Origin of the sequence: Nonomuraea candida (assembly GCF_000725485.1) — a bacterium.
Classification (GTDB): Bacteria; Actinomycetota; Actinomycetes; order Streptosporangiales; family Streptosporangiaceae; genus Nonomuraea; species Nonomuraea candida.
This window is the reverse complement of record NZ_JOAG01000052.1, coordinates 57,672-113,146: the sequence shown is the minus strand read 5'-3', so window position 1 is coordinate 113,146 and position 55,475 is coordinate 57,672. Positions and strand designations below refer to the sequence as shown.

At 72.8% G+C, this 55,475-nt stretch carries 54 protein-coding genes (2 of these 54 cut by a window edge); 16 read left to right on the top strand and 38 right to left on the bottom strand.

Annotated elements, in window-relative coordinates:
- On the bottom strand, positions 1-1,135 hold the 5' portion of the coding sequence (locus IO39_RS37100; protein WP_157549467.1) for an MFS transporter. 227 nt of this gene lie to the left of the window's left edge; the window shows 1,135 of its 1,362 coding nt (coding positions 1-1,135); its start codon is at positions 1,133-1,135; its stop codon lies off the left edge, out of view.
- A gap of 135 nt (positions 1,136-1,270) precedes the next feature.
- Between IO39_RS37100 and IO39_RS37095 the strand changes: the two genes are divergently transcribed.
- Positions 1,271-1,750 carry a MarR family winged helix-turn-helix transcriptional regulator gene (locus IO39_RS37095; RefSeq protein WP_043633836.1) on the top strand — a complete coding sequence of 160 codons (480 nt, stop codon included), beginning with the start codon at positions 1,271-1,273 and terminating at the stop codon, positions 1,748-1,750.
- 46 nt (positions 1,751-1,796) lie between these two features.
- Here IO39_RS37095 and IO39_RS37090 read toward each other — a convergent pair whose 3' ends face one another.
- The 3 genes from IO39_RS37090 to IO39_RS37085 form a co-directional block, all read right to left on the bottom strand.
- A complete protein-coding gene (locus IO39_RS37090; protein ID WP_043633833.1) occupies positions 1,797-3,569 on the bottom strand; it encodes an ABC transporter ATP-binding protein in 1,773 nt (590 codons plus the stop codon).
- Positions 3,566-3,706 (bottom strand): hypothetical protein, encoded by a 141-nt coding sequence (locus tag IO39_RS55235; protein WP_157549464.1) that lies wholly within the window; start codon positions 3,704-3,706, stop codon positions 3,566-3,568. The genes IO39_RS37090 and IO39_RS55235 overlap by 4 nt, the downstream gene beginning before the upstream one ends.
- A 246-nt stretch (positions 3,707-3,952) precedes the next feature.
- Positions 3,953-5,206 carry an SGNH/GDSL hydrolase family protein gene (locus IO39_RS37085; protein ID WP_043633830.1) on the bottom strand — a complete coding sequence of 418 codons (1,254 nt, stop codon included), beginning with the start codon at positions 5,204-5,206 and terminating at the stop codon, positions 3,953-3,955.
- Positions 5,207-5,471: 265 nt separating this feature from the next.
- On the opposite strand from IO39_RS37085, the gene IO39_RS37080 reads away from it, so the two are divergent.
- Entirely contained in the window at positions 5,472-6,116 is a 645-nt protein-coding gene (locus IO39_RS37080) for a hypothetical protein (RefSeq protein ID WP_157549461.1), read from the top strand.
- A 98-nt stretch (positions 6,117-6,214) separates the two neighbouring features.
- Here the strand turns inward: IO39_RS37080 and IO39_RS37075 are convergent, their stop codons facing one another.
- Both IO39_RS37075 and IO39_RS37070 read right to left on the bottom strand, forming a co-directional pair.
- Complete coding sequence (locus IO39_RS37075) at positions 6,215-6,556, bottom strand: DoxX family protein (RefSeq protein ID WP_043633824.1); 342 nt, start codon at positions 6,554-6,556, stop codon at positions 6,215-6,217.
- A 169-nt stretch (positions 6,557-6,725) separates the two neighbouring features.
- Complete coding sequence (locus IO39_RS37070) at positions 6,726-7,607, bottom strand: sigma-70 family RNA polymerase sigma factor (protein WP_043633822.1); 882 nt, start codon at positions 7,605-7,607, stop codon at positions 6,726-6,728.
- Between the two features lie 106 nt (positions 7,608-7,713).
- Between IO39_RS37070 and IO39_RS37065 the strand changes: the two genes are divergently transcribed.
- Positions 7,714-8,004, top strand: coding sequence for a hypothetical protein (locus tag IO39_RS37065; protein ID WP_043633820.1), 291 nt, complete (start codon positions 7,714-7,716; stop codon positions 8,002-8,004).
- Positions 8,005-8,101: 97 nt separating this feature from the next.
- Here IO39_RS37065 and IO39_RS55230 read toward each other — a convergent pair whose 3' ends face one another.
- Positions 8,102-8,350, bottom strand: coding sequence for an MFS transporter (locus IO39_RS55230; protein WP_245642504.1), 249 nt, complete (start codon positions 8,348-8,350; stop codon positions 8,102-8,104).
- On the opposite strand from IO39_RS55230, the gene IO39_RS37060 reads away from it, so the two are divergent.
- Entirely contained in the window at positions 8,321-8,830 is a 510-nt protein-coding gene (locus IO39_RS37060) for an IclR family transcriptional regulator (RefSeq protein ID WP_084774131.1), read from the top strand. The genes IO39_RS55230 and IO39_RS37060 overlap by 30 nt on opposite strands.
- A gap of 217 nt (positions 8,831-9,047) precedes the next feature.
- Here the strand turns inward: IO39_RS37060 and IO39_RS59185 are convergent, their stop codons facing one another.
- Positions 9,048-9,350 carry an RICIN domain-containing protein gene (locus IO39_RS59185; protein ID WP_169789188.1) on the bottom strand — a complete coding sequence of 101 codons (303 nt, stop codon included), beginning with the start codon at positions 9,348-9,350 and terminating at the stop codon, positions 9,048-9,050.
- 408 nt (positions 9,351-9,758) lie between these two features.
- Here IO39_RS59185 and IO39_RS51330 point away from each other — a divergent pair, with 408 nt between their 5' ends.
- Positions 9,759-10,715 (top strand): tyrosine-type recombinase/integrase, encoded by a 957-nt coding sequence (locus IO39_RS51330; RefSeq protein WP_084774127.1) that lies wholly within the window; start codon positions 9,759-9,761, stop codon positions 10,713-10,715.
- Between the two features lie 199 nt (positions 10,716-10,914).
- Here IO39_RS51330 and IO39_RS56275 read toward each other — a convergent pair whose 3' ends face one another.
- Positions 10,915-11,361, bottom strand: coding sequence for an ATP-binding protein (locus IO39_RS56275; protein WP_043633818.1), 447 nt, complete (start codon positions 11,359-11,361; stop codon positions 10,915-10,917).
- A 394-nt stretch (positions 11,362-11,755) separates the two neighbouring features.
- Here IO39_RS56275 and IO39_RS37045 point away from each other — a divergent pair, with 394 nt between their 5' ends.
- The 5 genes from IO39_RS37045 (at position 11,756) to IO39_RS37025 (ending at position 18,182) form a co-directional block, all read left to right on the top strand.
- Positions 11,756-12,148 (top strand): STAS domain-containing protein, encoded by a 393-nt coding sequence (locus tag IO39_RS37045; RefSeq protein WP_043633816.1) that lies wholly within the window; start codon positions 11,756-11,758, stop codon positions 12,146-12,148.
- A gap of 287 nt (positions 12,149-12,435) precedes the next feature.
- A complete protein-coding gene (locus IO39_RS37040; RefSeq protein ID WP_169789187.1) occupies positions 12,436-13,629 on the top strand; it encodes a CHAT domain-containing protein in 1,194 nt (397 codons plus the stop codon).
- Between the two features lie 10 nt (positions 13,630-13,639).
- A complete protein-coding gene (locus tag IO39_RS37035; protein WP_157549455.1) occupies positions 13,640-14,140 on the top strand; it encodes a hypothetical protein in 501 nt (166 codons plus the stop codon).
- On the top strand, positions 14,140-15,678 hold the full coding sequence (locus tag IO39_RS37030) for a hypothetical protein (protein WP_157549452.1): 1,539 nt from the start codon (positions 14,140-14,142) through the stop codon (positions 15,676-15,678). The genes IO39_RS37035 and IO39_RS37030 overlap by 1 nt, the downstream gene beginning before the upstream one ends.
- Positions 15,679-15,686: 8 nt before the next feature.
- A complete protein-coding gene (locus tag IO39_RS37025) occupies positions 15,687-18,182 on the top strand; it encodes a hypothetical protein (protein WP_043633804.1) in 2,496 nt (831 codons plus the stop codon).
- Between the two features lie 61 nt (positions 18,183-18,243).
- Here IO39_RS37025 and IO39_RS37020 read toward each other — a convergent pair whose 3' ends face one another.
- Genes IO39_RS37020 through IO39_RS37005 form a run of 4 tightly spaced genes read right to left on the bottom strand, consistent with a single transcriptional unit; the run spans position 18,244 to position 23,183 of the window.
- Positions 18,244-18,873 carry a GAF domain-containing protein gene (locus IO39_RS37020; RefSeq protein WP_052423852.1) on the bottom strand — a complete coding sequence of 210 codons (630 nt, stop codon included), beginning with the start codon at positions 18,871-18,873 and terminating at the stop codon, positions 18,244-18,246.
- Entirely contained in the window at positions 18,860-19,882 is a 1,023-nt protein-coding gene (locus IO39_RS37015) for a S8 family serine peptidase (protein WP_043633801.1), read from the bottom strand. Before IO39_RS37015 ends, IO39_RS37020 begins: the two co-directional genes overlap by 14 nt.
- Entirely contained in the window at positions 19,879-22,974 is a 3,096-nt protein-coding gene (locus IO39_RS37010; protein ID WP_043633798.1) for an AAA family ATPase, read from the bottom strand. The genes IO39_RS37015 and IO39_RS37010 overlap by 4 nt, the downstream gene beginning before the upstream one ends.
- Positions 22,971-23,183 (bottom strand): aroma-sacti cluster domain-containing protein, encoded by a 213-nt coding sequence (locus IO39_RS37005; protein WP_043633795.1) that lies wholly within the window; start codon positions 23,181-23,183, stop codon positions 22,971-22,973. The genes IO39_RS37010 and IO39_RS37005 overlap by 4 nt, the downstream gene beginning before the upstream one ends.
- A 295-nt stretch (positions 23,184-23,478) precedes the next feature.
- Between IO39_RS37005 and IO39_RS37000 the strand changes: the two genes are divergently transcribed.
- Positions 23,479-23,700 (top strand): response regulator transcription factor, encoded by a 222-nt coding sequence (locus IO39_RS37000; RefSeq protein ID WP_043633792.1) that lies wholly within the window; start codon positions 23,479-23,481, stop codon positions 23,698-23,700.
- Between the two features lie 87 nt (positions 23,701-23,787).
- Here IO39_RS37000 and IO39_RS36995 read toward each other — a convergent pair whose 3' ends face one another.
- The 11 genes from IO39_RS36995 to IO39_RS36945 form a co-directional block, all read right to left on the bottom strand.
- Positions 23,788-25,632, bottom strand: coding sequence for a S9 family peptidase (locus IO39_RS36995; RefSeq protein ID WP_043633789.1), 1,845 nt, complete (start codon positions 25,630-25,632; stop codon positions 23,788-23,790).
- Positions 25,629-26,957: an NAD(P)/FAD-dependent oxidoreductase gene (locus IO39_RS36990; RefSeq protein ID WP_052423849.1), complete on the bottom strand. Its 1,329-nt coding sequence runs from the start codon at positions 26,955-26,957 to the stop codon at positions 25,629-25,631. The genes IO39_RS36995 and IO39_RS36990 overlap by 4 nt, the downstream gene beginning before the upstream one ends.
- A complete protein-coding gene (locus tag IO39_RS56270; protein ID WP_043633786.1) occupies positions 26,954-27,232 on the bottom strand; it encodes a PqqD family protein in 279 nt (92 codons plus the stop codon). Before IO39_RS56270 ends, IO39_RS36990 begins: the two co-directional genes overlap by 4 nt.
- Positions 27,233-27,258: 26 nt before the next feature.
- Positions 27,259-28,755: a StsB family radical SAM/SPASM domain sactipeptide maturase gene (gene stsB / locus IO39_RS36980; protein ID WP_052423865.1), complete on the bottom strand. Its 1,497-nt coding sequence runs from the start codon at positions 28,753-28,755 to the stop codon at positions 27,259-27,261.
- A 133-nt stretch (positions 28,756-28,888) separates the two neighbouring features.
- Positions 28,889-29,155, bottom strand: a complete 267-nt coding sequence (locus IO39_RS36975) for a StsA-related sactipeptide RiPP (protein ID WP_043633783.1) — start codon at positions 29,153-29,155, stop codon at positions 28,889-28,891.
- Between the two features lie 131 nt (positions 29,156-29,286).
- The gene (locus IO39_RS36970) at positions 29,287-29,556 is read right to left on the bottom strand and encodes a StsA-related sactipeptide RiPP (protein WP_043633780.1); all 270 of its coding nucleotides are present in this window, start codon (positions 29,554-29,556) and stop codon (positions 29,287-29,289) included.
- Between the two features lie 109 nt (positions 29,557-29,665).
- On the bottom strand, positions 29,666-30,880 hold the full coding sequence (locus tag IO39_RS36965) for a cytochrome P450 family protein (RefSeq protein WP_043633777.1): 1,215 nt from the start codon (positions 30,878-30,880) through the stop codon (positions 29,666-29,668).
- A 137-nt stretch (positions 30,881-31,017) separates the two neighbouring features.
- Positions 31,018-31,830, bottom strand: a complete 813-nt coding sequence (locus tag IO39_RS36960; RefSeq protein WP_043633774.1) for an ABC transporter permease — start codon at positions 31,828-31,830, stop codon at positions 31,018-31,020.
- 1 nt (position 31,831) lies between these two features.
- Positions 31,832-32,779 (bottom strand): ABC transporter ATP-binding protein, encoded by a 948-nt coding sequence (locus IO39_RS36955; protein ID WP_052423848.1) that lies wholly within the window; start codon positions 32,777-32,779, stop codon positions 31,832-31,834.
- A gap of 164 nt (positions 32,780-32,943) precedes the next feature.
- Positions 32,944-34,773 carry an AfsR/SARP family transcriptional regulator gene (locus IO39_RS36950; protein ID WP_043633771.1) on the bottom strand — a complete coding sequence of 610 codons (1,830 nt, stop codon included), beginning with the start codon at positions 34,771-34,773 and terminating at the stop codon, positions 32,944-32,946.
- Between the two features lie 15 nt (positions 34,774-34,788).
- The gene (locus tag IO39_RS36945; protein WP_052423846.1) at positions 34,789-36,018 is read right to left on the bottom strand and encodes an ATP-grasp domain-containing protein; all 1,230 of its coding nucleotides are present in this window, start codon (positions 36,016-36,018) and stop codon (positions 34,789-34,791) included.
- Between the two features lie 523 nt (positions 36,019-36,541).
- On the opposite strand from IO39_RS36945, the gene IO39_RS36940 reads away from it, so the two are divergent.
- Entirely contained in the window at positions 36,542-37,729 is a 1,188-nt protein-coding gene (locus IO39_RS36940; protein ID WP_043633768.1) for a PucR family transcriptional regulator, read from the top strand.
- 34 nt (positions 37,730-37,763) lie between these two features.
- Here the strand turns inward: IO39_RS36940 and IO39_RS36935 are convergent, their stop codons facing one another.
- A complete protein-coding gene (locus IO39_RS36935) occupies positions 37,764-38,441 on the bottom strand; it encodes a GNAT family N-acetyltransferase (protein WP_043633765.1) in 678 nt (225 codons plus the stop codon).
- 63 nt (positions 38,442-38,504) lie between these two features.
- Here IO39_RS36935 and IO39_RS36930 point away from each other — a divergent pair, with 63 nt between their 5' ends.
- Positions 38,505-39,032, top strand: a complete 528-nt coding sequence (locus tag IO39_RS36930; protein ID WP_043633761.1) for a carboxymuconolactone decarboxylase family protein — start codon at positions 38,505-38,507, stop codon at positions 39,030-39,032.
- 115 nt (positions 39,033-39,147) lie between these two features.
- The gene (locus IO39_RS36925; RefSeq protein WP_169789186.1) at positions 39,148-41,019 is read left to right on the top strand and encodes a vWA domain-containing protein; all 1,872 of its coding nucleotides are present in this window, start codon (positions 39,148-39,150) and stop codon (positions 41,017-41,019) included.
- Between the two features lie 61 nt (positions 41,020-41,080).
- Here IO39_RS36925 and IO39_RS36920 read toward each other — a convergent pair whose 3' ends face one another.
- Entirely contained in the window at positions 41,081-41,440 is a 360-nt protein-coding gene (locus IO39_RS36920) for an ArsR/SmtB family transcription factor (RefSeq protein WP_043633750.1), read from the bottom strand.
- A gap of 384 nt (positions 41,441-41,824) precedes the next feature.
- Between IO39_RS36920 and IO39_RS36915 the strand changes: the two genes are divergently transcribed.
- On the top strand, positions 41,825-42,565 hold the full coding sequence (locus IO39_RS36915; RefSeq protein ID WP_043633747.1) for a CPBP family intramembrane glutamic endopeptidase: 741 nt from the start codon (positions 41,825-41,827) through the stop codon (positions 42,563-42,565).
- Positions 42,566-42,711: 146 nt separating this feature from the next.
- Here the strand turns inward: IO39_RS36915 and IO39_RS36910 are convergent, their stop codons facing one another.
- Entirely contained in the window at positions 42,712-43,602 is an 891-nt protein-coding gene (locus tag IO39_RS36910; protein WP_052423845.1) for an MBL fold metallo-hydrolase, read from the bottom strand.
- 146 nt (positions 43,603-43,748) lie between these two features.
- Between IO39_RS36910 and IO39_RS36905 the strand changes: the two genes are divergently transcribed.
- Positions 43,749-44,426: a TetR/AcrR family transcriptional regulator gene (locus tag IO39_RS36905; RefSeq protein WP_043633927.1), complete on the top strand. Its 678-nt coding sequence runs from the start codon at positions 43,749-43,751 to the stop codon at positions 44,424-44,426.
- A 114-nt stretch (positions 44,427-44,540) separates the two neighbouring features.
- On the opposite strand, the gene IO39_RS36900 is transcribed toward IO39_RS36905, so the two are convergent.
- From IO39_RS36900 to IO39_RS36850, 11 genes are all read right to left on the bottom strand, one after another.
- Positions 44,541-45,842: a phospholipase D-like domain-containing protein gene (locus tag IO39_RS36900; RefSeq protein WP_052423844.1), complete on the bottom strand. Its 1,302-nt coding sequence runs from the start codon at positions 45,840-45,842 to the stop codon at positions 44,541-44,543.
- 92 nt (positions 45,843-45,934) lie between these two features.
- Positions 45,935-46,792 carry a maleylpyruvate isomerase family mycothiol-dependent enzyme gene (locus IO39_RS36895; protein ID WP_043633744.1) on the bottom strand — a complete coding sequence of 286 codons (858 nt, stop codon included), beginning with the start codon at positions 46,790-46,792 and terminating at the stop codon, positions 45,935-45,937.
- A 175-nt stretch (positions 46,793-46,967) separates the two neighbouring features.
- Positions 46,968-47,552 carry a DUF8189 domain-containing protein gene (locus IO39_RS36890; RefSeq protein ID WP_500690340.1) on the bottom strand — a complete coding sequence of 195 codons (585 nt, stop codon included), beginning with the start codon at positions 47,550-47,552 and terminating at the stop codon, positions 46,968-46,970.
- The gene (locus IO39_RS36885; protein WP_043633738.1) at positions 47,468-48,529 is read right to left on the bottom strand and encodes a VldE C-terminal domain-containing protein; all 1,062 of its coding nucleotides are present in this window, start codon (positions 48,527-48,529) and stop codon (positions 47,468-47,470) included. Before IO39_RS36885 ends, IO39_RS36890 begins: the two co-directional genes overlap by 85 nt.
- A 182-nt stretch (positions 48,530-48,711) precedes the next feature.
- The gene (locus tag IO39_RS36880; protein ID WP_043633921.1) at positions 48,712-49,386 is read right to left on the bottom strand and encodes a DUF998 domain-containing protein; all 675 of its coding nucleotides are present in this window, start codon (positions 49,384-49,386) and stop codon (positions 48,712-48,714) included.
- A gap of 238 nt (positions 49,387-49,624) precedes the next feature.
- Positions 49,625-50,395, bottom strand: coding sequence for an ABC transporter ATP-binding protein (locus tag IO39_RS36875; protein ID WP_043633918.1), 771 nt, complete (start codon positions 50,393-50,395; stop codon positions 49,625-49,627).
- Between the two features lie 5 nt (positions 50,396-50,400).
- The gene (locus IO39_RS36870; protein ID WP_043633735.1) at positions 50,401-51,489 is read right to left on the bottom strand and encodes a FecCD family ABC transporter permease; all 1,089 of its coding nucleotides are present in this window, start codon (positions 51,487-51,489) and stop codon (positions 50,401-50,403) included.
- Positions 51,486-52,541: an ABC transporter substrate-binding protein gene (locus IO39_RS36865; protein ID WP_084774119.1), complete on the bottom strand. Its 1,056-nt coding sequence runs from the start codon at positions 52,539-52,541 to the stop codon at positions 51,486-51,488. The genes IO39_RS36870 and IO39_RS36865 overlap by 4 nt, the downstream gene beginning before the upstream one ends.
- Positions 52,541-53,776, bottom strand: coding sequence for an MFS transporter (locus IO39_RS36860; protein ID WP_084774117.1), 1,236 nt, complete (start codon positions 53,774-53,776; stop codon positions 52,541-52,543). Before IO39_RS36860 ends, IO39_RS36865 begins: the two co-directional genes overlap by 1 nt.
- The gene (locus IO39_RS36855; RefSeq protein ID WP_052423842.1) at positions 53,773-54,957 is read right to left on the bottom strand and encodes a SagB/ThcOx family dehydrogenase; all 1,185 of its coding nucleotides are present in this window, start codon (positions 54,955-54,957) and stop codon (positions 53,773-53,775) included. Before IO39_RS36855 ends, IO39_RS36860 begins: the two co-directional genes overlap by 4 nt.
- 336 nt (positions 54,958-55,293) lie before the next feature.
- Positions 55,294-55,475, bottom strand: partial view of a sigma-70 family RNA polymerase sigma factor gene (locus IO39_RS36850; RefSeq protein ID WP_043633729.1) — the 3' end only. It continues 391 nt past the right edge of the window; 182 of the gene's 573 nt are visible here — the last part of the coding sequence; the start codon falls outside the window, past its right edge; its stop codon occupies positions 55,294-55,296.

Genomic DNA, 55,475 nt, shown 5'->3' with positions numbered 1-55,475 from the left:
CGGGCAGGCCGGCGACGGCGGCGATGTTGAGGCTGGGGAAGGACAGCCCGTTGCCGATGCCGTGCACGACCAGCGCGGGCAGCAGCACCGTGAGGTAGTCGCCGGTGGCCCCGGCCCGCAGGAACAGCAGGATGCCGGCGCCCTGGACCAGCATCCCGGCGGCGGCCACCCGCCTCAGGCCGTACCGGCTGATCAGCCGGCAGGCCAGGTTGGCGGCGATGACGATGGCCAGACCCATCGGGACGATCCCGAGCCCGGTGGTCAGCGGGGTGTAGCCGAGCACCTGCTGCAGGTACAGGATGGCGACGAACTGCCAGCCGATCGTCGCGCACGCCCAGGCCAGCGCCGCGAGATTGGCGGCGGCCACAGTGCCGGACCTGAACACCTCCAGCGGGACGAGCGGCGCGGACCGCCGGCGCTCGATGAGGACGAAGGCGCCCAGCAGCAGCACGGCCACGACACCGGCCGGCCAGTTCCGCTCGGTCAGCGCGAACACCGCCATCAGCACGCCGCCGGTGACCGCGGTCGCGCCGGCGGCGTCGAACCCCTCGCGCGCCCCGGGCGGCCGGCCCCCGCGGGGCAGCACCAGCGGCGCCGCGGCCAGCACGAGCAGGGCGACGGGGATCGGCAGGAAGAACACCAGCCGCCAGCTGATCTCGGTCAGCAGGCCGGAGGCGATCAGCCCGGCGGTGTAGCCGGTCGCCCCGGCCAGCGAGTAGATCCCCAGCGCGCGGTTGCGCTGCGGCCCCTCGGCGAAGGTGGTGGTGATGAGCGACAGCGCCGCCGGTGCGGTGAGCGCGGCCGCCACCCCCTTGATCACCCGGGTGGCCACCAGCGGCCATCCGGCCGACAGCAGCCCGCCGGCCAGGCTCGCCGCCGCGAACACCGCCAGCGAGAGCAGGAACACCCGGCGGCGGCCGAACAGGTCGGCGATGCGGCCGCCGAGCAGCAGGAAACCGCCGTAGGCGACCGCGTAGCCGGACATCAGCCACTGCAGGGTGCTGTCCGGCAGCGACAGATCACGCCCGATGGCGGGCAGGGCCACGCCCATCAACGACAGGTCCATCGAGTCCAGGAACACCGCGGCGCACAGCAACGCCAGGGCCACCTGTTGGCGGCCGTCGGGTCGGCTCACGATCACACTCCATCTGCATACAAACAATTGGCGGACAGACGACTTGGACCGTATGCCTGCAAATCATCTGCTGTCAAACAGTCGGCGTGGAGATGGAATTGCGGTAGACTGGCGGCCGAACGCACGAGGAGAGTGATGGCGACAACGACCAGGACGACCGACCGCGGGGCGGCGTACTTTCCGCGGCTCGCCGCCGAGCGGCTGGACATCGCGCTGTGCCGGGCCTCGGCCGCCGTGGCCCGCGCCGCCGACGCGCACGCCGCCCGGGAAGGGCTCGGAGTCGGGCAGCACCTCGTGCTCCAGATGCTCGACGCCGTCGGCCCCTGCTCCCAGCAGACGCTCAGCGAGGAGCTCCGGATCGACCGCAGCGTCATGGTCGGCATCTGCGACGACCTGGAGCGGGCGGGCCACGTCCGCAGGGAACGCAACGTCCGCGACCGGCGCTCCTACGCCGTCACCATCACCGACTCGGGCCGCCGGCGGCTCGCCGAGGCCCAAGCCTCGATCCCGGCCTTCCTTGAGGACACCTTCCACACCCTCACCCCCGACGAGCGCGGCCAGCTGAGCGCGATCCTCGGCAAGCTCCTGCGAACCGGCGCCGGCGGCTCCCCCTGACCCGGCGCCGGTGCCGCGCGGGCAGGACCCGTCACGGGCGCGCCTGTCAGGTGAAGTACCGCGCCTGCAAGCGGAACAGTTCGGCGTAAAGCCCGCCGGAGCGGCTCAGCGCGGCGTGGGTGCCGACCTCGGCGACCCTGCCGCGGTCCAGCACGACGATGAGGTCGGCCGCCTGAGCGGTCGTCAGGCGGTGCGTGACCAGGACGGTCACGCCTCCCCGCGAGCGGCCCAGACCGGCGTACTGCTCGAACAGCCACTCCTCGGCCCGCGCGTCCAGGCTGGCGGTCGGCTCGTCCAGGACCCGCAGCAACGGCTCTGGCCGCATCGCGGCGCGGGCGTTCGCGACCGTCTGCCACTGGCCACCGGACAATCCCTTCCCGTCCCACGACGCGCGGCCGAGCCGGGTCCGGAGCCCTTCCGGCAGCGAGTCCAGCAGCCGCGTCCCGCCGGCGGTCCGCAACGCCTCCAGGATCCGTTCCGCGTCGTCGCCGTGTTCGAGCGAGCCCAGCCCGACCGAGTCCCCCAGCGACATCTCCAGGTGGTACGGATCCTGGAAGGCCGCCGTGACCCGGGCACGCCACCGCTCCGGGGCGAACTCGGCGAGATCGGTCCCGTCCACCAGAACGCGGCCCGCCCCCGGCCGGTAGAGACCGCAGAGCAGCTTCACCAGGGTCGACTTCCCCGCGCCGTTCTCGCCGACCAGGGCCACCACGGCGCCGGCCGGCAGCTCAAGGTCGACCCCGTGCAGCGAAGGCCGATCCCGGTTCCAGTACCGGAAACCAAGCCCCTCCAGCGTGATGCCCCTCTCCAACCGGGACGGAACCGCCGCCGGCGAGACCGGCACGACGGCCGCCCGCTCCGCGGCGCCTTCCGCGACGACTTCCAGGAACACCCGCGCGGCCCGTACCGACTCGAACACCCAGAAGATCTGGCTCAGCAGGGCCTGCGCCTGCCCGACGACCTGGCTGCTGACCGCGATGGCCGCGATGATGAGGCCGAGCGAGGCGTCACCGGTCAAACCGGCCCGCACCATCAGGACGATCCCGGTCGCGTAGGCCAGCACGAACAACACCCAGGCCAGCGCGAGCGGTGTCCGGGACCGCAGCTCGGCCACGACGATGTCACGGCCGCTGCGGTCCCACTGCTCGCGGTGCCGCCGGCGCAGCTCGCCCGCCAAACCGAACAGCCGGGTCTCGCGGCCGGGCCCGGCCGTGGTGGCCAGCGTGAACAGGTGCTCGGCCAGCCTGGTACGCGACGCCGTCCGCTCGACGGCTGCAGCGCGTGCGCGGTCGGCCCTCCGGGTGGCCAGCAGGACCGGGACGGCGAAGAGCGGCAGGACCGCGAGGATCGGAACGACCGAGGCCATCAGCAGGGCTGACGACACCCAGACCAGCACGGCCCCGGTGAGCCACAGAACCCGGTCGAAGCCCTCCCGGAGGTCGGCCCGGCCAGCGCGAACCGCGGCCACCCTGCCGGCACGGCCCGGACTCTCGTGGATCTCCAGCGTCGGCGTCGTGCCGGCCACGTCGATGAACCGGCGCTCGACCTCGTTCTGGATCTCCTCCGACAGGCGGAGCCGGGTGAAATAGCCGGCGATGAACGTGCCCTGGGTGAGCATCACGAACACGGCCAGGCACAGCGACAGCACCAGCACCGTGCTCGTCGCGTGGCGGCTCGCCGCCTCGCTGAACAGCCCGAGCAGAATCGCGAGACCGACCCCGGTCGCCTGCTCGAGAATCGCCACCGCCACGACGATCGGAGTCCTGGCCAGATCGGTACGGGGCCCGAGCGTGAGGACGAAACGGAACGGGCCGATCACGGCGAGGCCTCCTGGAAACGCTTCGCCTGCAGCCGGAACAGCTCGGCGTACCGGCCGCCGGCCTCGATCAGGGCCTCGTGCGGGCCGTCCTCGATGATCCGGCCGTCCTCGATCACCACCACCCCGCGCGACACCATCCGCTACGGTGTCGGACGCGGCCTGCTCAGCATCCCCGAGAACGCCACCTTCACCGCCAGACCTCGCCCGCACTGAGCCCGCGCCGACGGCGCGGCGCGACGCGCAGAGGCAGCGCGTTCAAGACGGTGCCGTCCGCGCGGCGGCGTACGCTGTGGCCCGGCTGGAGGCGTACGCTGTGGCCCGGCTGGAGGCGCATCTCGCGGCGCGTCCGGCTCCGGGCAGCCGGACGCGACGCTGAGAAGACGTCAGGAGATGGTGAGCGTGCCGTTCCCGTCACGGGCGCACGTGACGCTCGCGCGGGGCGCCGCGGTGACGGCGCCGGTCAGGCACTGGCCGAGGACCGTGTGGCCGGCGGCGTTGGGGTGCCACGACTCCTGGCAGGTCTGGAAGTAGGTGACGCAGGTGTTCGCCGCCCGCTGGATGTCGAGCTTGTCCCAGCCGGACAGGCTGGTGACGAACGTGCCGGACGGCCCGTCCTGCACCCGGACCGGCGTCGCGAGCGCGCCCGCCGGGCTGCCGGGGTTCTCGCAGAGCCTGGCCCCGTCGAAGGCCCGCTGGACGTCCAGGACGCGCAGGTCGGCCGCCGGGCGTTCGGCTGCCAGCGTGGCATGCGCGTTCTTGACCAGGGAGCCGAGGTTCTGGGAGAACACGCGCCCGGGGGCGAGGCTCGCACGGTGGATCGGGCACCCGGCGGCGTAGCGCTCTGCGCCGAGGGCGCGGAACTTGTCGCGGGTGTCGGTGCGGCCGTCCTCGTCGTGGTACTGCGGGGCGAGGTCGGGCGGCAGCGGGTTGGTGTAGGTCTGCAGAATCACCTGGTGGGTGCCGTCGGCGTCGACCTGGGCGAGGGTGTCGAGGAGCCGGCGCAGGGCCGCGGTGGTCTCGGCGGTGGCGGCGGCGATCTCGGCGTCGGTGGCCAGGTCCGCGGCGGTGCAGGGCTTCTGCGGCACCTCGCCCTTCAGATAGGCCCAGAACTCCCACCAGCCCGTCCAGGCGTCGGCGATGAAGCGGTTGGCGCACAGCGTGGCCACGTCGCCGAAGGTGAACTGGGTGTTGTTGGAGCCGAGCCCGACGAGGACGACGTCGATGTCGTGCGTCTGGGCGACGGCGCGCAGCTGGGCGAGTTGCGCGGCGACGGCGCGGCCCTCGGGCCGGGCGCTCGCGGGGGTGGTGAGGTCGGCGGGCTGGGCGCCGGAGCAGGCGAGGTTGAACCGTTGCCGGATGCCCGGGAGCGAGGCCGCGAACACCGAGGCGTTCGCCGACCGGTGGCAGAAGTAGGCGTTGCTGTTGGGCGCCGACCAGCCGGGGAAGGCCTGTGCCGCACCGGAGGCGTCGACGACGGGCTGGTAGTCGCCCGCGCCCTCCCCGCTGACGAAGCTGTCGCCGAGCGCGACGGCGGCGGTGGGCGGAGCCGCCTGCGCCGGTCCACCCTGCACGACCTGGAGGCCCGCCGCGCTCACCAGGAGCATGACAACCGCGGCGGCACGCTGGATGAACGCCATGACCCTCTCATTTCCTACTAAATAAGTACGAAATGCGCATGCGTGGATCACAACATGCCGCACCAACCGCGTCAACCGGCCGGCCCCCGGCAGGAGCATCCTCACCCCCGGTCCCCGTCATGCTCCACGGCCTCCTCCAGGCGCCGCCGGCCCCCTCCTCCAGGCGCCGCCGGCCCCCTTCTCCAGGCGCCGCCGGCCCCCTTCTCCAGCCCGGGATTCCCGATCCGCACATCACACGGCCCGCCGGATTCCGTACGGTGAGAGCGTGTTCTTCGAACCCCCGCCGGCTCAGGAAGAATCATCTCGCCCGCCCAAACCCGAATGGCCGCCCTGGTCCGCCCCGCCGTCGGACGAGATGGGCGCGGTGATGGCCGGCGGGCTGGTGCTGGCCCGCACCCCCAACGTCGCCATCACCGTGCCGGCGATCCAGGCGTTCAGCACCGGCTGCCTGATCAACGTGGACATCGCCACCCGGCGGGAGGCTCTGTCCCCCGACGACTTCCAGGCTCTCCAGCTGGCCGTGTTCCCGCACATGGTCACCGGGGTGCGGGCCGATCAGCCGCTGCCGGACCAGCTGCTGCGCTTCGGCGTGCGCTTCGCCGGCGGCGCCAAGGCCACCACCGTCGGACAACGCCTGGACAGAACCCGCCCCCCGCAGGATCCGCCACCGGGCCCGCAGCTGTCCCTGCTGCTCCCCAGCATGTCCATGCGCAGCGGTGACGCCGACACGGGTGTCACGACCTGGGGGCTGTGGCTGTGGCCATCGCCTCCCGGCGAGAGGTTCGAACTCGCCGTGGAGTGGCCCCTCGGCGGGGTGGAGCTCAGCATCGCCGAACTCGATGGCGCCGCCATCGCGGCCGCCGCCCGGCAGGCGATCCTTTACTGGCCGGACTCCCCGCAGAGCGGGTAGAGCCCTCTCGTCCTCGATGGGGCGGCGTCTTCGGAGCTCTCCTCCGTACGCCCTGATCATGCACGGCGAAGCCCATGCACGGAGTTCTGGCCGTGTCGTCAGGCGGAGGCTCCCAGGATGAGGGCGGCGAGCACCGGTGCGAGGTACAGCACCGGGTAGACGACCGTCGCGTAGGAGCGTGCGCGGAGCACGGTGATGACGGCCCCGGTGAAGTACACGACCAGGCCGATTCCGGCCAGGATGCCGATCACCGGCACGAGCAGGCCGGCCAGCAGGCCCGCCGCGCCCGCGGCCTTGGCGGCGCCCAGCCACGGCCACCACGAGCTCGGCACACCATACGTCGTCAGCGGTTGGACGACCCACGCGGCGCGCGTGAGGATGGCGTAGGCGGAGAAGGCCACCCAGGCGGCGGCGAGAACGGTGACGATGACGTGAACCATTGGGGTGCTCCTTGCTTCGGTGACGCTGGGCCGGGGCCGCAGCGGTGAGTCCGTCACTGCCTCGACCCGCCGCCTCGCGGCGATGTGACCGGCGGCGAGTGTGATGTGCGTCACATGCCAGGAGCGGGCGGCCGGGAGGTGGATCCGGGCGATCCACCTCCCGCCCCTGTCAGTCGAGGACCGCCAGATCGAGCCGATCGAGACGGTCGGATTCGGCGATGACGTCGATGGCGGTGACGAGACCGTCGACGATCGTGAACGTGAGTGCCACCCGCAGGCGGCCGTGGGGCGCCATCACGAGGCCGACGGCGCCGTCGAGCAGGGCGAGCCCGGTGAACTGTGCCCGCTGCATGGCGGCCATCGCGCCCTTGGCGACCGGCTCGGCTCCGTGGACGGTGACGGGCTCGGCGGTCAGCATGACGGCCTTGTCCGCCCGGAGCACGACCTCGGGGTGCAGCAGCGTGATCAGCGCTTGGAAATCCCGGCCGCGCGTGGCGGCCAGGAAGGCTTCGACGATCTCCCGCCGGCGGGTCAGATCGGCCTGCGGCGCGGGCGCGGCCCCCTTGACCCGGCGGCGGGCACGGCTGGCCAGTTGCCGGGTCGCCTCCGGCGAACGCTCCAGCATCGGGGCGATCTCCTCGAACGGCACGGCGAACAGGTCGTGCAACACGAAGGCAAGCCGCTCGGCCGGGCTCAGGGTGTCGAGCACCACCAGCAGGGCCACCCCCACCGAGTCGGCCATCTCCACCTCTTGTTCGGGATTGCCCGCCGATGCGGGGCCCAGCAGCGGATCAGCCGCCTGGATGTCCAGCGGCTCCTCGCGCCGGTTGCCACGTGAACGCAGCATGTTCAGGCACACCCGAGCCACCACCGTGGTCAGCCAGCCGGCGATGTTGTGCACCTGGCCGACATCGGCGCGGCTGGCACGCAGCCAGGCGTCCTGAAGCGCATCGTCGGCCTCACTCAGCGATCCGAGCAGCCGGAAGGCCACCGCGCGCAGGTGCGAGCGATGCTCGGTGAACCGCTCCGCGAGCCAATGATGTTCGTCCATGTCACGTTCCTCCTGTGATCAGCGTCAACGGAGAACGATACTTACGACATATCGGTCACCATGACGGAGGAGCCATGACGTCACTTCCTGTCCACGAGCTGTCCCGGTGACCCGCTTCCACAGCGGCTTCACCCGCTGGATCGAGCGGCGTCTTCTCTGCGAGGACGCCGACGGCCTCACGGAGGCGATCGGGTTCCTCGCTCGTACCCAGGGCCTGTCACCTGACGTGGCCGACCAGGTCGCGGCCATGACCGGCACCAGCGCCGGCGACGTCATCGCCGCCTACCGCGCGGACAACACCGCATGGGCCGGCACCCAGGCGACCTTCGACCGCCCCGACCTGACCGCCCTCGACGCCCATCTCGACGCGGTCGCCTCCTGCCACGACCAGCCCTGACGGCGAACAAGGCCGGCAGAAGGCGGCCCGGAGCGGAGCCGCCACCCGAAATCACGATGACACGCGATCACCGCCGGAGCGGGATCGAGGCGCCTCGTCAGGTGAGGCGGCCGGCGGCGGCCCGGGCCGCCAGCCGCTGCCAGATGACGTTGCTGCCGGCCAGGATGCCGCCGATGCCGACGCCCGTGAGCACGCGCAGCAGCCCGAGTTGCACGGCGTCCTGGGCGGCGGCCGACAGCAGCATCCCCGCCGACGCGACGACCAGGCAGGCCAGGATCAGGGCGCGCCGGCCGACACGGTCGGCCAGCCGCAGTTCATGGGCGACCTGCACCACGTGGTCGGCCACTCGGTGCAGCTCGGCATCCTCGACGGGGAGGAGGTGCTGTTCGTCGAACGCCTGATCGCGCCGGGCGCGGTCGTCACCGTCACCCAGATCGGCGGCCGGCTGCCCCTGCACGCCTCCTCCGGCGGCCTGGTCCTGCTCGCGCACGCCCCCGCCGAGCTGCGGGAACGGGTGCTGCGCCGGCCGTTGCGGGCGTACACGCCGCACACGATCACCGACGCCAGGACCCTGCGCGCGACGCTCGCCGAGGTGCGGCGCAACGGGTTCGCCTTCTGCCCCGGGCACATCCACCCCGACGCCACCGGCATCTCCGTCCCCATCCGGATGGCCGGGCACGTGGTCGCCGCCCTCGGCATGGTGGTGCCCAACGACGAGCACGCCTGGCCGCTGGTCCGTCCGCTGCAGCTGACCGGCCTGGCGCTCGAACGGGCCCTGGACGTGCAGCCGGGACGGCCCGCGGAGGCGACGGGCGGGGATGGATGACGCTCCTCATCCCCGGGACGGAGGGTGTGGTCTCCAGCTCCTCATGACGTGATGCCCGGCCCGTGACGACGGGGGGCCGGGCATCACGATCATTCGCAGACGGTATGCCCGGCCCGTGACGACGAGAGCCGGGCATCACGATCATTCGCAGGCGGTCGGCGGCGAGCCCGGGCCGGGCCTGCCGGGCGCGGCCGGATGCGCCGGCCGCCTGCTCAGGTCAGGGCCTCAGGGAGTCCTCGACGACGATGTGGCCTTCCTGGACGACCCACCGCTGGTTCGGGTGATCCAGGCAGGACCACAGACGGACGTTCGTGTTGTTGGCCCGGCTGTTGGTCGCGTCCAGGCACACCTCCCGTCCGCTGCCGACGGTGTCCTCCACGACGATGTGACCGTCCCGGATGACCCACCGCTGGTTCGGGTGATCCAGGCAACAGACGGACGTTCGTGTTGTTGGCCCGGCTGTTGGTCGTATCCAGGCACACGCCCTGGACCTGTGCCTGGAGCGCGGCCTGCGCGCCACCTCGGATCGCCGCCGATGCCGGCGCGGCTGCCAGGGCCAGCGCGGCCGCGCTGACGACCGTCGCGGCCAGCAGCCGGGTGAGGGTGCCGGTGTGCATGAGAGACTCCTCTCTTCGGGGGGCGGCTCGGGGTGTGGCGACCACCGCGACGTTGCGCCGGGCGGAGCTGAGCAAGCAGCCCGCACCGCACCGGTCACCGGCGGGGCGCCGCACACCAGAACCTTTCTCACCGACGGTATTGATGCAGTGACGGTCAGTAATAGATCGTGAAGGTGAGAGCTCACTGACCTGCGACAGAGAATCCCTGTTATCTCTCACAGACGCGGATTGGAGCAGCGATACCAGCTCATTACCCTCCGTATAGGTGCCGGCTCGGTAGGGTCGGGGCACACCCATCTCCGGAGGTGGTCATGCCGGATGCGGCTTCCCCGAGTCCGGCGTCCCTCTCGCCCGGCCCCTCCACCGTGGCCAGCGCCGTCGCACACTTCCTTGACTCCCTGCGAGCGGCCACCACCCGCACGGGCTACGCCCGCACCCTGGCCCGCCTGACCGCGGTCACCGGAGCACACCACCCCGTCGCCGAGCTGGAACCCGAGCACTACGCCGGCGTCATGGCCGCCTGGGACACCGCGGCCGCGGGCACCTGGAACCGGCACCTGTCCGCGCTGGTCTCCTTCACCACCTGGGCCCAGCGCCAGGACCTTCTCGCCACCAACCCCGCCCGCCGTCTGACCCGCCGCGCCACCGTGCGCCGGGACGACCGCGCCATCCCGGCCGACCTGCTGGAGAAGCTGTTCACCGACGACCGCCACCCGCTCCGGGAACGAGTCCTGTGGCGGCTCCTGTACGAGACGGCGGCCCGGGCGGAAGAGATCCTCGCGCTCAACGTCGAGGACCTCGACCCCGAGCTCCGCCGCGCCCGCGTCAGATCGAAAGGCGGCGGCATCGAACACGTGCACTGGGCCACCGCCGCCGCCCGCCTGCTGCCCCGACTGCTCCAAGGCCGCCAGGCAGGCCCGGTCTTCCTGGCCGACCGGCGCGCCCCCACCTCCGGGCGGCGCGCGCCCGCGGCGGCCGACATCTGCCCCGTCACCGGCCGCGGCCGCCTGTCCTATCCCCGCGCCGAGCACCTGTTCAAGACCGCCTCCGCCGGCCTCGACCCGCACGGCGAAGGCTGGACGCTGCACCAGCTCCGCCACAGCGCGCTGACCCATCTGGCCGCCGCCGGCCGCACCGCCCCCGAACTGCAGGCCAAGAGCCGCCACCAGCACCTGTCCAGCCTCGGGCGGTACGTGCGGCTGGGTGACGAGACCGCCGCCCGCATCACCGCCGAACACGACCCCGCCGCGCGGCGGCGCCCCCGCTGACCATCTGTTGTCCCGCCCGAGAAAGCCGCCCTGTTGTCCCCGCCCGCGAAAGCCGCCCTGTTGTCCCCGCCCACGAAACCGCCGCCGACTTGCGCCGCCGACTTGCGCCGCCGGCCTGCGCCACCGGCCTGCGCCACCGGCCTCGGCGCGTACTTCGCCGGCGGCGTCGTGCACGAGGGTCCGGGAGCTGGGGCGGGGGTCAGCCGGCCGCGGAGGAGGGGTCGCCGCCGCGCCATGGCCGCAGGTACGCGGCGACGGGCAGGGTCATGCGCAGCCGTAGCCGGCTGTGGCCGTGCGGGTGGTCGAGGCTGACCTCGTCACACAGGCGGCGGATCAGCCACAGGCCCAGCCGCTCGGGGTCGGCCGGGGGCGCGGGCAGAGGATCGGCGGCGGTCAGGTGTTCGGCCCGTAGCCGGCCGGCGCGGTCGCAGATCTCCACGATGACGCTGGTCGGGATGGTGTAGGCGGTCACCGTGCCGCTGCCGCCGTGGTCCAGGACGTTGGTGACGGCTTCGTTGACCGCGATCACCAGATGGTCTGTCCGCGCGCCGCGCAGTCCCGCGTGGCGGGCGTAGACCCGGATGAGGTCCCGGATGAGCCCCAGGTTGTAGGTGATGGAGCAGTCCAGCCGGATGGGAGCTTGCATGGCTACCTCGCCTCTGGATCGGGCGGGTGGTGGCGTAAAGCGCACGAGTGAGGGCAGAAGGTGAGGCGACCGAGCAAGCGAGCCGAGCCGGGCGCGGCCCTGGCGTCCCCGGTCAGAGCGCCCCCGGTCAGAGCGCCCGCGGCCGCCTGATCCGCGGCCGGCGCGGTGGCCTGGCCGGTGCCCGGCGGGAAAGGTTGATCGCCCGGCATCTGCTCCCTCCTTCGCCCGATGTGCCGTAGCCGGGCGATCGCGTGGCACGCCGGGCGCCGTTGCTTCCGGCGATCGCCTCGTGGCGCCTTCGGCGCGGGCGCCCGTGTCCTGGCCTGCCCCCACGGTGGCCGACCCGTGAACGGTACGGCTCTGCCCCGAGCAGCCCATTGTGGCGTGGAGTGCGATGACCGACCAGAACAACGACGGCGCCGACCACGGTGCCGGCGTGCTGCCCATGGTGCATCCTTTCGGCCTGCGCGTGCGCGGCGACATCGACCGTGCCGGCCGGCCGTCACTGGCCCGCGCGCTGGCCTGGGCGCTTCGCACCGGCAAGGCCGACATCCACCTCGACCTGTCCGAGCTGACCTTCATCGACGCGGCGGGCCTGCAGCTGATCGTGCACACGGCGGCCCGTCTTCCGCCGTCTCGCGCGCTGGTCCTGCTGCACGCGCCGGCCACCGTGCACGACCTGCTGGCGCTGCTCGGCTGGCGGCCGGATGCGCACCAGCGGCTGCGCCCGGTAACGGAGGTGACCGATCCGCAGGGGCCCGGCCCCGCGCCGTGCCCGCCGTTCTGACATGCGACATCGGACATTGTCTTCGCGCTACCCACGCGACGCCGCTCTTCCCGCAGGCGACCTGAAGTAAGCAAGGTATGGCGGCGCGGCCAGACATGAAGGTGTTGCACCCGATGGGGCGGGCGGTGCGCCCGCCGGCTACCGGCATCACACCGGCCGGAGCCCGGCACCCGCGCAGACGTAGCCGGCGCAGAGCTCTTCGTCCTGGTCGGTGATCCGCCGCCCGGCGGTGGAACGTTTCCGGCCCGCCCGGCGATGTACCGGGTGTGCTGCTCGTGGAACTCCACGTGACGAGGGACGCCGTCTTCCTCTTCGGCGTGCGCCCCGACCGGGACGAGCCCGAGATCGCCGACGTGCCTCTGGGGAGGGATGACGTGCGGGATCTGGTCGCGACCGCGCGGGCCCCGCTCACCGGCGACCACGGCGCGCTGGGCGCGGCGCTCGCCGATCGCCGGCTGGTGGGACTGCTGGCTCCTGTGGCGGACTGGGCCGAGCCCGGTGAGCTCGTCTATCTCGTTCCTCACGACGCCCTCCACCTGCTGCCCCTGCACGCCGTACCCGTCGGCGGGGTGCCGCTGGCCGAACGCCATCCCGTCGCCTACTCCCCCAGCGCGTCGGTGCTGCGCTACTGCCGGGCCAAGAGCACGGGCCGTCGGTCTTCCGCCCTGGTCATGGCCGACCCGGGGCACGGCGGTCCCCTGGTCTTCGTGCGAGAGCAGGCGCTGGCGGTGGCCGGCCACTTCGGCGACGCCGAGGTGCTGTCCGGAAGGAGCGTCAAACGCTCGCGCATGTCGAAGCTCGGCTCCTACGACGTCCTGCACATCGCCGCTCACGGCGTGTTCGACGCCGAGGACCCCATGAACTCGGGCATCGAACTGGCCGACGGACGCTTCACCGCGCAGGACTTTCTGAACCTGTCCCTCGACGTCGACCTGGTCACCCTCGGCGCGTGCGAGACCGGCCTGAGCGGGCGGCAACCGGGTGACGAGCTCGTGGGCCTCACCCGGGCCCTGCTGTACGCCGGAGCCCCGTCGGTGCTGGTGACCCTGTGGCGGGTGGACGAACTGTCCACGAGCATGCTGCTGACCCGGTTCTACGCACAGCTCACCGAGGGCTGCCCCAAGGTGCACGCGTTGCAGCGGGCCCAGAGCTGGCTGCGCGAGCGCACGATCGGCGACGTGCTGAGTTTCGCGCGGGAGGCACGCGGCAGGCGCGGGCTGGACGACGTCTCCGTCGGGGCCGTCGACCTGGAGGTCGCCGCGCTGCACATGGCGGGCCGGGATTTCGCGGCCGCCGAGGAGCTGTACGAGACGATCCGCGCGCGGCCCGGCCTGACCGCCGAGCAGGCCGGGGCGGCACGCGTGGGATCTCTGCAGGCACGGCTGATGCGTGACCAGCCGGCCGCATCGGACCTGGACCGGCGGGTGTTCGACGATCCCTACCATTGGGCGCCGTTCGTCCTCGTCGGCGACTGGTGGTGAGGGGGTGGACATGGCCGGTTCGGCACGGCTGGTCTCGGAGGTGATGGCGGACGTCCCCGTGGTCGCCTCCCTGCCGGAAGGGGCGGTCGAGGGGCTGTCCGTCCTGGTGGACGTGGACGGCGGTGCGGCGGGGCTGGTGGGGCCGGAGGGCGCCGGCCCGGCGTACGCCGTCGCCGCCGACACGCCTGTGGCGGCGGTGGTGAGCTCGCCCGATGTCCTGGGCGTGCTCGTCGAGGGCGCGCCGGGGATCGTCGTGACGCGCGAGGGACGGCCGGTCGGCGTCGTGACCGTGCAGGTCCTGCGCGATGAGCTCCAGCGGATCACGGCGTCCGTGGCCGGACGGCAGCTCGGCAGCGACCACACGACGTACGGCGAGCGTGCGCGGCCCGCCCCGGCCGCGCGGATCCGCTGCGGGGTGTGCGGCCTCACCAACGAGTTCACCCGGTTCAGCAGGGCCAAGACCTACCGGTGCCGCGGCGGCCACGCCTTCCGGCCCTACTGGCAGACCTGATGGGGGGACTCGTCGAGGCGGCGTCGGGGGTGCTCGACCGCAGGCTCCTGACCACGGCCTTCCTGCCGGTGCTCGCGTTCCTGGCCGCCGTCGCCGCGGTCGCGGCCGCGGGCTTCGGCTGGAGCGCGAGCGCCACCTGGTGGTCCGGGCTCGACGTGGAGGTCCACGTCCTGCTGGGGGTCCTCGTCCTGGTGGTCACGCTGGTGGCGGGGCAGCTCGTCGCGGCGCAGCGTGCCGCCCTGATGCGCTGGTACGAGGGCTACTGGGCCGGTCTGCCCGGCGGGCGGGCGCTGGCCGCCCGCTGCCGCCTGCGACACATGACGGGCCGACGGCGAGACCTCTACCCGGCCGACGACGACCTGCTGTTGCCCACCGAGCTGGGCAACCTTCTGCGTGGCGCCGAGGAACATCCCCGCGAGCGGTACCTGATCGACGGCGTCACCGCCTGGCCTCGCCTGTACGTGACCCTGCCCGAGAGCTTCCAGCAGACGTTCGCCACGGCCGCCGCCGACCTGGAGCTCATGGTGACCCTCAGCGGGCTCGGCCTGGCCTTCGCCGTCGTCGCCGGAGGTCTGGCGATCTGGCTGCTGCCCTGGTACGGCGTGCTGCTGTGTGTCTGGGGCGGGTGCCTGGTCGCGTGGCTGGCCTACCGGGGCGCCGTCCGCAGCGCCGGACCGTACGGCCAGTTGTTCCGCGCCGCCTTCGACGTGCACCGCTTCGCGCTGCTGGACGCGCTGGGCCTGCGGAGGCCCGCCGGCCCGGCGGAGGAGGCCGAGCAGTGGCGGCGGCTGGACCAGCTCTGGGTCGTCGGCGCCGCCGACGACGACCGGATCACGCCTCCGGACGATCACGGCCGGGAACCGGAGCAGGCGACCACGGAACGCGCGGCCACCACCGAGGAAAAACCGCCCCAGGCGACCACGGAACGCCCGGCCACCACCGAGGAAAAACCGCCCCAGGCGACCACGGAACGCCCGGCCACCACCGAGGACAAGCCGCCCCAGGCATCCGGGCCGCCGCCGCGCACGCTGCGCATCGGGCCGTGGCTGCTGCTGGCCGCGCTCCTCGCGGGGCTGTCCGGCGCGGCCGTCGCCGCCTGGCGGACTGCCGGCCCGGCCGTGCCGCTCAAGGCCGCGGGGCCGCTCGCGCCGTACCGTCTCATCCGGGAAGGGGAGGTGCATGGAGGCACGGCGCACCTGGTCACGGGCCGCTATCCCCTTCGTCCCATCCCGGCGGGCGCGGTGATCGACCCCGCGGGGCTCGGCCCGAAGCTGGAGCGCGGCGCGCTCGTCGGGCGGGAGATCGTGACCGTGCGGCCCGACGCCGCCCGCCTCATGGCCGACACGGCCGCGCCCGGCGTCAGTGCCACCGTCCGCCTGGTCCCCGCCGAGCCCGGCCGCGCCGCCGTCGAGACGGCCGACGTCCTGGTCATGGACGCCGCCCGGTCGGGCCTGGTGCTCGCCGTCCGCGCCGACCGGCTCGACCGGTTCCTGGCCGGCATCGCCGGCAGCAACGTCTATCTCGTCACCACACCGTAGGAGGCCAGATGCCCCCGTCCGAGCCCGGCGGCGCGCTGCTCCGCTTCCTGGGCTGGGCAGCCCTGGCGTGGCTGCTCGCCTCCTCGCCGGCCGGGCTGGACCGCTCCGGCGTGCTGGCGGCCGCGCTGCTGTACGGCGCGGGCTGCCTGCTCGGCCTGCGCACCGGGATCGCCGCCGCGCTCGGCGGCGGGCCGGCGCTGCTCCTGGCGGGCGCGGGGTGGGACGCGGCGCTGTGGTGGGCCTCGCTCGTCGCCGCCGGGGAGCTCGTCCTGCTCGTGGAGCGGCGGGTCACCGCACGTCAGGCCGCCTCCTTCGGAGACCCGCCGCCGACCGCGCCCGCCGGACCGGCCGCCCGCGTCCCCACGCTGGCGCTGAGCCTGGCCGCCCTGGCGCCGCCGGTGCTCACCGTGACCGCGGGAGGCGGGTTCGCCGTCACCGGCGGGCTGGCTCTGGCCGGTCTGTACGGCTGGCTGCTGTGGACCTCGCGGCGGCTGACTCGATATCGCCGCAGGGACCTGCGCCTGGCCGCAACGGCCCGCCTGGCCGTGGCGATCGCGCTGGCGGCGGGCCCGGTGGGCGAATGGGCGGTCAACGCCTGGCCGCTGCCCGGCCTGGCGCTGCCGATGCTGCTGGCCTTCTGGGCGGCCTATCGGGCCGGCCTGGCCATCCGCGCCGTCGTCGTCCTGAGGGCGGTCGCGGGCCAGGACCGCCCGGCCCGAGCGCGATGGAGCGTCGCGCCCTTCAACGGGTACGAGGTCCTGCTCGCCCAGGGAGCGTTCGTCCTGTGCGCGACGGGTGTTTTCCACCGCGACGAATCCCTGCTCATGTGGACCGGCCTGGCGGCGCTCACCGTGCTCGCGGCGCTGGTGGCCTGCCTGTCGGCGCTGCCGCAGCAGATCGGCGGCGGCATGTTCCAGTCCGACGCCGTCCTGCTGGCCGTGGGCTCGCCTCGCTACCGGGCCGAGACGATCGCCGCCTGGCTGACCGACGCCTTCCTGGGGCGGCCACGCCGTCCCTACCCCTTCCTCATCCGGGTCCACGGTTCCCAGATCGAGACGATCACCGCGGGCGCGGCCTCGCTCGACACGGAGGCCGGACAGGAGCAGCAGACCTTCATGGACTCGGCCGAACAGCTGGGCCAGGCCGTCACGAGCCAGGTCTTGCCGAGGTTGGGCGAACCGGAGGCGGAGAACTGCCGCAAGGCCCTGAACGCCGCGCTCGGCTACTGCACCCTGGCATACGCGGAGTCGCTGGTGGCGCGCGGCTACCTGCAGGAGGCGGCCGACACCCTGTTGCTCGCCGCCGACCGGATGGAGGATGCGGGCTTCGTCAACAACGCCGTGAATCAGCGCCTGCGCGCCGCCGTGCTCGTCGCCTCCGAGCTGCGGCGCCCGGAAGCCGCGCGCGACATCGTCACGCCCCTGGTGGACGCCGAGGTGCTGCCGCTGCTCCACGAGCGGGCCCGGCTCCTCCTCTTCCTGCTGAACGGTGTGATCGACGGCGGTGTCGACCTGCCTGACGTCGTCACGGCGTTCGAGGAGTTCGCCCGCGCCGTCGGCCCGGATGACTACGCCGTCCTCGACATGGAGGACCAGCTCTCCACCCTGCTGACCGGGCGGCTGTTCTGGCGGTACCGTGCCGAGCGGCAGCGGCAGTTCGAGGACTTTCTCCAGCAGATCGCCGCGAAGCTCATCGCGGTCGAGGGCTTTCAGACGGTCCTGGCGTCGGCGCCCCTGTTCGTGCCTCCGGAGATCGCGCCGTTGTACTCGGTGGCGGGCTGGGGCCGGCTACCCGCCCGCCGCAGGGCCGAAAGGGGCATCAAGCTGTGGGCCGACGGCCAGTACGGCGAGGCGGCGCGCGTGCTGGAGAAGATGGCCGAAAAGCTCGAACGCGACCATCTCTACGTCCCGCTGATCGAATGGCGGGCCCGGCTGGGCCGTGCGCTGACCGCGATCGACCCACCGGCGGCCTACCGGAACCTGGCCCGCGCGCTGGAGTGGCAGGACCGGATTCGCGGCCACGTGCACGATCCGGAGATTCGGGTCCAGCGGGCCGACCGGGCGGGAGAGATCTCCGACTGGTTGCTCCATCTCGTCGTCAGGGACCGGGGCGAGCTCGGCTACGGAGGCGACTGGCCGGACCGTCCCAAGGCTGTGGCGTTCACCCTGGCCGAGGGCGCCCGCTCGCGCCGGCTTCTGGAGATGCTGGGCGAATCGGTGCCGGCGCGGCCGGGCGACTTGTACGAGGCCGAGCGCGAGGCCATGGCCGCGTACCAGGCCGCGCTGACCAGCCTGGTGACCAGCCCGGGACGACGGACGTCGGAGGCGTACAGCCGGCTCCAGGCGAGCCGGAACCGGCTGGAGCGCCACTGGCGGGAGCTGGCGGAGTCCGGGCCGGCCGGCGCCGAGTACGTCCAGCTGCGCAGCGGCAGCCCGCTGACGTATGACGAGGTGCGCCGGGTCGTGGCCGACATCGCGCGTTCGCCGCGGCCCGAGGAAGCATGACCGTCCCGCCCGCCGCGGCCGGCGGTGATCGGCAGCGGAGCCTTCGCCCCGTTCTGCGTCGTCAGGCGAGGAGTTCGTCGGCGGCGATGAGCAGTTTGAGCGCGGCGGGGTTGGCCGGGGCGTTCCCCGACAGCACGCGGGCCGCGATGCGCTCCAGCAGCGTGCGCATGTCGTCGGCGCGGGACTCCGCCGCGGCGGCGTGCGTGCGGCGTAACCGCAGCAGCAGCTCCAGGCCGCAGGCGGCCTGCGTGGCGAGCATGGACAGCAGGTCCACGTCGGTGAGCTCGCCGCGCAGGGCGTCGGAGCGGTCCAGCACCTCCAGCACGCCGATGCACTCCTCGTAGCGGATCAGCGGCGCCGCCATGATGCTGCGGGGGACGTAACCGGTGGACTCGGCCGCGTACCGGGCGAACTGCGCGACCTCCGCCACGTCGTCCGCGATCATCGGCTGGCCGCTGGCCGCCACCCAGCCCGCGATCCCCGTGCCCTTCGGGAAGCGCGTCCCCGGCAGGTGTCCCTCGCCCTTGCCCGACACGGCAGTGAAGATCAGCTCGCCGGTGTCGCCGTCCATCAGGAAGATCGACGCGGCGGCGGCGTCGAAGACGTGCCGGGTCACCTCCACGATCGACATGATCAGCCGGCGCTCGGTGATCTCGACGTCGCCGGGCAGGAGCGGGTCACGTACGGCCATTGATGCCTCCGGGGGCTGCGGTGACGTTGTTCGCGGCCAGATAGAGCACCGACTTGAGCTGGAAGGGGGTCATCCACGGGTGTTTGCTCAGGATGAGGGCGCAGATGCCGGTGATGTGCGGCGCGGCGAAGCTGTTGCCCGTGCTGCGGATCCGCCTGCCGCCCGGCCAGGCGACCGGGACCCGCACGCCGCGGGCGTAGAACTCGGCCGGCGGCGCGGGGTTGTAGTAGTACGTCATCGGGTCCGGCTCGTCGTGGCTGGCCACCGAGATGACCGAGGAGAACGTCCACGGGTAGCTGAGCAGCGGCATGTTGTGCGCCGCGGCCACCAGCAGGCTGCGCCGGAAGTACGCGCGGTCGGCCAGCTCCTGCAGCGGCCCCTGGAACTCCCGGCGGGTGGTGGACAGGCTCAGGTTGATCACGTCGAAGCCCTCGTCCACGGCCCAGCGCAGGCCCGCGAGCAGGCCCGCCCCGCTGCCGGACCGGCCGTCGGTCAGCACCCGGACCGAGGTGAGCTCGGCGGCGGGGGCGATCGAGCGGATGACGCTCGCGCAGGCCGTGCCGTGGCCGGCCGGGTCGGTCGGCTCGCAGTCGATGACCGCCGGCTCGCGCTCCCGCTCGCCGCCCGGGAGCAGGCCGACGTTCACGGCGCCACCGGCCGTCGCTCCGCCGGCGTTCGCGGCGCCACCGGTCGTCGCCGCGCCGCCCGCCTGCGCGCCGGCGTTCACCTCGCCCGTGGGGGCGCCGTCCTGAGTGACCACCAGGGATCCGGCCAGGCCGCCGATCAGGGGGTGCGTGCCGTCGACTCCGGTGTCGACCACGCAGACCCGTACCCCCGACCCGTCCGCCCCGCCCCACGCCCACTCCGGGTCGACCTCCTCCTGGCGGCTCACCTGGAACTCCTCCAGGCTCCGGCGGGAGGTGGCCAGGCTCCAGGCGGGCATGCCGGGGAAGGACGCGGGCCGCTCTCTGCGCCACGGCGGCGGTGTCGTTCCCGGGGCTCCGGTCACCGGTCGGTCTCCTCACGGTCGGCGTGCCGGGGGGCGGGGCCGAGGCGGCCGCGGGGCCAGGCGGCGCCCTTGGCCGCGTAGCACCGCAGGGCGCGGCCGGCGGCGTCGGCCGCCAGGGCGGGCTGGTTCGCCGTACGGTAAGCCTCGGCGAGCTCGGCCAGCACGTCGGCGCGCAGGCACGGGTCGTCGGTGCGGTCCAGCCGCTCCGCGGCCCTCGCCGCCAGCGTGACCGCGCGGCCGTGGTCGCCTTCGAGCGAGGCCAGGCGCGCGCGCAGCGCCAGCAGGATCAGCTCGCCGCGCGCCTGCAGCCGGACGCCGGCGGCGACCACCCGATCCAGCGCCCGCGCGGCCTCCCCGTGCCGTCCCTGCCGCACCAGCTCCCGCGCCGCGTAGACGTCCAGGGTCGCCGCGGGAGCCGGCTGCCCGGCCGCGCGGAGCGCCCCGGCGGCCCGCCGGAACAGCGCCACCGCGGCGGGAGGGCGGCCGTCGAGCGACTCCACCAGGCCGCTCACCTGGGTGACCGCGCCGGCCGCGAGGTCGAGGTGCAGGTCGGCGGCGTGCCGGGCCGCGGTGGCGAGGACGGCGCGGGCGTCGGACGTCTCGCCCGCCAGGGCCAGCAGCCGGGCCTGGGTGATCAGCACCGGCACGAGCAGGGCGCGGTCGCCGGCGAACCTGGCCGCCAGCTCGGCGCACAGCACCAGACCGTCGCCGATCGGCGTGGGCGACCACTGGGCCAGCTCGCACACCCCGCTGAGCAGCCGGTTCTCCTCGTAGCGGTCGCCCAGGGCGCGGGCGCGGTCCAGGCCGGCGCGCAGCGCCGCCTCGGCGGCGCCGAAGCGGCCCTCGCCCAGGCGGGCCAGCGCTTCCAGCTCGTGGAAGCGGCACCAGCTCAGGTCGTCGGCCGGCTCGGCGGCGAGCTGCTCCCGCAGCGGGTCCAGCGCGGGCGGGGCGAGGCCGAACCGCGTGTTCAGCGTCTCGCGCAGGATCGCGCAGGTCAGCCCGGTACGCCGGTCGCCGGGCAGCACCCGCGCGGCGGCCTCCACGGCCGCGCGGGCCCGTTCGCCGTCGCCGCGGGCCAGCCCCGCGTCGCAGATCCGCACCGCGAGCCGCCGGTGCTCCGGATCGCCCGGCGGCAGCAGCTCGCGCCCCCGCTCCAGCAGGGCGAGGGCGGCGGGCAGGTCCTTGCGGTGCAGGGCGTGGGTGCCCTCGCCGATGAGGGCGCGGGCGGCCCGCGCGGTGAGCGCGGGCAGCAGCGGGTCGTCCGGCTGGACCTCGCGCTTGAGCAGGCACGCCGTCTCCAGATGATGGGCGAGGTCCCCCTGGGACGGCTCGTCGAAGGACGGGTCCGGCGCGGCGGCCGGTGGGTGGCGGGCCCGCTGGGAGAGCCGGTCGGCGAGGGCCAGGTGCCAGGCGGCCCTGAGCTCCTTGCGGGTCATCGCGTACACGGTGTCCCGGGTCAAGGTCTGGGTGAACTGGTACGAGCCGGGCAGCCCCGCGCGGCGGATCACGCGCTGCCGCAGCAACCTCCACAGCAGCTCGTCCAGCTCGCAGGCGCCCGCGTCATCGGGGCCCGGCGCGTCCGGAAGCAGGATCGTGAGAGCGTCCCGGGTGAAGACCTGCCCGATGGTCGCGGCCCGTTCGAGCACGTCGCGCTCCCCGTCTCCGAGCCGGTCCAGCCGGGCCGCGATCAGCGCCTGGACGGTGGGCGGCAGCGGCGCGTCCGCCCCCTCCTCGGCCAGCGTCTCCAGCATCAGCTCGGCGAACAGCGGATTGCCGTCGGCCCCCTCCGCCACCCGTTCGAGCAGCGGCTCGGCCCCGTGCGCGACCACCTCCGCGCCGCCCGCCCGGTCCGGCGATCCTGCCGCGTGCGCGAGGCAGGCGACCAGGGTGCGCATCTGGTCGGGGTCGAGCGGGCCCAGCTCCAGCGCGTACGCGCAGGCCATGCCGCCGCCCCAGGTGGGCCGCAGGTCGAGCAGCTCGGGCCGGGCCACGCAGACCAGCAGCACCGGCACGTCCAGCAGCCAGGCCGCCAGATCCTCGATCAGGTCGAGCAGGGTGGGCTCGGCCCAGTGCAGGTCCTCCCAGATCACCACCAGCGGCCGGTGCCGCGCCAGCTCCTCGAACAGTCCCCGCACCGCCCGCGCGATCTCCTCCACCCCGGCCGCGCCGGCGTCGGCCGTGGTCAGGCCGCGCAGCGCCCGTGCGCTCGGCGGCTCCAGCGCGGGCGCGAGGCGGGGCCAGTCGCCGTTGAGGGATTCGAGCATCTCGGCGATGGGGCGGTAGGTGATGCCCGCGCCGTACGACGGGCACCGCCCGGCCAGCACTGTCGTCTCCGCCGGCAGCCTGCCGGTGAAGTCGCGCACCAGCCGGGACTTGCCGATGCCGGGCAGCCCGAGCAGCGTGACCACGCAGCACCGGCGGTCCCGGACCGCCCGCTGGTACGCCTGCTGGAGCTGCCGCGCCTCGTCGTCCCGGCCGATCAGCGGCGCCTGGTCGTCGGCGCGGGCCGCGTCCGGGGCCTCGGGGGACAGCAGCCGCCAGGCCCGCACCGGCTCGCGCTTGCCCTTCAGCCGCAGCGGCGGCATGGCCTCCATCCGCGCGTGCCCGCGGACCATCCGGGCCACCTCGTCCCCGACGAGGATGTCGCCGGGGCCGGCCGCGGACTGCAGCCGGGCGGCGGTGTTGACGGTGTCGCCGATGACCCGCAGGTCCGTGCCCGGCGTGTCGATCACCATCGCCTCCCCGGCCGCGATGCCGCAGTGCACGTCGAGGCGGATGCCGTGGGTGGGGGCGAGCTCCTCGCTGAGCCGGCGTACCCGGCCGAGGACGGCGTGCGCCGCCCGCACCGCCCGCAGCGCGTCGTCCTCACTGCTGATCGGGATGCCGAACGCGGCCATGATCGCGTCGCCGATGTACTTCTCGACCACGCCGCCGTGCTCGGCGATGACCTCGGTGCAGGCCCGGTGGTAGCGCTCCAGGACGTTGCGCAGCAGCTCGGGGTCGAGCCGCTCGGCGAGCTCGGTCGAGCCGACCAGGTCGACGAAGACGACGACCACCCGCCGGCGGGCCGGGCGTGCGGCCCTGGCGCTCATACGAGTTTGAGGTCCTGTCCCTCGACTTCGCCGGCCGCCGCGTCCAGCCGGGTCTTGATCGAGTTGAGCAGTTCCACCTCCGGCCGGCCGAGCTCGGCGAACACCTGCCTCTGCCGCTCGTTCAGCGCGTCGACGGGGTGGCCGGCGGCGCGCAGCGTGGCCAGCGCGTCGAACGGCTCCGGCCGCGCCCGCACCTCGTCGCTGTCCATGGCTACCTCCCGATCGCATCGCCCGGCGGGGCCTTCGACCCCCTCTCATCAGGCTAGGTCTGGGGGGTTTTGCGCCGGTATGGTGGCGCCATGCCATCGCCATACTGCGCCTGAACCGGCCTTCCCCGGCGCCTCACCGGAGACAGGCCCGCGCCGGCGGCGGACTACCGGGCGCATGGCCGGGCCATACCGATATTTGAGCGGGCTCTCTTAGCGTTCGGGATGGAGGCGCTTTCATCCGGGGCGCCCGCGATCCGTCCGGGGACTTCTCATGACTCTCGTTTCCGATGACCTGATGAACGATCGCGACAGGCAGCTGGTCGTCATGCTCGCCACCGGGTACACGACGACGAGGATCGCGCGGGAGATGTGCCTGAGCAGATACACCGTGGCCGAGCGGATCGGCAAGCTGCTGGACCGCTTCGCGTGCAGCAACCGCAGCCAGCTGGTGGCCTACTGCTACGCCCACGAGCTGCTGCACGTGGGCGTCTGGCCGCCCGCGGCGGCGCCGTCCTGAGCGCGCCGTCCTGAGCGCGCCGTCCTGAGCGCGCCGTCCTGAGCGCGCCGTCCTGAGCGCCGGTCCCGGGCGCCGTCCTGGCTCGTGCTAGGCCAGATGCTCGGCGAGGAAGCGCTCGACGGCGGCGTAGTACGTCTCCCGGTTCTCCGGCCGGAGCAGGCCGTGGCCCTCGTTCTCGAACAGCAGGTACTCGTGCGGCACCCCTTTCGCGCGCAGCGCCGCGACGATCTGCTCGGCCTCCTGGCGGGGCACCCGCACGTCGTTGGCCCCCTGCACGATCAGCAGCGGGATCGTGATGTCGCCGGCCCGGGACAGCGGCGAGCGCTCCCACAGCAGGTCGCGCTCGGTCTCCGGATCGCCCACGTGAGCGTGCATGAAGGAGTCCACCGCCCGCCGGTACGACGCCCCGCCCGCCAGCAGCGTCAGCAGGTTCGACGGCCCGCACAGGTCGATGGCGCAGGCGAACGCGCGGGGGGTGAAGGCCGCGCCGGCCAGGGCCGCGTAGCCGCCGTACGAGCAGCCCATGATGGCCACCCGGGCGGGGTCCACCGCGCCGCGGCCGGCCAGGAACGCGACCGCGTCCAGCAGGTCGGTGTGCATCCCCGCGCCCCACTGCTTGGCGCCCAGGTTGTGGAACTCCTTGCCGTAGCCCACCGAGCCGCGGAAGTTCACCTGGACGCAGGCATACCCGCGGTTGGCCAGGAACTGCGCCTCCTCGTCGAAGCACCAGGAGTTGCGCCACCACGGCCCGCCGTGCACGTTCACCACGGCCGGCAGGTCGCGGCGTTCGACGCCGGGCGGCCAGGTGACGTATCCGTGCACCTCGACGCCGTCGCGGGCGGCGAACACGAACGGCTCCATCTCGGCGAGCCGGTAGCGCTCCAGCTCCGGCTGGTGGGAGAAGAGGAACCGCAGGCGGTCGTCGTGCCGGTCGTAGACGTAGTAGCGGACCGGCCCGTCGCAGGCCACCACCGCCACGACCCACCGCCGGTCGCCGCGCTCGGAGCGGTCGATGTCGAGCTCCCCGTGCACGCCGAGCTCGGCGAGCCGCGCGCCGAGCCGGGTGACGGCGCGCTCGTAGGCGGCGTCGAGGAACATCCGCTCGTCGCGGTCGCGGCCGAACAGCACCGCCTGGGGAAGCCGGTGGACCGGGTCCACCTCCAGGGACTTCACGTCGTAGACGGGGTCCTCGGCGAGGAGGACCCGCCGGCCGGTGCCCGCGTCCACGGAGTACAGGCGGGTGGCGTTCGCGCCGATCGACGACAGCAGGTAGATCGTCCGGCCGTCGCGGGCGTAGCCCGCGATCCGGGTGCCCATGGCGTCCTCGCGCGGCACCTCCAGCCACGGCACGGGCTCGTCCGCGCCGGGCGGGGTCAGGTGGACGGTGAGGCTCCCGTCCGGGTTCATCGCGGTGCCGCCGCGGACCCGCAGGTCGGTGTCGATCTCCCAGCTCAGGTAGCCCGGGTTGGCGGCGATCCTGGTGAGGTCGCCGGTGGCCAGGTCGAGGCGGTACACGTCGTGCAGCTCGGGCCGCTCCCTGTTCAGGCCGATCAGCATCGTGCCGGGGTGCCGGCTGTTGTGCGCCAGCACCCGGGTCTGCACGCCCTCGAACGGCGTGACGCAGCGCTCGGCCCCCGTCTCCAGGTCGACCAGGTAGAGCCGCCAGCTCTCGTCGCCGTCCCGGTCCCGCAGGTAGTACAGCGTGCGGTCGTCGTGGCAGAACCCGGCCGACCGGATGCCCCTTCCGCGGTCCCGGGTCACCGGCTTGGCCTCGTCCGGCGCGTCCGCCGGGCCGGCCCAGACGTTCAGCACGCCCTCGTCCGGGGCGAGGAAGCGCAGCCTGGTGCCGTCCGGGGACAGCCCGGGGGCCAGGTAGACCGGGTTGCCGAACAGCAGGGCGCGCGGGATCAGCGGGACGGCGCGGCGAGTCATGGCGTTGGGTCCTGTCCGGCGGCGGAGGTGATCGCGGCGGGGGTGATCGCGGCGGGGGTGATCGCGGCGGGGGTGATCAAGGTCTGGGCGTGGAACAGCCGGGTGGCGAGCGCGGGGCTGGTCAGCGCGGCCCGGCTCAGCAGGGACCGCGCCCGGCGCGGGACAGCGGCCGGCTCCCCCGGCGGGGCGTCCTCGGGGGCGTACCTGCCGTCCTGGGCGACCGCCATCCGCCACGACGGGTCCGCCACCTCGGCCAGGGCGGACTGGAGCTCGGGGGTGCGGGCGGGTTTCACGCCGCCGTGCCGCGTCAGCTCCCGGTCCAGGCGGAGCGCGCCGAGGGCGGCGATCGACATGCCGTGCGAGTACACCGGGTTCACCGCGACGACGGCGTCACCGATCGCGAGGAAGCCCTCGGGCAGGGGCGTGCGCTCGAAGAAGCGCCGCCTGTTGGCGGTGTCCCGGTACGGCCGGATGCCGCCGAGCGGGGTGGCCGCGGCCGTCAGCACGGCCACGATCGGGCTGCGCAGGCCGCGCGCGAACGCGGCGAAGCCCGGCTCCCTGGCCGGCGGTTCGCCGCCCCGGGTGCCGGTCAGGGTGACGACCCAGCGCTCGTCCTCGATGGGGAACAGCGTGGCCCCCCGGCCCGGCCGGCCGTCCGTCGCCCCCGGATGGATCATGATCGCCGGCATGCCGGCGGCGAGCCCGGCGGGGGCCCGGTAGATCCGGGTCGCGTACGCCAGCCCCGAGGCGACCACCGCCTCCGGGACCTCCGGCACGCCGAGCCCGGCCAGCCAGGCCGGGGCCTGCGACCGGCGTCCGGTGGCGTCCACGACGAGATCGGCCTCGACGGTCTCCGGCGGGCCGCCCGCGCGGCTGATCGTCACGCCGGTGACCCGGGCGGCGTCGCCGGTGAGGCCCAGCGCCCGGGTCCGCTGCCACACGGTGACCCTGCCGCCGGCCAGGGCCCGGCCGCGGATCACCTGGTCCAGCAGCGCGCGGGTGCACGACACCAGGTACGCGCCGGTGTCGTGCCGCCCGAACCAGCCCTCGGCGCTGAGGATCAGCGCGTCGCCGGTCAGGCCGCGGCGGTGCGCGCCCCGGGCGTACAGGGTCGGCAGGGTGCCGGGCAGCAGCTCCTCCAGCGCCCGCGCCCCGCCGGTGACCAGCACGTGGCTGTGGTGCGCCTGCGGCAGCCCCCGCCGGGGGGACGGGCCGGACGGGTAGCGGTCGCCCTCCACGACCACCACCTCGTCCGCGTGCCGGGCCAGCACCGCGGCGGCCAGCACGCCCGCGAACCCCCCGCCGAGGACGACCGCGGCCGTCACGCCGGGCTCTCCTCGAACAGGCCCTGCTCCAGCATCGTGCCGATGAACGCGTGGACGTCCACCACGATGCGCTTGATCAGGGCCGCGTTGGTGCCGGCGAACTCGCGGGACAGGGCCGAGGCGACCGGCTTGGCCTCGCCGCCGTTGGCCACGAGCAGCCAGATCTTGGAGCCTGTCTCGTTCAGGGTGCGGAAGTCCCCGGTCTCGGTGTGGTAGAGCGAGATGCCCTCGCCGGTCTCCTGCCACACCACCGCGTCACTGATCCGGAGCGACACGCGCCACCTCCTGTGATTCCGAAGTGTCAGACGGGGGTTATCGGGAGCAGTTCGCCGACCCGCGCGCCCCTGGCCGCGACGCCGGGCGGCCTGGTCCCGGGCTTGGGATGCGTGACGGGGACGAAGGTCTTCCAGTCGTCGTACACCGCGTGCACCTCGTCGGTGGCCACCAGGCGCGGCGTGGTCATCTCGGCGTCGTGCGCGGCGATCTCCAGCGGGTCGACACCGGCCTCCTGCCACATCTGGGTGACGACGCCGTGCCGCAGGATGCGGCACAGGTGGCGGCTGTTCCTGCGGACGTCCCCGGACTCGGCCATGTGCGCGGCGCGGCAGCCGCCGCCGCAGGTGGCCTTGATGTAGCAGCGTTCGCAGTCGGCGTGGTAGTCGCCGCCGAAGACGGTGCTCGTCCGCATGCCGCGCAGCACCGGCGTGGCGAAGATCTCCTCCAGCGACTGCCGCCTGACGTTCCCCGCGAAATGCTCGCGGCCGGTGACCAGCTTGCACGGATACACGTCGCCCAAGGAGTTGATGTAGATCTCGGTGCCGCCCATGCCGCAGTTGCCCTTGATCGAGCAGGGCGAGATCGCCTTGGGGCCGAGGGGGCGCAGTTTCGAGGCGACCGGCACGGTCCACACGAGCTGCTGGATGCGCAGGTGGTCGGCCCACCCGAAGTCGTATTCGTCGCTCACCCCGCGGCCCAGGTTGTTGTGGTACATCAGCCGGATGGAGTGCACCCGCAGCCCTTCCATGAAGGTCGCGAACTCCTCCAGGTGCTCCACGTTCTCCGAGGTGACGATGTGGTTGATGCTCGGCGTCACGCCGGCGTCGTTGAGCAGTCGCAGCGCCCGGTAGGTCTTGTCGAACGCCCCGGCGCCGCGGGTGCGGTCGTGCGTCTCGGCGGTGCCGCCGTCCATGCTGACCGTGACGTTGCCGAACAACTCGGCGAACCGGGCCGCCTGCGCCGGCGTCCTGATCATCGTGGCGTTGGTGATGATGTTGGATCTCAGGCCCTTGTCGTTCGCGTGCGCCACGATCTGGAACAGGTCCTTGCGCAGCATCGGCTCGCCGCCGGTGAACACGATGAGCCCGGCGCCGAGATCGGCGACCCGCGAGATCAGCTCCAGGGACTCGGCGGTGTCGAGCTCGCCCGGCAGGCATTTCTCCGAGGAGGCGTAGCAGTAGGGGCAGCGCAGATTGCAGCCGTCGGTGATGGCGTAGTAGACCGTCTGCAGCGGCGGCTCGACGAGCTTGATCTTCGGGTGGTTGCCGTTGTAGTAGACGACCCAGCTCAGGATGAGTTTGGCCAGGGTGCGCTCGGTCTCCTGGGTGGGTTCGAGGGGCGCGGGAGCACCGTCCGCGGCGGGCCGGGCCAGCGCCCGCAGCACGCCGAACTCCCGCGGATCGAGCACGCATCGGCCGCCGGCGTGCGGGTTGACGACCAGATATTCCCCGTCGCGCGCGAAATAGGTCAGCCCGTCCGGCACCTCGAACAACGCGCGGCTTCCGGTCAGCTTCCCGGGCATGTCCACTCCCTTCTCTTGCCTCGGCCCGCAGGCGCGGCCATGGTGCCCGCCCGCGGCACGCCGCGGATCGGGCCGTCCGGCCGCGCCTGCGGGCTCTGCGGGATGAGCGGCCGCAGCCGGCCGCGCCCGGCGGTTATTCGCTCTTTCCCGACCCGGACCAGAGGCCGCACGCGCACAGCATGCCCGGCTGGAAGTTCTGCTGCGTCGCCTCGGGTGAGGTCCAGCCGCCGAGAGAGTGCGCCAGCACCTCCGGCAGCGCGGCGGGAATCCGGCCCTTCAGCGACACCAGCATGTCCACTTCCTCGCGGGACAGGATGTTGAGCGCCTGCGCCAATTCCGGCGACTCGGAGCCGGTCAGAATTCCGGCCGCGCGCAGCGCTTCCTTCGCGTCGAAGGTCATGCTTTCCACCTTTCCTTTCCGGGGAGAAGGAGTTTCGGTTTTGATTATGACCCGGCGCGGTCCGGGGCGGGCAACCCCACAAATGTGGGCCGGATGAATGGCACACGAATGGGGGCGTCGCGCCCGTTCGGCTAGGAGGAGTTCTGTCCCGAACCGGACCAGAGGCCGCACGCGCACAGCATGCCCGGCTCGAAGTTCTGCTGCGTCGCCTCGGGTGAGGTCCAGCCGCCGACGGAGTGCGCCAGCACCTCCGGCAGCGCGGCGGAGATCCGGCCCTTCAGCGACACCAGCATGTCCACTTCCTCGCGGGACAGGGTGCCGAACGCCTGCGCTAATTCGGGCGCCTCGGAGCCGGTCAGAATTCCGGCCGAGCGCAGCGCTTCCTTCGCGTCGAAAGCCATGCCTTTCCACCTCTCTTTTCGGGGGAACGCTTTTCGTTTCGAGTATGACCCGGTGATATGTCGGGCGGGCAACCCCATAAATGTGGGCCGCGCGTTCTCGCCACGCGCGTCACCGGTGCGGGCGCACGGGCAGCCGGCGCACGCCGCGGACGAACAGGTCCGGTGTCCAGTCCAGGCCGGACGGGCCGGCCGCCAGGGTCATGCCGGGGAAGCGGCGGACCAGCGCGCCGACCGCGGCCCGCACCTGCAGCCGGGCCAGCGCCGCGCCGGGGCAGAAGTGGATGCCGTGGCCGAAGCCCAGGTGCCGGTTCGGCGCGCGGGCCACGTCGAAGACGTCCGGCCGCTCGAACGCCGCCGGATCGCGGTTGGCCGCCAGCAGCATCGGCATCACGGTGTCGCCGCACGGGATCGTGGTGCCGCCGATGTCCACGTCGGCCAGCGCGTACAGCGGCCGGGAGTGCCCCACCGGCCCGTTGAAGCGCAGCATCTCCTCCACCGCCGGGTCGATCAGCTCCGGCCGGGCCCGCAGCTTCGCCGCCTCGCCGGGGTGGCGCAGCAGTTCGAGCAGCCCGTTGCCGATCAGGTTGGCCGTCGTCTCGTCGCCGGCCAGCAGCAGCTGGAACACGCTGGAGAGCAGCTCGGCCCGGCTGATCTCGCCGTCGCGCTCGGCCGCGGCGAGCCGCGACATCAGGTCGTCACCAGGGGCGGCGCGGCGCTCGGTGAGGGTGCGCTGCAGGTAGGCGATGTACTCCATGCCGTGATGCCGGGCGAGCGACATGTCCCGGCTGCGCAGGATGCCGTCGCTCCAGCGGCGCAGCCGGGGCAGGTCCGCGGGCGGGATCGCGAGCAGCTCGGCCATGATCAGGATGGGGAGCGGCAGCGCCAGCGACCGGATCAGGTCGATCTCCCCCTGGCCGGGCATGCGTTCGACCAGGTCGCCGGCGGCGCGCCGGATGCGCGGTGCCAGGGCCGCCACCGCGCGTGCGCCGAACGTCGGCGCCAGCAGCCGGCGCAGCCGGGTGTGGTCGGGCGGGTCCAGGTTGAAGACGTTCCTGCGGACCATCGGCAGCGGGTCGCGGTCCCAGGCGCGGTGCCGCGCGGCCAGCTCGCGCGGCAGCCGGTCGAGCTGCCTGCCCAGGGCCGGCTCGGCCAGGGCGTGGCGCACGTCGGCGTCCCTGGTCAGGTACCAGAACACCCGGCCGGTCGCCGGGTCGGCGTGCCGGTACACCGGCGCCTGCTCCCGCATCAGGCGCAGCATCGGGTGCGGATCGGCGGCGTGCTCGGGCGCGGCCGGGTCGAACCGCCGCGGCGGCGCGGTCGTCACCGTGGCCCGCCCGGGGCCCGCCGGCGGCCCGCGTCCAGGGCGAAGAACCGGGCCGCGGCCTGCCCCAGGCTCTCCACGCCGCGGATCCGTACCTTGGGTCCGTCGGGAAATCTCTCGGTCAGCATGTCCCCGCCCGGTCAGAGGTTCCGCGCCCGGTTCAGCAGGGCCCGCCCGGCCACGCCGTACGTGACCGCCGCGATCAGCGCCAGCACCAGCAGGTTCGCCCACGCGTCGGCGAACCCGAACAGCGCCGCGTCGCGCATCCCGTTGATCGCGTACGTCAGCGGATTGACCGCCGAGATCCACTGCAGCACCGTCGGCATCTGGTCGACCGTGTACATCGACGGCGCGCTGAACACCAGCACCAGGATCGACACGTTCGACCCCACCATGAAGGTCTGGAAGTCGGTGATCGTGATGGCCGCGGCCAGGTACAGCCCGTTGAACGCGATGGCGGCCAGCGTCAGCGCGACCAGCAGCCCGGCCCACCCCTCCAGCCCGAACGGCAGGTCGAAGATCAGCACCGCGACGCCCAGCGCCAGCAGGCTCTGCCCCAGCACCAGCGAAACCCCGGCCAGCAGCTTGCCGAGCAGGAACCGGGAGCGGCGCATCGGGTACGACCACAGCTGGGTCGCCACCCCGCTCAGCTCCTCCTGGAACAGCGCCATCCCGGAGGTGCCGGAGGCGCTGACGATCGACATCGCCAGCACCATCGGCAGCAGGAAGACCGCGAAGGGCAGCTCGGCGCCCCGGTAGGAGATGTTCCCGACCAGGTTGCTCAGCGAGGTGTTCACCAGCAGCAGGTAGACCAGCATCGGGGCCAGGCTGAGGATGAGGTTGATGCGGTTGCGGGCCAGCAGCGCGTACTCGCGGTAGATCACCGCGAACAGGTCGGCGGCCCGCGGGGCCACGGTGGGCGGAGCGGTCCGGAAGGTCAGCTTGGCGGCCATGTCAGCCCTCGTTCCCGGTCATCCGGAGGAACACCGTCTCCAGCGAGTCCAGGGCGGTCGACACACCGCTGATCGTGATGTCGTGGTCCTGGCAGTACCGGGTCAGCTCGGGCAGCATCTCCTTGGCGCGGGCGCCCTCGATGCGGACCTCGCCGTCCCCGGCCGCGGCGCTCAGCCCGGCGTTCTCCGCCCACGCCGCCACGGCCCCGCCCGCCTCGGCGTCGGCCACGGTCACCCGCAGGTGCACCGAGCCGAACTCCTCCACCAGCTCGCGCGGCTTGGCGAAGCGCAGCACCCGGCCGCGGTTGATCACCATCACCCGCTGGCTGTTGCGTTCCAGCTCGTCGATGTGGTGGCTGGTCCACAGCACGGTCACCCCGTGCTCCTCGCGCAGCCAGGTCACGAACCGTTCGATCTGGTGCCGCCCGGCCACGTCCAGGCCGGCCGACGGCTCGTCCAGGATCAGCAGCCTGGGCAGCGTGATCAGGGCGCGGACCAGCTGCAGCCGCTGCCGCTGCCCGCCGGACAGCTGGAAGCACAGCTGCGGCAGCGCCTTGGCCACGCCGAGGAACTCGGCCAGCTCCAGCGCCCACGGCCGCACGTCCCGCCACCGCACGCCGCGGAACCTCGCCGAGATGCGCAGGTTGTCCAGCGCCGGCAGCATCTCGTCGAACGGGGCGATCTGGTGCATCGCGCCGATGTCGCTCTTGGCGGCCACCGGCTGGCGTACGGGGTCGGCGTCGAACACCCGGACCCGGCCGGAGGACGGGGCGGTCACCCCGCAGATCATCTTGATCAGGGTCGTCTTCCCGGCCCCGTTCGGTCCCAGCAGCCCGATCGTCTCACCCCGCGCGATCTCGAACGACACGTCGTCCACGGCCGGGGTCTCGCTGCGTCGATATCGTTTGGTCAGCGCCTCGGCCGTCACCACGTCGCCCGACACGGCCATACCCGCCACCTCTCCGTTCCTGGGGGTCGAGTTTCCTGTCGAGTATCAGCGCGGGACACGCGGGCGGGACAACCCCACGAATGTGGGCGTATGACGGCGTTTCAGATGAACGCCGAAAGAGAATGACGAATTCGGCAGGGGCGGAGAGGGTCAGGCGTCGAGGGTCAGGCGTCGAGGGCGCGGCGCAGCTCGGCGGCGAACAGGTGGGCGAGGGGTGACATCGTGTACATCAGCGAGTGCGCGGTGACCTGCGCCGCCCCGCCGAGCTCGCGATCGGGCACCGCCAGCACGTTCGCCTCCAGCAGCGACTCGATGACGCGCTCGGCGGGCGCCTCCGGCCCGTCCAGCGCCGCCACCAGCTCCTCGTGGCTGAACGGCGGCCCGTCCAGCCCGCCCAGCGCGACGAACGCCCGCCGGTGCGGCCATGACGTGCTGTTGTAGAACTCCTCGAACCGCTCCCGCAGCGACACGTCGCCGGCGGCGAACTCGTCCAGCACGCTCTTGGCCCGTGCCAGCCGCTCGACCAGCAAACCCAGCGGCACGTGCGGCAGCCGCGCGAACCGGCCGCCGAGCAGGCGTAACAGCAGCGGGGAGCGACCGTAGGTGTCGAACAGCGCGGTGAGCGCGGGCCGGTCGGCCAGCGCCCGCTCGCGGCCGAGCTGCCGGGCCAGGAACTCGGCGCCCTCGGCGTCCGACAGCTCCCCCAGCCCGATCCGCGCCACCGACTCCAGCCCGCTCAGCCTGCTCCTGCTGGTGGCCAGCACCCGGCTGTCCCCGCAGCCGGGCAGCAGCATGCGCACGCTCGACTCGTCGGGGGCGTCGTCGAGGACGAGCAGGACCCGGCGCTTGGCCAGCCACGACCGCCACACCGACGCCAGCACCTCCTCGTCGTGCACCCCGGCGGTGCTCACCCCCACGGCCTCCAGGATCTCGTGCTGGACGTCGCGGACGGCGTGCGGCCCGCCGCCCCTGCGCCGCAGCGGGACCACCAGGGCGCCGTCGGGGTAGGCGGGAGCCAGGGTGTGCGCGACGTGCACGGCCAGGGCGGTCTTGCCGATGCCCGGCTCGCCGGTGATCAGGATGACCGGGGCCGGTTCGTTCATGATGCGGTGGATCTCCGCCGTCCGGCCGACGAAGTCGCCGATGTCCCGGGGAAGCTGGTTGGCCAGGGCCGCGATCCGCACGCTCCCCTGCCCGCCCTCGCCCCCGCCCCCCAGCCCGGCGACCGGCGGCGCGGCACGGGCCACCGTACCGGTGAGGATGTCCTGGTAGAGGTGCTTGAGCACCGGGCTGGGATCGATGCCCAGCTCCGTCGCCAGGTGCCGGCGCAGCTCCTCGAAGTACGCCAGCGCCTCGGACGCGCGCCCGCACCGGGCCAGTGCGGTCATCCGCGCCGCGGCGATCCGCTCCCGGGTGGGAAATCGCGCGGGCAGGACGTCCAGGCTGGTCAGGGCCTCGACGTGGTGGCCGAGCTCGATCTCCAGCTCGGCCCAGTCCTCGTAGACCGACAGGAACAGGTCGGTGAACCGGTCCACCTCCCGGACCACCTGGGGCACGTGCGCGAACTCGGTCAGCGGCTGGTCCCGCCACATGCCGACCGCCTCGCCGAGCAGCTCGGCGGCCGCCGCGAGATTCCCGCGGTGGATCGCGCTGCGCCCGGTCCTGGCCAGCTCCCTGAACCGCAGCAGGTCGAGCTCGCCGGGGCCGGCGCGGAACCGGTATCCCCAGCCGTGGAAGTCGATCCGGTCGCCCGCGATCTTGCGTAACGCGGAGACGTAGACCTGCAGGTTCTTGCGGGCCGTACGGGGCGGCGTCTCCCCCCACAACGCGTCGATCAGGTCGGCCGCCGGCACGACCGCGTTCACCCGGCACAGCAGCAGCGCGAGCAGGAGCCGTTGCTTGGGAGCGCCGATGACGGCGTCGTGCCGGTCCACCCGGACCTGGAGCGGGCCGAGTATCGAGCAGTACAGGCGAGACGATGCAGCGATGCTCATGCGCCTTCCTCGACGTCACAGTGCTTCGGTGCCGAGCAGGAGGAAATCCAGCACGCCGCCGACCGGCGGCGGCGCGGACTCCCGCAGCACGTTCAGGTGCAGCGTCCTGACCATGGACGCGGCGGCGTTCGTGACCGCCCGGGTGCCGGCCCTGGCCTCGAACCAGCGCCAGTCGCCGTCCGCGTTGACCTCCAGGAAGACGACGTCTCCGGCGGCCAGCAGCAGATCGAAGGCGCCGAAGGCCAGCTCCCAGTCCCGCGCGAGCCGCCGCACCACCTCGGCCGCCCGCGGCGGAACCGGCGTCGCGCGGACGGACACGGCGGCCGGGTCCCGCCAGGGCGCGTCCGGCGACGGCTTGGTCACGGCGAAGGCGTGGAGGTCGCCGGCCAGGTAGTAGACGCGCAGTTCGAGGTCGTGCTCGACGTGCTCCTGGACGATCACCGGGAAGCCCGGGGGCGGGCGGCGCAGGAGGGTCTCGCGGTCGGTGATCTCCGGGAACAGGCCCACCATGCGTCCCGGCGCGATCTCGACGAAGTGCTCGTCCAGCACCTTCACCACGAGCCTGCCCTCCGGCAGGTCGGCGGCGGCCGTCCCGGGGTCGGTCGTGACGATCGTGCGCGGCGTGCGCACCCCGGCCGCGGCCGCGCCGGCCAGCTGCGCCAGGCGGCCGGCGCCACGGCCCGGAAGGCGGACGGGGGCGATCGCGGCGAGCTGGTCGACCAGGGCGGACCAGGAGTCGGCACGGAACAGCGGGCCGGCAGCCCCGGAGCCGGCGCGGAACGGCGGACCGGCGGACCCGGAGCCGGCGCGGAACGGCGGACCGGCAGCCCCGGAGCCGGCATGGAACGGCGGACCGGCGGTTCCGGGCGTTGCCGGGATCGCCCGGGGCATCGGTCCGCGGGCCCACACGACGCTCGGCCGGAAGCGGCGGCCGTCGATGGTGACGAGCCCGCCGTCGAGGAAGAGCGTGAGGTCGAGCGGGCCCGGGGGCCCGTCGTCCGGTCCCGCCGTTGGTGCCGCCGTTGGTGCCGCCGACGGCGCCGCGGACGGTCCCGCCGGCGGTGCCGCCGCGTGCGCGGCGTCGAGCCGTACGGTCGGCACCCCGAGCCGGTGCAGGGCGGCCTGCAGGGCGGCGAACTCGCCACGGGCCGCGCGGTCGGCGAGCACGACGTGCGGCGCGCCCGGCACGGGCTCCTCGCCCGGCGGCCACCGGACGGCGCGGGGCGACGACGACCGCAGGTCCACGGTGACCGGAGGCCCGCCGGGTGCTGAACCGGGAGAGCCTCCGCCCCGGCCTAACAAGGTCTCACCATGATCGGGCGCCGGCCGGGCGGGGCGGCGGCGTGTCTCGTCGGCGGTTCGCGCAGCGAAAGCACCACGGTGATCTCACTCATCCTCCCCAGGAACGACGGCCCGCCCCTTGAGGCGTCAAGGGACCGGACGAGACCTCAGTTCTGGCTGTGGGCCATGCCGTTGCGGGCGGTGGCGGCGCCGGGTGGTCGTCTCATGCGGACAGAGTCTCAGCGGGGACACCGCATGTCGTCGTGAGCCGTGATGATCCCGCCCGGACCGCCGCCACGTGCGTTGTCACAAATGACAAGACGCGCACACCGTCCGGGTGCGCCACCATGGGCGGGTTCCCGCGCTGAACAGGAAATCGAAGTTGTCACTTCCCCCGGGCTTTGTCATCTTGCGCAATCGACGCCGGTCAAGTAAATCCATTGACCATCACGGTCAAACTGATGGCCGGCGGTGAAGAGGAGCCGAGATGGGCCACCTGTTCCGGACCTTACGCAACCGCCTGGACGCCAATGCCCGGCGGGCGGTCGAGGTGTACACCCACGAGCTCGCCGACTACCGCAGCCTGGCCGCCGAGACCCGGGGCTCGGCCGCGATGCTGGATTTCGCGGTGATGCTCCGGCGCCGCACCATCGACCTGGCCGAGGAGGAGCAGCCGTTCACCGACGAGGACCGGGCGTACATGTCCTCGGTCGGGATGTCGCGGGGCGAGGTGGGCGTCTCGCTGGCGTCCCAGCGGCAGGTCCTGCTCCTGCACGCCAACCTCACGCTGCGCGAGATCCACGAGGCGGCGGGCCCCAAAGACCTGGGCGACGTGATGTGCATGCTCGGCTGGGTCGCCCACCACGGCCTCACCGCGCAGGACGCCTACACGCACGGATACCTCAAAGGCCAGGAGCGCTTCCTGCCCGTCGCGGCCAGGATCCGGATGCTCGCCGGCATGCTCCTCTCCGACGACCCCGCGGCGCCGCAACTGGCCCGCGACCTCGACCTGCCGGTGCCGGACCACTACCTGGTGACGATCGCCCGGGTCCCCGGCGGCCGGCTCGACGACCAGCGGCGCGACGAGGTCGTCAAGACCCTGCTCGACCGCCACCGCATGCCGCTGACCTGGCACAAGCCGGACGAGTTCGTGGCGCTGGTGCCGTGCGACGGCGCCGGCCCGGTCGACGGTCAGGCGGCGGCGCGGTGCCAGGCGCTGTCGCTGATCCACGACTTCGCCGAGCTGACCGGGCCGTGCTCGGTCGGCGCGGCCCCCGGCCGGGCGCTCGCCCTGGCGGACCCGATCGCGCTGGCCCGCAGGGTCTGCCGGGCGGCGCCCGTGGAGAAGATCCCCCGCCAGGTGTACGGCGTGGCCGACGTGTTCGCGGAGCTGGGGGCGGCCCAGATGCCGCAGGTCGACGAGTGGCTGCGCGAGCTGACCCGGCGGCTGGCGAGCGGCCCCGACCTGGTGGCCACGCTCGACGCCTACTACCGCAACGACATGAACCGGATGCACACCGCGATGGCGCTGCGCGTGCATCCCCGCACGCTCGACTACCGGCTCCGGCGGGTTCGCGAGCTGGTCGGGATCGAGCCCGGCTCGACCCGCGGCGTACGCGTGCTGAGCACCGCCGTCACCCGCATCCTGGCCGAAGCCTGGCACGACCGGCACTGACACCCTTCGAGCCCCGGCCTCCGATCCCGGTCGCCTAGCCGGCCTGCGCCTCGGTCACGCCGAAGGCCAGCCAGCCGCGGTCCTCGAAGCCGGCCGCCGCGGCGACCGCCGCCGAGGCCCGGTTCGCGGGAGCGTGCATGTACGTGGGGACCGCGCCTTCGTCCAGCACCCGCCGGGCCGCCTGGGCCACGAGCCTGCGGGCCAGGCCGCGGCCGCGGGCCTGCGGGGCGGTCACCACGGCGAGTTCGTGGCCGTGGGAGTCGTGGCGTTTGACCCCCACGCCCGCCAGCTGCTCCCCGGTGACGGGGTCCAGGGCGACCAGAACGTCCCCGCCGAAAGGCCGCAGCCAGCCGGGAACCTCCGGATCGCCGGCCGGGATCCACACGCCGGCGTCGGGAAGGGGCGCGGGGCGGGTCGTCCACCGGTAGACGGCGGTGAACCATGCGCGCTCGGCGAGGCCCACGAGAGCGGGAACCCGCGGCCCGAGCGCCGCGAGACCTCCGGCCCTGTCGTACTGCCCGGCGATGGCCGCGGCGTGCTCCGGCGGAACCGACAGCACGCCCCCGGCCGGGCCGCTCACCCCGAGAACCGGGTGGATCTTCCCGTCCCACCCGGGCCGGTTGCGCGCGGGTGCGCCGATGATGTGCAAGCCGGTGCCGGCGGGCCAGCCGCCGAGCCACTCGGCCAGATGCCGCACAAGCCGTCTCGCCATTGTCTTCCCCGTTCTCATACCTTAGGGGGGTATAGTATCAGGAAAGATCACCGAGGAGGACACATGCGACGTCTGGCCGCGCTCGCGCCCGCAGAGGCGCCCGGGAAGTCCGAAGAGCTGCTGAGCGACATCATCAGCAGGCGGGGCAGCGTTGGCGACATGGTCGCCACCATGGCCCACTCCCCCGCGCTGCTGCAGGGCTACCTGGATCTGTCGCGCGCCATGAAGCGCGTCAAGCTGTCCCGGGCGCTCAGCGAGAAGATCTCGCTCGCCGTACAGGAGTGGATCGGCTGCGGCTCCTGCCTGCAGGCGCACACGGAGGCGGGCCGCGCGGCCGGGCTCGGCGAGACCGACATCGCGCTGGCGCGGCAGGGCACCTCCACGGACGCCAGGGAGGCGGCGCTCATCGCCGTGGCCGTGCGCGTCCTGGCCGAACCCGCCTCGATCAGCGACGCGGACGTCGCGGACCTGCGCGCGCACGGCTGGAGCGATCGCGTCATCGCCGAGATCGTGGGCCTGGTCACCCTCAACCTCCTGACCGGCGCCTTCAACCTCCTGGCGGGCCTGGAACCGGCCGAACAGACCACGTAGCAGGCCGGCGCCGGATTGCGCGGGTCACCGATCCCCCGGCCGACCGGTCCAGTGGTGCAGGACGGTTTACCTGTTTTCCAGGTGATTGCAAGCGGGATGATCAATAATGCCCGGCATGCCGCGGATACTGCTGGTCATCCTGATCGCCCTGGCCCCTCTGGCGTTCCCCTCCCCGGCGCCGGCCCTCGAACCGTCCGGACAGCTCATGGTGCTGCTCGACGTGTCCGGCTCCATGGCGGAGAAGGACGGCTCCGGCTCCACGCGGATCGCCGCCGCCCGCAGGGCCATCGGCGGCATGGTCGACGCCGCGCCCGAAGGCGCGCAGCTCGGCCTGCGCTCCTACGGGGGCGGCTGCAAGGACACCAAGCTGCACCTGCGGCCCTCCCCGCTGGACCGGGACGCGTTCAAACGCCAGGTCTCCGGGCTGCGGCCCAAGGGCGACACCCCCATCGCGTACGCGCTGGAGCAGGCGGCCGAGGACTTCACCGCCGACGGCCAGAAGACGATCCTGCTCGTCTCCGACGGAGAGGAGACCTGCGGCGGCGACCCGGTCGCCACCGCGCGCAGGCTGGCCGGGCAGGGCATCGGCGTACGCGTGGACGTCGTCGGCTTCCGTGTCGAGAGCGCCACCCGCGACCAGCTGGTCCGCATCGCCAAGGCCGGCGGCGGCCGCTACGCCGACGCCCAGAACAGCGACGAGCTGTCCAGCCGCATCCGCCGCCTGTCCCAGCGCGCGCTGCGCGGCCAGACGCCGGTCGGCATCCCGGTCACCGGCACCGCCGACCGGGGCGCCGCCCCCGTGCTCAAGCCGGGCGACTACCTCGACGAGATGCCGCCCGGCCAGGAGGTCAAACGCCATTACGCCTTCGACCTGCCCGCGGGCGCCACCGCGTACATCGGGCTGCGGATCGGCGCGACCACCCCGCCGGGAGCCCCGACGGTCATCGGCGCGAGCCTCGGCGTGCTGCCCGCGACCGGGGACGCCCCCTGCAACCGGCGCGACCTCGAGACCAACCTGCCCAGCGGCGGCAGCGCGTTCGTGGTCGGCGACGTCCAGATCACCGAAGGAACGGGCCCGTGCGAGGCGGCGGGCCGCTTCACGATCGAGGTGACCAACAAGGCCGACACGGCCCGCCAGTCCACCGCGCCGCTGGAGCTCAGCCTGGTGGTCGAGCCGCCCGCGGTGGACGTCGCCGCGCTCCCCGCCCCCGCCACGGGCGTGGAGACCATCGAACCGCAGGTGGAGACGGCCGAGCCGGCACGCGTGGCGGGCAGCGGCTCCTACGGCGACGGCCCCGTGCTCGCCGACGGGCGCTACACCGACACCGTGATCCCGGGCGAGGAGATCTACTTCCGGGTGCCGCTCAACTACGGGCAGCGCCTGTCGTACCGGATCGAGACGCCGGCCCTGTCCGAAGCCGACCGGGCGGCGCTGGGTGGCGCGCAGCTCATGCTGTCCAGCTCCATCCTCAGCCCGGAGAACCCGCGCGTGCTCGGCGGCATCCAGGACAACGCCTGGCGGGTGCCCCTGGGCGACCAGCCGCAGGCGTTCACCGGCACCACCGTGCCCGTGGCCTACCGCAACCGCGAGTCGGCCCAGGGCTACATCCGCGACACGACCCTGCCCGGCTACTACAACCTGTGGGTACGGCTGTTCACCGACCAGGGCAGCTCGTACGTCGAGGTCCCGATCACGCTGACCGTGGACGTGCAGGGCGAGCCCACCGGCGTCCCCACCTACAGCGACACCATGGGGTACGGGCCGCCGGACCGCCAGCAGGGCCTCTCGCTCACCCCGCAGGCGCGGATCGTCACCCCGTCCCCCACCTCCTCCTCTCCCCCGCCGTCCCCGGCGGCCTCCTCTCCTTCGCCGTCCCCGGCCGGCGCCTCGTCGGGGGTGCTTCCGCTGCTCCTCGCGCTCTCCACGGCGGCGCTGGCCGTCGTCACGGCGTTCGCGATCTGGCTGGTACGGCGCAGGCGCGTCTGACCGGCGGCTTTCGCTCCCGGGCCTGCCGATCACGATGGCGTTCTCAGAGCTCAGGGCGCGACTACCGGGGAGGATCGGGCGCCAGGCTCCCGTCGGGGGCGATGTGGTCGAAGATCTGGCCGATCAGCGTGATCACATGCGGGTCCTCCACCGCGTACAGCGTCCGGCGGCCGTCGCGGCGTGCGGTGATCAGGCCGGCCAGGCGGAGCTTGGCCAGGTGCTGGGAGACCGTGGCGATGCCGATGCCCGCGTGCGTGGCCAGCGTGCTGACGTCGTAGGAGGCATGGGTGATCAGCCACATGAGGTGCAGCCGTACCGGGCTGGCCAGCAGGGCGAACGTCTCGGCCGCCGCCCTCAGCTGCGCCGGGGCCGGCGGTGGGTGCTCGGCTCCGGGTGACCCCGGAGCGGGAGAGGTCGACATCGTTCCTTCATTGTCTCGCGCCGGCGGCCTGCCACGCACCCCACGTTTCGACACTTGCGCGATTTACGAAACGTATGGAAGATTGGGGGCACTCCGAAGGGGAGTAGTCCGCGACGCCCGCACGTCGACACGCTGAGAACCTCGCGTTCTCCGGCGGCGGGGACCGGTCACCGGCCGGTGGACGAGACCTTCGGCCACGCAGTCATGCCTGGCCGAGTCCTCCCCGCGGGTGCCCGGCCGGGTCGTCCACCGCCCGGGAAGGACTTCTCCACGTGGTTTCGGCCCACGCCGCCGCGCCCGCCGCCGCGCCCGCCGCCGAGCCGCGCGCTGCTCACCCCGTCCTTCCCCGCCTCCCCCTTCCTCAGAAGAAACGGAGACGTCTTCGTGCCGCCCGACCTCCTGGCCTACGGCGTCCGGGTCCTGCCCGGCCTGCTGCTCATCGGCGCATGCTTCGCGCTGTCGCGTGCCGAACGGGACCCGCTGCTGCGCATCCTGACCCTCGTCTTCGGCTTCATCCTGATCAGGGACGCGATGACGCCGCTCGGATTCTGGCGACTGGGCGCGGCGGGGGGCGTACCGTGGCTGCGCTTCACCGACCAGGCCGGCATCCTGCTGCTGTTCGCGCTGGGCACGGTGGTGCTGACCGCCGCCGTGCTGAAGCTGGACACCGGCCTTCGTTCGCTGGTGCGCTGGGGCCGCCTCACCCCGGTCACCCTCGCCTGCGGCATCGGCGGCGGCGTGCTGGCCGCCGCTCCGGCGCTGCTGCTGTCCCTGCCGACACCGCTGCCGGCCAGGGGCGGCGCGGTCGCCGTCACGCTGCTGCCGGTGCTGCTGCTGTTCAGCCTGGCGGGCAACCTCGCCGAGGAAGTGCTCTTCCGCGGGTTCCTGCAAGGACGGCTGGAACAGCACGCCGGAGCCGTGCGCGCGGCATTGTCGTCGGCCCTGCTGTTCGCCGCCTGCCACGCCTTCCTGGCCTCGACCGTGACCGACGTCGGGTGGCCGCTCCTGGCCTTCACCCTGTACGAGGGGCTGATCTGCGCCTTCCTGCGGCTGCGCTCCGGTGTCGCCGCGGCCGCCCTCGCCCACGGAACCGCGATCTTCCTGCTGGCCGGCGCCCTGGTCTGAGCCGCCGGCCGCGTCGCGATTCACCGCCGGGCCCGGAAGGCGCCGGGGCCGGCATCGCCCTGAACCCGGCGGTGATCAGCTCGCCACCGGCCCCGACGCTCCTGGGGTTCTTCCTGACCGATGGGGTGGGTTGCGCGGGCCGCGCGCTACGACAGGTTCTTCTTCTCGCCGGCCGGCCTCAGATCGACCAGCTTCCCGGCGACGCCCCGCTCGCGGAACGCCTTGACCAGGGACTTCATGTCCTCGGAGTAGATGTTCCAGCTGTCGGTGTGCACCGCGACCACCTTGCGGGGGTTGAGGTACTGCGCCACCAGGGCCGCCCTCTTGGAGGTGAGGGTCAGCGGGGCGTTGTCGAGAATCGCGGGCGTACGGGCGGCGCCGGCGAACAGGACGGCCGTGTCGATGCGTCCGAACTGCTTCCTGATGCGGTCACCGACCGCCTTGGCGACCTTCACCGAGGCGTTGTCGCCGGAGATGTAGGTGGTGGGCACGCCCTTGCCGCTGAGCACGAAGCCGGTGACCTCGCCGTCCTCGCCGCGGTCCACCCCGTCGGGGCCGTGCAGGGCGGGCACCGCGGTGACCTTGATGGCGCCGCGGGAGGTCTTCAGCTTCTGGGAGGTCCAGCTCTTCATGCCCGTCACGTGGCCGCCGAGCCGCTTCTCCGCACCCGGCGTGGAGAACACGGCGGGCACGCGCTTGAGCAGTTCGCGGCCCGTGTCGTCCAGGTTGTCGTCGTGCTGGTCGTGGGAGAGCAGCACGGCGTCGATCCTGCCGATCTCGTTCACGTCCAACGCGGGGCCCTGGGTCTTCTCCAGCCCGCTCGGGTACGCCTTGGGCTCGTCGAAGGTCGGGTCGAGCAGGATGCGCGCGCCGGCGATCTCCAGGATCGTGCTCGGCCCGCCGAGGTGGGTCACCGTGAACGCGGCGGCGGAGTGCTTCTCCGCCGCCGCTGTCGCGCTGCCCGTGGCGGCGAGGGTCACGGAGGCGGTGGCCGCGACGGCGGCCGCGGCGGCGCGCAGAAACATCGAACGGTTCATGGGAAATACCAGCTCTCTTACGACGAACAGTGCGTGTGTTCAACGCTAACACAACTCGTAAGCGACGATTACGAGCGACCCTCTCGGCAGGGCTCTCCGGCGGGAGCGTTCAGCGCCGAAGTGTTAGCGCTGTTATCATGAAGGTCATGTCAACGGCACGAGAGCGCATCCTGCAAGCCACCGCCGAGCTGCTCGCCACCAAGGACGCCCTGGCGATCTCGACCCGGGCCATCTGCGACCGCGCCAAAGTCGGCATGCCGGAGATCTACCGCCAGTTCGGCGACAAGCAGGGGCTGCTCACGGCGGTGGCCGACCTCGGCTTCGAGCGCTTCCTCGCCGGCAAGCGCCGCAACCCGGTCACCGACGACCCGGTGGCCGACCTGCGTACCGCCTGGGACAGCCACGTGGCGTTCGCGCTCGGGAACCCTCACCTCTACCGGCTGATGTTCACGCCGGCCGGAGACGCCAAACCGCAGGGGATCGAGGAGGCCAAGGCCCTGCTCCTGTCGGCCGTCGAGCGCTGCCGGGCCGCCGGGCGCCTGCGCGCCACGCCCACGCTGGCCGCCCAGTCGATCCTCGCCGCCAACGTGGGCGTGTGCGTGATGGCGCTGTCCTTCCCCGAACTGTTCGGGGGGCTCGACATCTCGATATCCGTACGTGACGCCGTGATCGGCAAGGTCACCGGCGACGAGCGCGAGGACACGCGGATCGGGCCGGCCACCGTCCTCGCGCAAGCGCTGGTCGGCACCCTCACCGGGACGACGCCGGTGAACGACGCCGCCCTCGACGACCTGGCCCGCACACTCCGGCCCGCCGGCGAGTGAGCGGCCATGACGCCCCCGGCTCCGCGTCCCGCTTCATGGACATGAATCTCTTGATGTGAGCTGAACGGTGACGACCCCGCGAGCCGGCTCACAGGACCGTCACCGGCTGCGCGGTCAGGCCGGCCGGGCGATGCCGCACCCCTTCTGGAGCAGGTAGAAGTGCTGCAGGTACGCCTTGTGGTAGTCGGCGCTCGCGATGCGGACGAAGGCCTCGTCGGAGGCGCGTACCGAGTCGCCGATGAGGTTGGCGCTGCCGGTGTAGACGCGCGGCGTGATGTCACCGCCGTAGTCGCCGTCGATCAGCAAATACTTGGTGTGCGGGTACGGTCCGGTGGTGTTCTGGCCCTGGCACTCGCGGAACCGGATGCCGGCCTGGCTCAGCCTGGAGGCGATGTCACTGTCGATGTGCCGCGAGACGATGTCGACCCAGCAGCCCTTGCGGTGGAGGTCGACCAGCTTGTCCGCGATCTGCGGGCGCGTGTTGTAGAAGAACGTGTGGGCGATCCGCACATCGGTCTGGTGCCTGCCGCCGTCGGCCCCGATGTAGGTGCAGGACACCTCGTTCAGGGCGTTCACCAGGGGGTCGGTGGCCGGGTTCGTGGAGTTCGGGTCGGGGCGGGGGGTGAAGTACGCGCGGTAGGCCGAGCCGGTGGGCGTGGAGAAGTACGGGTTGGTCGTGACCTTCGCGACGTGCCGGGTCTTGTACTCCAGGTCGTGGTAGCGCAGGTAGCCGTCGTAGACGGCGCTGTCGGCGAACGTCACCGAGTCCTGGAAGGCGCTGTCGGCGTCCCAGGCCGCGAGGTTCGAGGAGGACTGGAAGACGACCTTGGAGCGGGTGGCGCCGTCCGCGAACGGACCCGTCCGGGAGAAGATGAAGTACTTGTTGTGGTTGTAGGACCCCCGCTCGGAGCTGAGACATCCGCGGTCGGCGTCGTCCACCCCGTCCGCGTCCTCGAACTGGTCGTCACAGACGACGACCCAGGAGCGCTGGGTGTCGTCGGCGCCGAGGCCCGCCTTGAGCGCGTCGTAGGCGGGGTTGGCGTACTCCCGGTGGGTGGCGGCCACCACGTAGGTGGAGTCGTCGAGGATCACCTTCACCGACACGCCGCGCCGGTGCGCGGCCAGCAGGGCGTCCACGATCTCCTGGTCAGCGATGGCGAACACGGAGCCGCGGATCTGCTCGCCCGCCGGGGTGGCGTTGATGAGCCCCACGAGCTGGCTGAAGATCGCCCGGCGCTCCTGGACGGTGCCCGAAGGGTTGTTGAACACGGGCCGGCCGATGACCGGCGCGCCCGCCGTGACACTCACGGTCGCGCCGGCCGCCGCGGCGGGCGTACCACCGCCCAGGAGCAGCCCTCCGGCGACCGCGGCGGATCCGGCGAGGGCGGCGCAGGATCTTCCCAACTTCTTGATCATGGCGGGTCATCGTAGGGCCCAGCGACCGATCATGCCCATTCCCAGACGCACAGCCATCCGTCCTGGCAGTCACTCCTGTCGAGCACGGTGCGTCAATAGATGATGGACACGATCTGGCAGGCGGCTTCAGCCAGTTCGCGATCGCCTTCGATCCGGGCGCGGCGGATGGCGGTGTCCGGCTGGATGCCGCGGGTGCACAGCCGCCAGGCGGTCTCCGCATCCAGGTGGACGACCGCCGCAGGGCGTCCGGCAGCCGGCTCGGCCAGCGTCCACCGGTCCTGGGCGGCGGTGACGGTCCAGGTGCCGCCGGCCGGGCCGTCGACGACCATCTGAAGCTGGGTTCCGATGGGCGCGGTGGTCTCGCGCAGGGTGTGGGGCAGGGCCCGCATGAAGGTGTCCAGGACCACGGACAGGAGCTGAGGATCGGGGTCAGTGGGTTGGCCGGTGGCATGGCGGATCTGCTGGCGGTGGGTCCAGAACTCGGTGAGGTCCCGGGCGCTGTCCAGCCACATCGGCGCCGGGTCGATGCCGGCCCAGGACACCCCCAGCGAGGGCGCGCCGAGGTCAGCGGCCTCGAAGAACTCGACCGTCTGCCTGCCGATCACGTCCAGGGTGCCGGTGAGCGCGGCCGGGCTCACCCGGGTCCAGGCGTCGACCCATTCCTGGTTGATGCGATGGATGAACCTCTCCAGCGTCTCCCCGGGAGCGAACCCCGGCCCTTCCCGGTATCCGTCGCGGTCACGGGCGAGGCGTCCGTAGAAGTCGCCGAGCACGTGGGAGGCCAGATCGTGCACGGCCCAGCCGGGCACCGCCTCCTTCCGCCAGTCGGCGGGCTCCAAGTCGTGCAACGTGGCCATGAGCGCGGCGTGCTCGGGCGCGAACAGCGGACGGGCGTCGATCGGGGTGCCAAGCCACCGGGAGTCCGGCAGGTCATCAAGGTGTGAGTTCATGACCGAAGTCTGTCAACCCGATGCCCGCCTGCCCAACGACTTTCCAGCCCTCGGTGGCATGACCTGGACGGGATGGAGACGCAGGGGCAAGGCGCGGTTGCGCCTGGAGGCGGTCCGGCGGCGAATCCCGCCCGATCGGTGCGATCAGGCGGGATCCATCGTCAAAGAGCCGGCTTCACTGACCGACGATGAGCACGTGGGCCGACCCGTCGGGCATGCCGGCGATGCCGGCGCGGCTGCCCTTGGCGATCTGGGTGCCGTCGCCGCCCATCAGGGGTGAGAATCCGCTCCAGCCGGTGCCCTGCGCGTTGCGGATCTGGTGATAGAAACCACCATCGGCTCCCACGATCACCACGTGCGCGGACCCGTCCGGCATACCCGCGATCGCCACATCGCTGCCCTTGGCCGGCTGCGTCGTCCCGGCCCCGGCCAACGGCAGGAAGTCCGACCAGCCCGTCCCCTGCGCATTACGGATACGGTGATAGATCACATAGATCACCCCATCCGCACCCACCACGACCACCTGCAACGAACCATCCGGCATGCCGGCCGCACTCACCCGGCTGCCCCTGGCGATCTGAGAGCCATCGCCACCCATCAAAGGCAGGAACCCGCTCCAGCCGGTGCCCTGCGCGTTACGGATCTGGTGATAGAAACCACCATCCGCGCCCACGATCACCACATGCGCGGACCCGTCCGGCATACCCGCGATCGCCACGTCACTGCCCTTGGCCGGCTGCGTCGTCCCGGCCCCGGCCAACGGCAGGAAGTCCGACCAGCCCGTCCCCTGCGCATTACGGAATAGATCACCCCATCCGCACCCACCACGACCACCTGCAACGAACCATCCGGCATGCCGGCCGCACTCACCCGGCTGCCCCTGGCGATCTGAGAGCCATCACCACCCATCAAAGGCAGGAACCCGCTCCAGCCGGTGCCCTGCGCGTTACGGATCTGGTGATAGAAACCACCATCCGCGCCCACGATCACCACATGCGCCGACCCATCCGGCATCCCCGCGATCGCCACATCGCTGCCCTTGGCCGGCTGCGTCGTCCCGGCCCCCGCCAACGGCAGGAAATTCGACCAGCCCGTCCCCTCCGCGTTACGGATGCGATGGTAGATGCCCCCGGGATACTCCCCGCCCGACTGGCTCCACCACGTCGTCTGCCTGTGCGCTCCCGGCCACCCGAAACTGAAATGGATGTGGTTGGTGTGAGGGTCCGGCCCGGTGTAGCTCTGCCAGCCCGCGTTGGGCCGGTAGGCCTCCCAGATCTGACGGTTCCAGATCATGTACATGATGCCGAGGCGCCGGGCCAGTGCATGCGGATTGCCGTACTGGTCGGTCGCCAGAAGCCAGTGGAGCAGCTCCGCCGCCTGGGCGGCCTCGCCGGTGCCGAAGGCGTTGAACGGGTAGTCGAGGGCTCGTCCCTCCTTGTGCTCGCTCTGGCCGCCTTGGTTGCAACCTCTGGTGATGCCGAGGTCGGCACGCCCGTAGGTGGCCTTCAACAGGTTCCGGAAATCGTCCACTCCCGGCTGCGCCGTGGCGTAGCACATTCCCTGTCCCACGTACGGCTGGTAGCCGTCGATCGCCGGTCCGAAGGTGGGAGTGGGCGGAACCTGTGCCCAGGCGGGCTTCGGGAGCAGCGACAACCCCGCCGCGCCCGCCATGGCGGCGAGGCCGATGCTCTTGAGGAGGAAGCGGCGGGACTTCGGATCGCCGGAGGTGGCGCTCATGGGGGATGTCCTTTCATCGCATGGAGGTGCTTCGGCTGCACGACCGCATCACCGCGGTCGGGAAGATCGGCCCCGGGTCCTGATCGGAGCTCAGGACGGGACGGCATCAGGGGACCCGGCCGCTGCTCGCGCGTCCGCGCCCGCGAGGCAGAGCGGCTCAGGCGGTTGAGGGATCGGCGGGCTCAGGCGGTGGCGCGGCGGGACAGGCTCAGCGACAGGAGCGACATCCAGCTCCACAGCGCCACGATCCCGGTGACGAACGCGAGGTTGGCACCCGGGACGGCGCCGCCGCCGGCGATCGCGGCGAAGGACGCGAGGAACAGGGTGCCCGTGACCCGCGAGTAGATCGCCCACCCCTTACGGCCCTCGCGCGAGAGCCGGGAGGCGATGACGTAGCACGCGGCCACCGCGCAGAGGAAGCCGGCCCCGCCGACCGCCATGTGCAGGGTGCCGGACAAGGTGACCGCGCCGGGCCCGTCGGGCGTTCCGGCGGGGAAGCCCATCGCCGGGTCGGCGGGGAAGAGCGCCGCTCCGATCATGCTCACGCCGAACCCGCCGACGAGGCGGGGCGCCCACCGCCCGGCCCGGCCCGTTGACAGGCCGCGTCGCAACCCGGCGGAGAAGGCGATGGTCGCCAGCGCGGTGAGCAGGAAGTTGGCGGTCTGGATCCAGCCCAGCTCGCCGAGGGCCAGGAAGCTCCAGGGGTGCCGGGCCAGGTCGAATCCCGCGCGGGTGAACGCCTGCGCCAGCGCGACGGTCACGTACACCGGCCCGGCGAGGAGGCCGCATCCGAGCAGCAGTCGCTGCGCGGAGGCCGAGTGGACGGGGGTGTGGGTCAACTGGCGGGCCTGGGCCATGGTGATCACCTCGCGGCTACCGGAGCCGGCTCGTCCGGCTCTCTGCGTACGCTGCGAACGGAGAGACCCGGTTTCGACACGGCCCCAGAAGATTTTTCAAGATTTTCCGACTCCCCACTGGCCGTGACGGTCCGGCGACGGCGGCAGGAAACCGCGGGCCGGCTTCCTCGTTCTGCCGTCGCCTTCGTCCCGCGACGTCTCATATGCGGCCATTCCCAAGCGGTCCCCGGGCTCTCGATCACCGGCCGGAACGGAAGATGAGGTGCGGGGTGCCGGTGCCCGGGACGGAGATGACGTGCGCGTCGACGCCGAACACGTCCCTGACCAGTCGCGGAGTGAGGACGTCATGCGGGGGCCCGTCCGTGACGACGCGCCCCTCGGCCAGGACGTAGAGATGGTCGCAGTAGGCGGCGGCCAGATTGAGATCGTGCAGGGCGGCGACGACGGTGGTCCCGGACGAGGTGACCAGGTCGAGCAGCTCGAACTGGTGGCGGACGTCGAGGTGGTTGGTCGGCTCGTCGAGCACCAGGACGGGTGCCCGCTGGGCGAGGGCGCGGGCGAGCAGCACGCGCTGCTTCTCGCCGCCGGACAGGGTGGTGTAGCGGCGGCGGGCGAGGTGGGTGACGCCGGCGTGGGCGAGGGCGTCCGAGACGATCTTGCTGTCCTCGGCGGTGTCGGGGGCGAAGGGGCGTTTGTGCGGGGTGCGGCCCATGGCGGCCATCTCCCAGGCCGTGACGTCGAAGTCGGAGCGGGTCTCCTGGGGTAGCGCGGCGACGAGCTGGGCGGCGCGGCGGGGGGTGAGCCGCCACAGGTCCTCGCCGTCCACGGTGATGGCGCCCCGGGTGAGGGGGAGGTGGCGGTAGACGGCTCGTAGCAGGGTGCTCTTGCCGCTGCCGTTCGGGCCGATGATCCCCACGATGCGGCCGGAGGCCGCGGTGAGGTCCACGCCGGTGACGATCGGGGTGCCGGCGAGGGTGATGTGCACGTCGTGCAGGGTCAGAGTGGTCATGGTGGTCACAGTCCGGTGGTGTCGCGGGCGCGGACGTGCACGAGCCAGAGGAACAGCGGGGCGCCGATGACGCTGGTCACGACTCCGACCGGCAGTTCCTGGGGGTGCAGGGCGGTGCGGGCGGCGATGTCGACCAGGACGAGGAAGGCGGCGCCGGCGAGGGTGGCCACGGGCAGCAGGCGGCGGTGGTCGCTGCCGACGAGCAGCCGGGCGGCGTGCGGGATGATCAGGCCGATGAAGCCGATGCCGCCGGCGAGGGCGACCATCACGCCGGTGAGCAGGGCGATGAGCAGGAACAGGTGGCGGCGCAGCCGCGCGGCGGAGATGCCGAGGCCGGCGGCGGTCTCGTCGCCGAGCAGCAGGGTGTTGAGGGGTCTGGCCTGGGCGAGCAGGGCGATCATGGTGGCGGCCAGGACGGCGGCGGGCAGTCCGAGCGCGGCCCAGTTCGCCTCGGCGAGGCTGCCGAAGAGCCAGAACAGCACCGACTGGGTGGTGCCGGGGTCGTCGGCCTGGAGCACGAGGAAGCTCGTGACGCCCGACAGGGCGTAGGTGACGGCCATGCCGGACAGGATCAGCCGCAGCGGGGCGAGGGTGCCTCCGGCACGGGCCAGGACGTAGACGACGGCGAAGGCGGCCAGCGCGCCGAGGAAGGCGGCCACGCCGGTCGAGACGCCGCCGAGCGGGGCGAATCCGGTGACGATGACGGCCACCGCGCCGACGGCAGCGCCGTAGGTGAGGCCGAGGACGTACGGGTCGGCCAGCGGATTGCGCACGAGCGCCTGGGTGGCGGTGCCGGAGACGGCCAGGCCCGCGCCGACCAGCGCGGCGAGCAGGGCCCGGGGCAGGCGCAGGTTCCACACCACGGTGTCCTGGCTGACGGTCCACGCGGCCGGGTCTCCGTGGCCGGTCAGGTGCCAGACGAGGATGCGGGCCACGGTGCCCGCGGGCACGTCGACGGTGCCGAGCAGGATCGAGGCGGCCAGACCGGTGATGAGCAGGCCGGTCAGGACGGCGTACGCCGCCCAGGCGATCCGGCGGCGGCCGGGATCCGGCCGGGCCGGCGCGGTGCGCGGGCCGGGCTGCGCGGTCGTCATCCGGCAGGTGAGAGCTGTGCGGCGAGGTCGACCACGGCGTCGGCGTTGCGGACGCCACCGGCCGAGGCCGCCTCGTAGATCAGGCGGGCGAAGCGCCTTTCGGCGACCGCGCGGACGCCGAACAGGGCAGGGCTGTCGAGCAGGTACTTCTCGGCTTCGGCGAAGCGGGCGTCGTTGGCGGCCGGGCTGCCCTTGTCGTAGATGATGATCAGGATGACCTGCGGGTCGCGGGCGACCACCTCCTCCCAGCCGACCTTGGTGTAGGCCTTGTTCTGGTCGGCGAAGAGGTTGCGCCCGCCGGCCTTGCCGATGACCGCGTTGATCACCTGCTGGTTGCCGGGCGCGTAAGGGGTCGCGGTGCCCTCGTCGTACTCGAAGGGGAACACGGTGGGCCGATCGGCCTCCTTGAGCCGGCCGGACTTGGTCTCCGCCGGGGCGATCTTCTGCTTCATCCCGGTGATGACCCGCTGGGCGCGGTCCGGCACGCCGAAGATCTTGCCGAGGTTCTCCAGGTCCCGCCACACCAGCTCGAAGCCGGTCTGCGGGCCGGTCAGCGCCGACTCGCACGCGGTGGACAGGGCCAGGTAGGAGGGGATGCCGCCGGCCGCCAGCTCCTTCTGGGACATGGCGCCGGGGGCGTCGAAGTTGCTGCTGAAGCCCCCGAGCACCAGGTCCGGCCGGATCGACAGGAGTTCTTCGCGCGGCACCGGCTTGTACCCGCTGCCCGCGGTGTACGTGCCGGACAGCGACGGCATGGCGGCGACCTGCGCGGAGAACTGCCGCGGCAGGCTGCCCGGGCGGGGCGCCATGCCCAGCGCCGCGACCCGGTCGCCGAGGCCGAGCCAGAGCAGCAGTTCCAGCACGGCCGGCGTGAGCGCCACCGCCCGCTGGGGCGGGGCCTTGATGACGGACTCGACTCCGTTGCAGTCGGAGACGGTGACCGGGGTGAAGGCGGGTGACGGGCTCTCCTGGACGCGGGGCGGGGCGGCGTTCGCGCAACCGGCGGCCAGCAGCACCGCCGCCATCGAAGTGATCACGAGTAACCGGTGCATCACGAGCCTCTCTCGGATGGTTGATCGGTGACCGCCGAGGGCGGCTCGGTGGTGAGGAGCTTCGTGCCGAGGGCGGCGATGACGGCGGCGAGCGCGGCGAAGCCGGCGGCCGCCACGAACATGAGGGTCGTGCCGGTGCCCGCGTCCACGAGTGCCGCCGCGACGAGGTTGCCCAGCGCCGATCCGGCGAAGGTGGCCGTGATGCCCCAGGCGAAAGCCTCGGTCAGGGTGCCTTCGGGCGCGCACCGGCCGGTGAGTTCGAAGGTGCAGATGACCAGGGGGGCGAGGAAGAACCCGGCGGGCACCGACAGCGTCACCAGCACCGGCACGTTCGGGGCCACCGCGAGCAGCGCGACGCCGCCGGCGTACCCGGCGAGGATGATCCGCATCCGTACCGAGGCGTCGGGCCGCCACGGCCGCGCCCCGTAGACCAGGCCGCCGATCAGGCTTCCGGCGCCGAAGGCCGCCAGCGCCAGCCCGCCGGCGGCCGGATCGGCGGTCTTGCCGGCGAACTCCACGAAGGCGACCCGCAGGATCCCCAGCAGCGCCCCGGCGAGCACGGTGACGGTCAGCAGCACGACGATGCCCATCGACCGCAGCGGCCCGGCGAGCCCGCCCGCGCGGCGGGCCGGCGTCCAGGACCGCGACGGGGGCAACGAGCTGAACCACAACGTGCCGCCGAGCAGGATCACCGCGCAGCCGCCCACCGCCCAGCCCGGGCCGGCGACCGCGCTCACGGCGGAGACCAGCAGCGGCCCGGCGATCAGCGCGACGTCGAGCACCATGGCGTCCACCGCCAGCGCGGTCCGCCGGGTCCCTTCGTCGGCGATCACCTGCGACCACAGCGCCCGCGCCGCGGCGGCCACCGGCGGCAGCGACAGCCCCACCGCCGCCGACCACGCCGCCAGGGCGCCGGTCGCGGGTTCGCGGTAGGCGGTGACCAGCAGGCCGGTGAACGCGGCGGCGTTGACGCCGGTCGCGATCGTCAGTGACCAGGTCTGCCCGAACCGGTCCACGAGCCGGCCGTGCACCGGCACGCCGGCGGCGTAGGCGACGCCGCCCGCCGCGGTCACCACGCCCGCCACCGCGTAGGAGCCGGTCCGCTCGGCCGTCAGCAGCAACACGGCGAAGGTGTACGCCTGCAGCGGCACCCGGGCGCACACGCCCACCAGCAGCAGCGACGGCACCCATCGGTGCCGCCACAACCGCCGGTACGCCGAGGCCGCGCCGCTCATCGCGTCCGCGAGCCGGCCGGATGCGGGGCGACGAGCTGCCGCGGATCGGTGAGCCCGGCCCGGGTGATGCCCTCCGGCATCCCGGTCTCGCCCAGCACGGGCAGCCCGGCGCCGAACATGTACAGCGCCCCTTCGGAGAAGCCGTCCAGGCCGAGCGCCTCGTCGAGTTCCTCGTCCCGGAACGCGGCGCTCTGCCAGGCACCCAGCCCGACCGCGGTCGAGGTGAGCACGAAGGTCTGCCCCAGGTGCCCGGCCGACAGCAGCGTCACGCGCAGCGCCCGGGAGTGCCGGTACTTGTACATCGTGCGCTCGAACACCGCACTCACGAAGCAGACGAACGCCGACGGCGTGCACATCTCCGACTCGTACGTCAGCCGGTGCAGCCGCTCGCGGTCGAACCCGGCGTCGATGAGCTCCAGCGCGTGCGCCTCGGCGTTGTAGTGGTACAGGCCCGGCGGCACGTCCTGGACGTCGAGCACCGCGACATAACCCTCCAGCTCGTGGCGGGCGCCTCCGCACGGGCTGGTGCGCAGCATCAGCGTGCCGAGGTCACCGGCGTCGTAGAGCTGCATCGGCGCGAACGTGTAGAACAACGCCGTGGACAGCTGAGGCAGGCTCACCGGTCGGCCGGTGAAGACCCGATGGGTCCGCCGCCGCGTCAGCACCTGCCCGAACGAGTCCGTCAGCGGCAGGAACGCGCGCGGCAGGTAGACGCGCGGCGCGTCCGGATAGGACTTGAAGATGGCCGGCGGCGTCCCGCCGGTCTCCCGCACCCAGCGGGCGTCGCTGCGGCGTTGTTCCAGGCTGTCGCCGGTGTAGATGGTGTTGCGCGTCCCGAAGTGGAAGAAGCGGGCCTCCTCTCCCCAGTCGCTCCATGCCTCCAGGAACCGCTCCTCGCGCCCCGCGCCGGCCCGGTCGATCAGCAGCCCCGCGCCGGCCAGCGCGCGGACGGCTTCGAGCACGGACTCGGTGTCGTACTCGCCGAGCCGGGCGGCTGCCTTCTCGGCGGTCGACCAGTCGGTGAAGTGCTCCAGCAATGCCACCGCCTGGGCGTCCACGGCGACCGCGTTGTCGGTCTCCTCGTCGGTGGAACGGCTCTCCAGGTAGTTCTCGGCCGTCAGCTCCCCGTCATGCCAGTAGATCATCAACGTCTGTGCCCGTCGGAACTCCGTCTGCGTCACGCGCGCTCCTCACCACGGCGACCTGACCCGACCGGTCGCCGCCGGCCATTCCCCGGCGGCGACCGTCTCGACTACTGACCGGAACCGTCAGCCGTGGTTGTTGAGCAGGCGGCTACGGGTCTTCTTCCTCCGCACCACGATCTTGAGCGACTTACTCATGAACGATCCTCCTCTCCCGGAAGCGGCTCAAGGGCCTCCGGTTCTGGGTTGCGGACAGTCCAGTAGTCGGCTGCCGAGCCCGGGAAGTTCCCGGAGATCTCACCCGCACGCGCCTGCCGGGCTTGGTGCCGGGCGGGAGGCCGGGCCGGCATCACCCAGAATGCACCGCCTCAACGGTCAGGCGGCCAGCCAGGACGCCGACAGCTGATGCCGGGCCCGGGCCACCCTGGAGCGCACCGTGCCCACCGGGCAGCCGAGCAGCTCGGCGGCCTCGGCGTACTGCAGGCCCACGACCTGGGTCAGCACGAAGGCGCGGCGGCGTTCCCGCGGCACCTCGGCCAGCAGGTCGGCCAGGTCCA

What these genes read in the sequence shown, in the direction of transcription:
- IO39_RS37095 (WP_043633836.1), top strand. Translation starts at nt 1,271, where the DNA reads ATGGCGACAACGACCAGGACGACCGACCGCGGGGCGGCGTACTTTCCG.
- IO39_RS55235 (WP_157549464.1), bottom strand. Translation starts at nt 3,706, where the DNA reads ATGGTGTCGCGCGGGGTGGTGGTGATCGAGGACGGCCGGATCATCGAG.
- IO39_RS37085 (WP_043633830.1), bottom strand. Translation starts at nt 5,206, where the DNA reads ATGGCGTTCATCCAGCGTGCCGCCGCGGTTGTCATGCTCCTGGTGAGC.
- IO39_RS37075 (WP_043633824.1), bottom strand. Translation starts at nt 6,556, where the DNA reads ATGGTTCACGTCATCGTCACCGTTCTCGCCGCCGCCTGGGTGGCCTTC.
- IO39_RS37070 (WP_043633822.1), bottom strand. Translation starts at nt 7,607, where the DNA reads ATGGACGAACATCATTGGCTCGCGGAGCGGTTCACCGAGCATCGCTCG.
- IO39_RS37060 (WP_084774131.1), top strand. Translation starts at nt 8,321, where the DNA reads ATGGGCGACCTGCACCACGTGGTCGGCCACTCGGTGCAGCTCGGCATC.
- IO39_RS51330 (WP_084774127.1), top strand. Translation starts at nt 9,759, where the DNA reads ATGCCGGATGCGGCTTCCCCGAGTCCGGCGTCCCTCTCGCCCGGCCCC.
- IO39_RS56275 (WP_043633818.1), bottom strand. Translation starts at nt 11,361, where the DNA reads ATGCAAGCTCCCATCCGGCTGGACTGCTCCATCACCTACAACCTGGGG.
- IO39_RS37045 (WP_043633816.1), top strand. Translation starts at nt 11,756, where the DNA reads ATGACCGACCAGAACAACGACGGCGCCGACCACGGTGCCGGCGTGCTG.
- IO39_RS37035 (WP_157549455.1), top strand. Translation starts at nt 13,640, where the DNA reads ATGGCCGGTTCGGCACGGCTGGTCTCGGAGGTGATGGCGGACGTCCCC.
- IO39_RS37030 (WP_157549452.1), top strand. Translation starts at nt 14,140, where the DNA reads ATGGGGGGACTCGTCGAGGCGGCGTCGGGGGTGCTCGACCGCAGGCTC.
- IO39_RS37025 (WP_043633804.1), top strand. Translation starts at nt 15,687, where the DNA reads ATGCCCCCGTCCGAGCCCGGCGGCGCGCTGCTCCGCTTCCTGGGCTGG.
- IO39_RS37020 (WP_052423852.1), bottom strand. Translation starts at nt 18,873, where the DNA reads ATGGCCGTACGTGACCCGCTCCTGCCCGGCGACGTCGAGATCACCGAG.
- IO39_RS37010 (WP_043633798.1), bottom strand. Translation starts at nt 22,974, where the DNA reads ATGAGCGCCAGGGCCGCACGCCCGGCCCGCCGGCGGGTGGTCGTCGTC.
- IO39_RS37005 (WP_043633795.1), bottom strand. Translation starts at nt 23,183, where the DNA reads ATGGACAGCGACGAGGTGCGGGCGCGGCCGGAGCCGTTCGACGCGCTG.
- IO39_RS37000 (WP_043633792.1), top strand. Translation starts at nt 23,479, where the DNA reads ATGAACGATCGCGACAGGCAGCTGGTCGTCATGCTCGCCACCGGGTAC.
- IO39_RS36995 (WP_043633789.1), bottom strand. Translation starts at nt 25,632, where the DNA reads ATGACTCGCCGCGCCGTCCCGCTGATCCCGCGCGCCCTGCTGTTCGGC.
- stsB (WP_052423865.1), bottom strand. Translation starts at nt 28,755, where the DNA reads ATGCCCGGGAAGCTGACCGGAAGCCGCGCGTTGTTCGAGGTGCCGGAC.
- IO39_RS36975 (WP_043633783.1), bottom strand. Translation starts at nt 29,155, where the DNA reads ATGACCTTCGACGCGAAGGAAGCGCTGCGCGCGGCCGGAATTCTGACC.
- IO39_RS36970 (WP_043633780.1), bottom strand. Translation starts at nt 29,556, where the DNA reads ATGGCTTTCGACGCGAAGGAAGCGCTGCGCTCGGCCGGAATTCTGACC.
- IO39_RS36960 (WP_043633774.1), bottom strand. Translation starts at nt 31,830, where the DNA reads ATGGCCGCCAAGCTGACCTTCCGGACCGCTCCGCCCACCGTGGCCCCG.
- IO39_RS36955 (WP_052423848.1), bottom strand. Translation starts at nt 32,779, where the DNA reads ATGGCCGTGTCGGGCGACGTGGTGACGGCCGAGGCGCTGACCAAACGA.
- IO39_RS36950 (WP_043633771.1), bottom strand. Translation starts at nt 34,773, where the DNA reads ATGAGCATCGCTGCATCGTCTCGCCTGTACTGCTCGATACTCGGCCCG.
- IO39_RS36940 (WP_043633768.1), top strand. Translation starts at nt 36,542, where the DNA reads ATGGGCCACCTGTTCCGGACCTTACGCAACCGCCTGGACGCCAATGCC.
- IO39_RS36935 (WP_043633765.1), bottom strand. Translation starts at nt 38,441, where the DNA reads ATGGCGAGACGGCTTGTGCGGCATCTGGCCGAGTGGCTCGGCGGCTGG.
- IO39_RS36930 (WP_043633761.1), top strand. Translation starts at nt 38,505, where the DNA reads ATGCGACGTCTGGCCGCGCTCGCGCCCGCAGAGGCGCCCGGGAAGTCC.
- IO39_RS36925 (WP_169789186.1), top strand. Translation starts at nt 39,148, where the DNA reads ATGCCGCGGATACTGCTGGTCATCCTGATCGCCCTGGCCCCTCTGGCG.
- IO39_RS36920 (WP_043633750.1), bottom strand. Translation starts at nt 41,440, where the DNA reads ATGTCGACCTCTCCCGCTCCGGGGTCACCCGGAGCCGAGCACCCACCG.
- IO39_RS36910 (WP_052423845.1), bottom strand. Translation starts at nt 43,602, where the DNA reads ATGAACCGTTCGATGTTTCTGCGCGCCGCCGCGGCCGCCGTCGCGGCC.
- IO39_RS36905 (WP_043633927.1), top strand. Translation starts at nt 43,749, where the DNA reads ATGTCAACGGCACGAGAGCGCATCCTGCAAGCCACCGCCGAGCTGCTC.
- IO39_RS36900 (WP_052423844.1), bottom strand. Translation starts at nt 45,842, where the DNA reads ATGATCAAGAAGTTGGGAAGATCCTGCGCCGCCCTCGCCGGATCCGCC.
- IO39_RS36895 (WP_043633744.1), bottom strand. Translation starts at nt 46,792, where the DNA reads ATGAACTCACACCTTGATGACCTGCCGGACTCCCGGTGGCTTGGCACC.
- IO39_RS36885 (WP_043633738.1), bottom strand. Translation starts at nt 48,529, where the DNA reads ATGAGCGCCACCTCCGGCGATCCGAAGTCCCGCCGCTTCCTCCTCAAG.
- IO39_RS36880 (WP_043633921.1), bottom strand. Translation starts at nt 49,386, where the DNA reads ATGGCCCAGGCCCGCCAGTTGACCCACACCCCCGTCCACTCGGCCTCC.
- IO39_RS36875 (WP_043633918.1), bottom strand. Translation starts at nt 50,395, where the DNA reads ATGACCACTCTGACCCTGCACGACGTGCACATCACCCTCGCCGGCACC.
- IO39_RS36870 (WP_043633735.1), bottom strand. Translation starts at nt 51,489, where the DNA reads ATGACGACCGCGCAGCCCGGCCCGCGCACCGCGCCGGCCCGGCCGGAT.
- IO39_RS36865 (WP_084774119.1), bottom strand. Translation starts at nt 52,541, where the DNA reads ATGCACCGGTTACTCGTGATCACTTCGATGGCGGCGGTGCTGCTGGCC.
- IO39_RS36860 (WP_084774117.1), bottom strand. Translation starts at nt 53,776, where the DNA reads ATGAGCGGCGCGGCCTCGGCGTACCGGCGGTTGTGGCGGCACCGATGG.